The 57671-nt window shown below is 45.9% G+C and carries 54 protein-coding genes and 1 tRNA gene (1 of these 55 only partly in view); 37 read left to right on the forward strand and 18 right to left on the reverse strand.

Features of this window, described 5'->3' with window-relative positions; translation table 11 throughout:
• Window positions 1–319: 319 nt before the first annotated feature.
• From HYN59_RS02770 to HYN59_RS02785, 4 genes are all read left to right on the forward strand, one after another.
• Window positions 320–1294 (forward strand): sugar phosphate isomerase/epimerase family protein, encoded by a 975-nt coding sequence (locus tag HYN59_RS02770; protein WP_108776807.1) that lies wholly within the window; start codon window positions 320–322, stop codon window positions 1292–1294.
• Between the two features lie 9 nt (window positions 1295–1303).
• Window positions 1304–1672 carry a hypothetical protein gene (locus tag HYN59_RS02775; RefSeq protein ID WP_108776808.1) on the forward strand — a complete coding sequence of 123 codons (369 nt, stop codon included), beginning with the start codon at window positions 1304–1306 and terminating at the stop codon, window positions 1670–1672.
• Between the two features lie 64 nt (window positions 1673–1736).
• Window positions 1737–2198 (forward strand): hypothetical protein, encoded by a 462-nt coding sequence (locus HYN59_RS02780; RefSeq protein WP_108776809.1) that lies wholly within the window; start codon window positions 1737–1739, stop codon window positions 2196–2198.
• 301 nt (window positions 2199–2499) lie between these two features.
• Complete coding sequence (locus HYN59_RS02785) at window positions 2500–4071, forward strand: Na+/H+ antiporter (protein WP_108776810.1); 1572 nt, start codon at window positions 2500–2502, stop codon at window positions 4069–4071.
• Window positions 4072–4074: 3 nt separating this feature from the next.
• Here the strand turns inward: HYN59_RS02785 and HYN59_RS02790 are convergent, their stop codons facing one another.
• Complete coding sequence (locus tag HYN59_RS02790; RefSeq protein WP_108779626.1) at window positions 4075–4983, reverse strand: alpha/beta hydrolase; 909 nt, start codon at window positions 4981–4983, stop codon at window positions 4075–4077.
• 200 nt (window positions 4984–5183) lie between these two features.
• Here HYN59_RS02790 and HYN59_RS02795 point away from each other — a divergent pair, with 200 nt between their 5' ends.
• The 7 genes from HYN59_RS02795 (at window position 5184) to HYN59_RS02825 (ending at window position 12695) form a co-directional block, all read left to right on the forward strand.
• Window positions 5184–5561, forward strand: a complete 378-nt coding sequence (locus HYN59_RS02795; RefSeq protein WP_108776811.1) for a hypothetical protein — start codon at window positions 5184–5186, stop codon at window positions 5559–5561.
• A gap of 45 nt (window positions 5562–5606) precedes the next feature.
• Window positions 5607–5858 (forward strand): hypothetical protein, encoded by a 252-nt coding sequence (locus HYN59_RS02800; protein ID WP_108776812.1) that lies wholly within the window; start codon window positions 5607–5609, stop codon window positions 5856–5858.
• A gap of 5 nt (window positions 5859–5863) precedes the next feature.
• Window positions 5864–7354 carry an efflux RND transporter periplasmic adaptor subunit gene (locus HYN59_RS02805; protein WP_108776813.1) on the forward strand — a complete coding sequence of 497 codons (1491 nt, stop codon included), beginning with the start codon at window positions 5864–5866 and terminating at the stop codon, window positions 7352–7354.
• A 21-nt stretch (window positions 7355–7375) separates the two neighbouring features.
• The gene (locus tag HYN59_RS02810) at window positions 7376–10459 is read left to right on the forward strand and encodes an efflux RND transporter permease subunit (protein ID WP_245895653.1); all 3084 of its coding nucleotides are present in this window, start codon (window positions 7376–7378) and stop codon (window positions 10457–10459) included.
• Window positions 10449–11636 carry a TolC family protein gene (locus tag HYN59_RS02815; RefSeq protein WP_108776815.1) on the forward strand — a complete coding sequence of 396 codons (1188 nt, stop codon included), beginning with the start codon at window positions 10449–10451 and terminating at the stop codon, window positions 11634–11636. Before HYN59_RS02810 ends, HYN59_RS02815 begins: the two co-directional genes overlap by 11 nt.
• A 519-nt stretch (window positions 11637–12155) precedes the next feature.
• On the forward strand, window positions 12156–12380 hold the full coding sequence (locus HYN59_RS02820) for a DUF2188 domain-containing protein (protein WP_108776816.1): 225 nt from the start codon (window positions 12156–12158) through the stop codon (window positions 12378–12380).
• A gap of 3 nt (window positions 12381–12383) precedes the next feature.
• Window positions 12384–12695 (forward strand): DUF3892 domain-containing protein, encoded by a 312-nt coding sequence (locus HYN59_RS02825; protein ID WP_108776817.1) that lies wholly within the window; start codon window positions 12384–12386, stop codon window positions 12693–12695.
• A gap of 190 nt (window positions 12696–12885) precedes the next feature.
• Here HYN59_RS02825 and HYN59_RS02830 read toward each other — a convergent pair.
• The 4 genes from HYN59_RS02830 to HYN59_RS02845 all read right to left on the reverse strand — a co-directional run bounded on the left by HYN59_RS02830 (window position 12886) and on the right by HYN59_RS02845 (window position 16009).
• A tRNA-Ser gene (locus HYN59_RS02830) sits at window positions 12886–12973 on the reverse strand.
• Window positions 12974–13020: 47 nt separating this feature from the next.
• The gene (locus tag HYN59_RS02835) at window positions 13021–14046 is read right to left on the reverse strand and encodes an asparaginase (protein WP_108776818.1); all 1026 of its coding nucleotides are present in this window, start codon (window positions 14044–14046) and stop codon (window positions 13021–13023) included.
• Entirely contained in the window at window positions 14039–15172 is a 1134-nt protein-coding gene (locus HYN59_RS02840; protein ID WP_108776819.1) for a 1-acyl-sn-glycerol-3-phosphate acyltransferase, read from the reverse strand. Before HYN59_RS02840 ends, HYN59_RS02835 begins: the two co-directional genes overlap by 8 nt.
• 69 nt (window positions 15173–15241) lie before the next feature.
• Window positions 15242–16009 carry a TatD family hydrolase gene (locus tag HYN59_RS02845; protein WP_108776820.1) on the reverse strand — a complete coding sequence of 256 codons (768 nt, stop codon included), beginning with the start codon at window positions 16007–16009 and terminating at the stop codon, window positions 15242–15244.
• 126 nt (window positions 16010–16135) lie between these two features.
• On the opposite strand from HYN59_RS02845, the gene HYN59_RS02850 reads away from it, so the two are divergent.
• Window positions 16136–16576: a retropepsin-like aspartic protease gene (locus HYN59_RS02850; protein ID WP_108776821.1), complete on the forward strand. Its 441-nt coding sequence runs from the start codon at window positions 16136–16138 to the stop codon at window positions 16574–16576.
• A gap of 127 nt (window positions 16577–16703) precedes the next feature.
• Here the strand turns inward: HYN59_RS02850 and odhB are convergent, their stop codons facing one another.
• Window positions 16704–17954, reverse strand: coding sequence for a 2-oxoglutarate dehydrogenase complex dihydrolipoyllysine-residue succinyltransferase (odhB, locus tag HYN59_RS02855; protein ID WP_108776822.1), 1251 nt, complete (start codon window positions 17952–17954; stop codon window positions 16704–16706).
• A 48-nt stretch (window positions 17955–18002) separates the two neighbouring features.
• Window positions 18003–20783 (reverse strand): 2-oxoglutarate dehydrogenase E1 component, encoded by a 2781-nt coding sequence (locus HYN59_RS02860; protein ID WP_108776823.1) that lies wholly within the window; start codon window positions 20781–20783, stop codon window positions 18003–18005.
• Window positions 20784–20897: 114 nt separating this feature from the next.
• Between HYN59_RS02860 and HYN59_RS02865 the strand changes: the two genes are divergently transcribed.
• On the forward strand, window positions 20898–21455 hold the full coding sequence (locus HYN59_RS02865) for a hypothetical protein (protein WP_108776824.1): 558 nt from the start codon (window positions 20898–20900) through the stop codon (window positions 21453–21455).
• Between the two features lie 179 nt (window positions 21456–21634).
• Here the strand turns inward: HYN59_RS02865 and HYN59_RS02870 are convergent, their stop codons facing one another.
• The 5 genes from HYN59_RS02870 to HYN59_RS02890 form a co-directional block, all read right to left on the reverse strand.
• Window positions 21635–22354, reverse strand: a complete 720-nt coding sequence (locus HYN59_RS02870) for a hypothetical protein (protein ID WP_108776825.1) — start codon at window positions 22352–22354, stop codon at window positions 21635–21637.
• A 111-nt stretch (window positions 22355–22465) separates the two neighbouring features.
• Entirely contained in the window at window positions 22466–22963 is a 498-nt protein-coding gene (locus tag HYN59_RS02875; RefSeq protein WP_181369498.1) for a YfbM family protein, read from the reverse strand.
• Window positions 22964–22981: 18 nt separating this feature from the next.
• Window positions 22982–23335 (reverse strand): hypothetical protein, encoded by a 354-nt coding sequence (locus tag HYN59_RS02880; protein WP_108776826.1) that lies wholly within the window; start codon window positions 23333–23335, stop codon window positions 22982–22984.
• Entirely contained in the window at window positions 23336–24079 is a 744-nt protein-coding gene (locus tag HYN59_RS02885; protein WP_108776827.1) for a hypothetical protein, read from the reverse strand.
• On the reverse strand, window positions 24076–25050 hold the full coding sequence (locus tag HYN59_RS02890; protein ID WP_108776828.1) for a polyprenyl synthetase family protein: 975 nt from the start codon (window positions 25048–25050) through the stop codon (window positions 24076–24078). Before HYN59_RS02890 ends, HYN59_RS02885 begins: the two co-directional genes overlap by 4 nt.
• Window positions 25051–25373: 323 nt before the next feature.
• On the opposite strand from HYN59_RS02890, the gene HYN59_RS02895 reads away from it, so the two are divergent.
• The 5 genes from HYN59_RS02895 to HYN59_RS02915 all read left to right on the forward strand — a co-directional run bounded on the left by HYN59_RS02895 (window position 25374) and on the right by HYN59_RS02915 (window position 32363).
• A complete protein-coding gene (locus HYN59_RS02895; protein WP_108776829.1) occupies window positions 25374–25967 on the forward strand; it encodes a TetR/AcrR family transcriptional regulator in 594 nt (197 codons plus the stop codon).
• An 87-nt stretch (window positions 25968–26054) separates the two neighbouring features.
• Window positions 26055–26648 (forward strand): TetR/AcrR family transcriptional regulator, encoded by a 594-nt coding sequence (locus tag HYN59_RS02900; RefSeq protein WP_108776830.1) that lies wholly within the window; start codon window positions 26055–26057, stop codon window positions 26646–26648.
• A gap of 28 nt (window positions 26649–26676) precedes the next feature.
• The gene (locus tag HYN59_RS02905; RefSeq protein WP_108776831.1) at window positions 26677–28050 is read left to right on the forward strand and encodes a TolC family protein; all 1374 of its coding nucleotides are present in this window, start codon (window positions 26677–26679) and stop codon (window positions 28048–28050) included.
• A 4-nt stretch (window positions 28051–28054) separates the two neighbouring features.
• Window positions 28055–29113, forward strand: a complete 1059-nt coding sequence (locus HYN59_RS02910; RefSeq protein ID WP_108776832.1) for an efflux RND transporter periplasmic adaptor subunit — start codon at window positions 28055–28057, stop codon at window positions 29111–29113.
• 67 nt (window positions 29114–29180) lie between these two features.
• Window positions 29181–32363, forward strand: a complete 3183-nt coding sequence (locus HYN59_RS02915; protein ID WP_108776833.1) for an efflux RND transporter permease subunit — start codon at window positions 29181–29183, stop codon at window positions 32361–32363.
• A gap of 209 nt (window positions 32364–32572) precedes the next feature.
• Here the strand turns inward: HYN59_RS02915 and HYN59_RS02920 are convergent, their stop codons facing one another.
• From HYN59_RS02920 to glgA, 3 genes are read right to left on the reverse strand one after another with little or no spacing between them, the layout of a single operon-like run.
• Entirely contained in the window at window positions 32573–33130 is a 558-nt protein-coding gene (locus tag HYN59_RS02920) for a YdcF family protein (protein WP_108776834.1), read from the reverse strand.
• A 45-nt stretch (window positions 33131–33175) separates the two neighbouring features.
• Entirely contained in the window at window positions 33176–34447 is a 1272-nt protein-coding gene (locus tag HYN59_RS02925; protein ID WP_108776835.1) for a glucose-1-phosphate adenylyltransferase, read from the reverse strand.
• A 21-nt stretch (window positions 34448–34468) separates the two neighbouring features.
• Window positions 34469–35695: a glycogen synthase gene (gene glgA / locus HYN59_RS02930; RefSeq protein ID WP_108776836.1), complete on the reverse strand. Its 1227-nt coding sequence runs from the start codon at window positions 35693–35695 to the stop codon at window positions 34469–34471.
• 206 nt (window positions 35696–35901) lie between these two features.
• Between glgA and HYN59_RS02935 the strand changes: the two genes are divergently transcribed.
• Complete coding sequence (locus HYN59_RS02935; RefSeq protein ID WP_108776837.1) at window positions 35902–38349, forward strand: TonB-dependent receptor; 2448 nt, start codon at window positions 35902–35904, stop codon at window positions 38347–38349.
• Complete coding sequence (locus HYN59_RS02940) at window positions 38349–39473, forward strand: PepSY-associated TM helix domain-containing protein (protein ID WP_108776838.1); 1125 nt, start codon at window positions 38349–38351, stop codon at window positions 39471–39473. The genes HYN59_RS02935 and HYN59_RS02940 overlap by 1 nt, the downstream gene beginning before the upstream one ends.
• Window positions 39474–39506: 33 nt before the next feature.
• Here the strand turns inward: HYN59_RS02940 and HYN59_RS02945 are convergent, their stop codons facing one another.
• From HYN59_RS02945 to HYN59_RS02955, 3 genes are all read right to left on the reverse strand, one after another.
• Entirely contained in the window at window positions 39507–39854 is a 348-nt protein-coding gene (locus HYN59_RS02945) for a toxin-antitoxin system YwqK family antitoxin (RefSeq protein WP_108776839.1), read from the reverse strand.
• Window positions 39855–40023: 169 nt separating this feature from the next.
• Window positions 40024–41016 (reverse strand): TlpA family protein disulfide reductase, encoded by a 993-nt coding sequence (locus HYN59_RS02950; RefSeq protein WP_108776840.1) that lies wholly within the window; start codon window positions 41014–41016, stop codon window positions 40024–40026.
• Window positions 41017–41080: 64 nt separating this feature from the next.
• Complete coding sequence (locus HYN59_RS02955; protein WP_108776841.1) at window positions 41081–42064, reverse strand: TlpA family protein disulfide reductase; 984 nt, start codon at window positions 42062–42064, stop codon at window positions 41081–41083.
• 193 nt (window positions 42065–42257) lie between these two features.
• On the opposite strand from HYN59_RS02955, the gene HYN59_RS02960 reads away from it, so the two are divergent.
• From HYN59_RS02960 to HYN59_RS03040, 17 genes are all read left to right on the forward strand, one after another.
• Window positions 42258–42821 (forward strand): hypothetical protein, encoded by a 564-nt coding sequence (locus HYN59_RS02960; RefSeq protein WP_108776842.1) that lies wholly within the window; start codon window positions 42258–42260, stop codon window positions 42819–42821.
• A 162-nt stretch (window positions 42822–42983) separates the two neighbouring features.
• The gene (aspS, locus tag HYN59_RS02965; protein ID WP_108776843.1) at window positions 42984–44729 is read left to right on the forward strand and encodes an aspartate--tRNA ligase; all 1746 of its coding nucleotides are present in this window, start codon (window positions 42984–42986) and stop codon (window positions 44727–44729) included.
• Window positions 44730–44938: 209 nt separating this feature from the next.
• Window positions 44939–45139, forward strand: coding sequence for a cold-shock protein (locus HYN59_RS02970; protein WP_108776844.1), 201 nt, complete (start codon window positions 44939–44941; stop codon window positions 45137–45139).
• A gap of 287 nt (window positions 45140–45426) precedes the next feature.
• Window positions 45427–45792: an NADH-quinone oxidoreductase subunit A gene (locus HYN59_RS02975; protein WP_108776845.1), complete on the forward strand. Its 366-nt coding sequence runs from the start codon at window positions 45427–45429 to the stop codon at window positions 45790–45792.
• Window positions 45793–45844: 52 nt separating this feature from the next.
• The gene (locus HYN59_RS02980) at window positions 45845–46396 is read left to right on the forward strand and encodes an NADH-quinone oxidoreductase subunit B (RefSeq protein WP_108776846.1); all 552 of its coding nucleotides are present in this window, start codon (window positions 45845–45847) and stop codon (window positions 46394–46396) included.
• A 7-nt stretch (window positions 46397–46403) separates the two neighbouring features.
• Window positions 46404–46931, forward strand: coding sequence for an NADH-quinone oxidoreductase subunit C (locus HYN59_RS02985; protein WP_108776847.1), 528 nt, complete (start codon window positions 46404–46406; stop codon window positions 46929–46931).
• A 22-nt stretch (window positions 46932–46953) separates the two neighbouring features.
• On the forward strand, window positions 46954–48189 hold the full coding sequence (locus HYN59_RS02990; protein ID WP_108776848.1) for an NADH-quinone oxidoreductase subunit D: 1236 nt from the start codon (window positions 46954–46956) through the stop codon (window positions 48187–48189).
• Window positions 48190–48193: 4 nt separating this feature from the next.
• Entirely contained in the window at window positions 48194–48736 is a 543-nt protein-coding gene (locus HYN59_RS02995) for an NADH-quinone oxidoreductase subunit NuoE family protein (RefSeq protein WP_108776849.1), read from the forward strand.
• 1 nt (window position 48737) lies between these two features.
• Complete coding sequence (nuoF, locus tag HYN59_RS03000; protein WP_108776850.1) at window positions 48738–50105, forward strand: NADH-quinone oxidoreductase subunit NuoF; 1368 nt, start codon at window positions 48738–48740, stop codon at window positions 50103–50105.
• A gap of 86 nt (window positions 50106–50191) precedes the next feature.
• Complete coding sequence (locus HYN59_RS03005) at window positions 50192–51235, forward strand: NADH-quinone oxidoreductase subunit G (RefSeq protein ID WP_108776851.1); 1044 nt, start codon at window positions 50192–50194, stop codon at window positions 51233–51235.
• The gene (gene nuoH, locus HYN59_RS03010) at window positions 51235–52281 is read left to right on the forward strand and encodes an NADH-quinone oxidoreductase subunit NuoH (protein ID WP_108776852.1); all 1047 of its coding nucleotides are present in this window, start codon (window positions 51235–51237) and stop codon (window positions 52279–52281) included. Before HYN59_RS03005 ends, nuoH begins: the two co-directional genes overlap by 1 nt.
• Before the next feature lie 27 nt (window positions 52282–52308).
• Window positions 52309–52857: an NADH-quinone oxidoreductase subunit NuoI gene (nuoI, locus tag HYN59_RS03015; RefSeq protein ID WP_108776853.1), complete on the forward strand. Its 549-nt coding sequence runs from the start codon at window positions 52309–52311 to the stop codon at window positions 52855–52857.
• Window positions 52858–53361, forward strand: coding sequence for an NADH-quinone oxidoreductase subunit J family protein (locus tag HYN59_RS03020; protein WP_108776854.1), 504 nt, complete (start codon window positions 52858–52860; stop codon window positions 53359–53361). It abuts the gene before it with no gap.
• 1 nt (window position 53362) lies between these two features.
• The gene (gene nuoK, locus HYN59_RS03025) at window positions 53363–53683 is read left to right on the forward strand and encodes an NADH-quinone oxidoreductase subunit NuoK (protein WP_108776855.1); all 321 of its coding nucleotides are present in this window, start codon (window positions 53363–53365) and stop codon (window positions 53681–53683) included.
• 6 nt (window positions 53684–53689) lie between these two features.
• Complete coding sequence (gene nuoL / locus HYN59_RS03030) at window positions 53690–55573, forward strand: NADH-quinone oxidoreductase subunit L (protein WP_108776856.1); 1884 nt, start codon at window positions 53690–53692, stop codon at window positions 55571–55573.
• A 9-nt stretch (window positions 55574–55582) separates the two neighbouring features.
• Window positions 55583–57034 carry a complex I subunit 4 family protein gene (locus HYN59_RS03035; RefSeq protein ID WP_108776857.1) on the forward strand — a complete coding sequence of 484 codons (1452 nt, stop codon included), beginning with the start codon at window positions 55583–55585 and terminating at the stop codon, window positions 57032–57034.
• 3 nt (window positions 57035–57037) lie between these two features.
• A protein-coding gene (locus tag HYN59_RS03040) for an NADH-quinone oxidoreductase subunit N (protein WP_108776858.1) crosses the window boundary here: on the forward strand, window positions 57038–57671 show its 5' portion. The gene runs 764 nt beyond the window's last position; 634 of the gene's 1398 nt are visible here — the first part of the coding sequence; its start codon is at window positions 57038–57040; its stop codon lies off the right edge, out of view.

The raw sequence follows: 57671 nt of genomic DNA on the forward strand, positions 1-57671 counted from the left end.
AGCATAAAAATAGTGTTTTTATTCAATCCCTTTATGTGAAAGTTATTACACAGATTCACAGAGCAGGCACAGAGTTGCACTGAGAAAATTTAAAATAGATCATAGAGGCCTCAGAGTATTTTGAGTATCTTTTGTTAGACATTGCAATGCAACGTCTCTACAACATTGTTTAATCATGATCCGTTAAAAAAGTTTGACACTCCGTAGAGGCGTTGCATTGCAACGTCTCCTGTAATTGCATCAAAATTCATATAATTAAAAACTCTGTGAATCTCTGTGGTATTTTACCTATTTTTAAAATTCCAAAAAACGAAATGAAATGAACCGTCGCTTATTCCTGAAAAATACCGGGATGGCAGGAGCTGCCCTTAGTCTTGCCGACCCATTATTATCCTGGCTTATGGAAAACGAGAACACAACCGCTGCTAAACCTTTCTTTAAACTGTCGCTGGCGCAATGGTCGGTGCACAGGGCCATACTCGAAAAGAAAACGCTGGCAGCGCTGGATTTTGCAAAAAAAGCCCGCGAACTCGGGTTTGAAGCAGTGGAATATGTCAGCCAGCTGTATAATCCTGAAATCGAAAAAGACGGCATCAGTAAGGTGGTAAAGGAACTCAAAAAACGCAGCCATGACCATGGTATAAAGAACGTGCTGATCATGGTGGATGGCGAAGGCGAACTGGCGGCATTGGCAAAAGCCGAAAGGGACGACGCGATAGCCAAACATTCTAAATGGGTGGATGCTGCTGCGGAACTGGGCTGCCACTCCATACGGGTAAACCTTTTTGGCGCAGGGGCGGAAAATGACTTTGACAAATGGAAAGCGACCTCGGTTGATGGCTTGGGCAGGCTTGCGGAATATGCCCAAAAAAGCAACATCAACGTGATTGTGGAAAACCATGGCGGACTTTCGTCTGATGCGGGAAAACTGACCGATGTAATTAAGTCCATCAACCTGAAGAACTGCGGCACGCTGCCCGACTTTGGGAATTTCTGTGTAAAGCGCGATGGTGGCGAACGCTGGGGCGCACCCTGCATCGATGAATATGATAAATACAAAGGTGTGCTCCAACTAATGCCGTTTGCCCACGGCGTAAGTGCGAAGACCTATGATTTTGATGCCAAGGGAAATGAAACGACCATTGACTACCGGAAGATGCTGAAAATTGTGAAGGAAGCAGGTTATACCGGGCACATCGGGGTGGAATACGAGGGAAGCCGGCTGAGTGAGGAAGAGGGGATAAAAGCAACGAAAGCATTATTGATAAGGGTCGCGGACGAATTAAACAAATAAATAAACCAAATGACTGAAAATCTAAAAGCGTTAGAAAACAAGGATGCAATAATTGCAATAGGCAATAAAGAGCGTTCTGCCTGCAAACTTATTTCTGTTGAAGAAGTAGACGGGACATCGAAAATGAACTTTGAAAGTATTTTTCCTGTGAGAGAACTCAATGTAAATCCTGCAAACCCATGGGAAATCGCATTGTCACAAACTGCATTTGGCAAGAATTACAGCTTTCATGCTGATGGCGATGTACAATTTATAAACGACCATCAAATTGTGTTTAAAGAAAAAGACCGGGGACTGGAGATACAACTGGATTTTAGCGATGCAACTGTAAAAAGCACCATGATGAAATATATTGACGAACTTATTCCGAAAGGATAATGCTGTCAACAAAGTTACTCATGAAAGATAACCGGCTTTAATAAACCTGCAATATGCTGAAGTTATGAATTTCTACAAAATACTGATTGCGGCATTTTCGGCAACCAACATCATGACGACGTTCAGCTACCTCGTGTCTATAAGCTTTAAAAAACTTTTTAAGGAACCTGTGATGCTGAATTTCATACTGGAAGGTGCCGGTATCAATCTTAAAGGCCGCATGAAAAAGGTTTCGGGCTGGCTGGCACATTATCTTATAGGCTTTGCATTCGTGCTTGTCTACGAGTCGGTATGGCACTATACCAATGTAAAGTTCGGTTTCGTTTCAGGCATCGCCTTTGGCATTATCAGTGGAGTTGTAGGTGTGTCCTGCTGGCGGCTTATTTACCGGCTGCCCGACGGGAAGAGGCATGTGCCATCGAAAGAATATGGCATACAGCTCTTCTTTGGGCATATTGTTTTTGCCGTAGCCGTGGTGGTCGCGTTCAAGATCTTTAATTATGACCCGCTGTCACATATTTATTAATTGACTACATTCAATTACAGAAGTATTGAACTAATCTTTACGGTTTAATCATAATGCCTGATATTTTAGGGCTTACCCGTTTCCAACGCCAACTGCTAACAGCCTATTTGCACGTAAAATTACCTTTCTGATAAAAACAGGTAAAACCCACTGATATCCTTACCATTACATCCATTACATTTACCACATTGTTAAAATCTTAAACACCACCAACCTTACTAAAACTAAGATTAATTTTCATGTGTATATAGCGCAATAAATATTATATTTATTGTCGAATTATTTACACGATCTTACATTAATGGACAAATTCCCATTTTACCTTATCATTATCGCGGTGATATTGCTGCTGATCATGCTGGCTAACAAAATAAAAGTAGCCTATCCCGTGCTGCTCGTGCTTGCAGGGTTGGGTATCAGTATTATTCCCGGCATACCTGAATTGCAAATGAAGTCGGAAACTATATTTATACTGTTTCTGCCACCTTTACTGTATGAAGCCGCATGGAATATATCATGGAAAGAACTATGGAAATGGCGCCGTATCATCGGGAGTTTTGCCTTTATCGTTGTATTCTTCTCGGCGATCTCCGTAGCATTGGTGGCCAATTATTTTATACCCGGTTTTTCGTTGGCGCTGGGATTGTTGCTGGGCGGCATCGTTTCGCCACCGGACGCCGTTAGTGCGGGCGCAATACTGAAATTTGTAAAAGCACCGCGTCGTGTACGCTCCATACTGGAAGGTGAAAGCCTGCTGAATGACGCATCATCACTTATTATTTTTCGTTTTGCGCTTATTGCGGTTGCTACAGGGCAGTTCGTATGGCATGAGGCAGCCCTTAGCTTTTTATGGATGGTAGCGGGCGGCATTGGCATAGGCGTGGCAATAGGCTACATCATCATGAAAATACACAAATTTTTGCCGACAGATGCCAACAGCGATATCGTACTGACTATCCTGACACCCTACATCATGTACATTGCCGCCGAGGAAGTGCACAGCTCGGGGGTGCTTGCCGTTGTGAGCGGCGGCCTGCTGCTGTCTAACCATCGCCTTCAATTCCTTAGCAGCACCTCGCGACTTCGCGGATATAACGTTTGGGAAAGCCTTGTTTTTGTGCTAAACGGATTGATATTTATGTTCATTGGGCTTGACCTGCCCCAGATTACGTCCGGGCTTGGAAACGTAAGCATGCCCACGGCTATAGGTTACGGGCTGCTGATAACCGGTGTTTTGATCGTGGGGCGCATTGTTGCTGCTTATGGGGCTGTGGTTGTTACGCTCATTGCCCGGAATTTTATAACCGTGGCCGACAGGTCTAATCCCGGTATAAAAGGCCCATTCCTCATAGGGTGGTCCGGGATGCGGGGTGTGGTATCGCTGGCTGCGGCATTATCCATACCCTTGCAACTGGAAGATGGCACCACGTTCCCCCAACGAAACCTTATCCTCTTTATCACTTTTGTTGTTATATTGGCCACCCTGCTTTTACAGGGTCTTACATTGCCTTTGCTTATACGGAAATTCCACATAAAAGACCCAGACTACATTATGCCGGAAGACGAGCTTTACAATAAATTGCGGAATATGATGTCGCAGCATGCGCTCGACCACCTAAGATCGAATTATAAAAAACAGCTTGGTGAACATACTGCCCTCCAGCAAATAGCGCAAAAATGGGAGACCAGCCGCGCAGGCATAAAAGAGCCCGGCATGAACGCAGAGTCGAAAGAAATATACCGCGCCCTGCTAAACCACCAACGCGAGTGGCTGCATGATAAAAATTCAGCAAAACAAAGCCTTGACGAAGAGATCGTCAGGAGGCTGTATGTTTACCTTGATTTGGAGGAAGAGAAATTGCAGTATTTTTAATCTTTACAAAATCCCCGAAGCCGCCATCCATTCTTTCAGGCGGTCCATCCATTTATCCTCAGTGGTCTTGTTATCCATTCCGTAGCCGTGTCCTCCATGAGGGTAAAGTATCATTTCGCTGAATATCTTATATTCCTGCAGTGCCTTATAATACGCAATGCTGTTGCCCACAGGTACCAGATCATCGTCGGCAGAATGCACCAGGAAAGCAGGAGGGGTTTGGGCAGTTACCGCCAGTTCATTAGAATAAAATAATGCCTGGTTCGGACTGGCAATTTTGCCCAGCAGGTTTTCGCGGCTTCCCGCATGGGTGAGGCTGTTGGAAAAACTGATGACCGGATAAATAAGTATGGAGAAGTCCGGGCGCAGCGATATGTTTTCAGGGTTATCAATCACGCCCTTGTCAAAATGGGTAGAAGCCGTTGCCGCGAGGTGTCCTCCTGCCGAAAAGCCCATAACGCCAATCTTCGATACATCTATATTCCATTCTGCCGCGTGTTCGCGAACCATTTGCAGTGCGCGCTGTACATCCTGCAGCGGCCCGATGCTTTTGTCATTCATAGTCGCATCATTCGGCAGCCGGTATTTAAGCACGAATGCCGTCACGCCCCAGCTGTTGAGCACGCGCGCCACATCGGCCCCTTCATGTCCCGAAGCGAGTATGCCGTAGCCACCTCCGGGGCAGATAATGACCGAGCTTTTCATTGGCGAAGGCTTTACCGGCTTATAAACCGTGAGCGTAGGCACCGAGACATTGCTGATGATAAGAATACCGGAACTGTTCACCTCCGATTTTTCTGTATCGGGAGAAGGCTTGCTGTTGGGAATGGCTTTTTCGTATAGAGGCAGGACTTGCTGCGCATTGGTAGTTGTAGCCAACAGGAGTGCCATCAGGAGTAAAAACTGCTTCATGTTTGTAAATTCCTGTAAAAATAGTAAAGTGGCTGTAATATACATATGCTTTTGCGGGTAGAGTTAAAGGAAACTTGTAGTATATACGAAGGATTTTTACAGATTTTTCTTAAAAAAAATAATTCGCTTTATACTAAATTGTAAACCTTACCGTTCAAATTAAAATAAGCCCCCGAATATAAAAATTACTATATTTGCCCATGCGCCACAAACTACTCAGTTTTTTTATCTGCCTGCTTACAAGCACCATACTGCTTGCGCATGCTGTTGTGCCGCACCACCATGAGCAGGAACATGCAATACTTCGGCATCACCATCATGAGGCCGATGGCGGACTGAAAGGCATTTTTACGACGCATTGCCATTCCATCGACTGTTTTACATCGGTAGCAAAACATGCCGCATCAGAACGTACCGGAAATAAGCACATCGGGTATGCTGTGCTTTCAGAAAATATCACCCCTGTTGCCGGCATACGTTTTATCCAGCCTAAAAACTATGTTCCTTTTAGTTATACCCACAGTTCTTTCCATTTAATAAATATTGATTTCCGGGGTCCGCCTGAATTCAGCGTTTAATTTAAACCTGAATTTAAGTACTTACATAAATCAAAATTTATTACAATGAAAAAAATATTTATTGCCATGGCGCTTGCCTTCGCGGTATTGACAGCCTGCAACAAAAAAACCGAAAGCCATGAAGGCCATGACCACAGCGGCCACGAACATTATGAGGGCGATGGCCACGACCACAGCAAAGACAACCTTAAGGGTGACGGCGCAGCATCCCAGGAAGAGTTTACCGTGGGGAATGATACTGTGAAACATACTGATAACGATGGGCATGATCATGCCCATGACGGACACCAACATTAGAAGCGATGCAACGACATATAACAGCGCTGCTGTTGCTGTTGCTGGCCCTCACAGGCTGCGACGGCAATAAAGGCAGCGCTGCCAAAGGTACCGAAGCGGAACCTTTGGCCCAAACGCTGTATACGGATAAGACAGAACTTTTCGTTCAGTACAACCCGTTAATTGTTGGTGAAGTTTCTACAATGGCTGCACACCTTACACGCCTTGGGGATGTTTTTAAGCCGCTTACCGATGCCAAAGTAACCATCAGCCTTATCGTAAATGGCAAGGGCATAAAGAACACGGCACCTGCACCCGAAAAGGGCGGGCTCTATGTGATCGACCTGAAGCCGTCTGCTGCAGGCAAGGGTACTTTGGTAATTGACATAGTGTCTAAAGATCTTACCGACAAATTTACCATTGACAATGTGGAAGTTTATGCGAATGCAGAAGCAGCGCAGAAAGCGGCACACCACTATGAAGATGCCGGCGCCATCGCCTTTTCGAAAGAGCAGGCATGGAATATAGAGTTTGCAACAACTCCGGCAGTAAAGCAGGATTTCCATGAAGTGATACGTACCAATGGCCAACTGGTATCGGCTCCCGGTGATGAAATGGTTATTGCCGCAAACGCTGATGGCATTGTACGCTTTTCGGGCAGTAAAGCCCAGGCAGGCATGGCCGTACAGCAGGGTACTGCCCTGTTTACCATATCGGGTGACAACCTCACGCAGCGCAATGTAGATTCTTCAATAAGGGAAGCAAAAGCTAACTACCTGAAGCTGAAAACCGACTACGAGCGTGCCTCCGAGCTTATTAAAGACAAGATCATTTCGCAAAGGGAATTCCAGACCACAAAACTGGCCTACGAAAATGCGCTGAACGACTACAATACCGTTTCTAAGAATTATTCCGGCAAAGGCCTGAATATTGTGTCGCCAATGAGCGGCTTTATAAGTTCTGTCAGCGTAACCGACGGGCAGTTTGTGCAGGCCGGGGCACCATTGGCAACCATATCAAAAAACAAGAGGCTGCTGCTTAAGGCCAATGTATCGCAGCGTTATTTCAGCAAATTGCCGGGCTTTGCTTCGGCCAACTTTACGCTGCCAGACGGCAAAACGTATGACACCAACGACCTCAACGGAAAGGTAGCCTCATTCGGAAAAAGTGCGGCAGCCAATTCGGCGTTCCTTCCCATCAGCTTCGAGATCGACAATACAGGCGGGCTTATCTCGGGCTCCACTGTACAGGTATTCCTGAAATCGGACAGTGTAGCCAATGCATTGGTTATCCCGTTTGCATCAATAATGGAAGAGCAGGGCATTTATTATGTATATGTGCAGACCGGCGGCGAAAGCTTTGCTAAAAGAGAAGTACAGCTGGGAGCCAATGACGGTAAAAATGTACAGGTACTAAAAGGCGTAACTGAAGGCGAAAGGGTTGTTTCGAAAGGGGCTTACCAGATAAAATTATCGTCGGCTTCCGGAGCCATGCCGGCACATTCCCACGAACATTAACCGGAAGCGATGCTAAATAAAATGATACAATTTGCATTGCACAACAGGTTAATTGTTGTCATTGCAAGCACGCTTCTTATCGTGTTCGGCACCATTACGGCCTCCCGCATGGAGGTGGACGTATTCCCAGACCTTACTGCACCAACCGTTGCCATACTTACGGAGGCACACGGGATGGCCCCTGAGGAGGTGGAGAAACTGGTTACTTTCCCATTGGAGACTTCGGTGAACGGCGCTACTAATGTACGCAGGGTGCGAAGCTCATCGTCATCCGGGCTTTCTATCGTATGGGTAGAATTCGAGTGGGATACTGATGTGTACCTTGCCCGCCAGATCATCAACGAAAAGATTGCTTCCGTTAGCGAGCGCCTGCCGGAAAATGTAGGCAACCCTACCATGGCGCCGCAATCGAGCATTATGGGCGAGATCATGTATGTTACGCTGACGGCAGATAAAACATCGACCATGGACCTGCGCACTATAGCCGACTGGACCCTGCGCCCAAGGCTGCTTGCCACAGGCGGGGTTGCCCAGGTGGTCGTGAACGGCGGCGATTATAAGCAATACCAGATACTGGCATCCCCGGATAAAATGCGCTACTATGGTATTACCCTTGCCGAGCTTTCAGAAGCGGCAAAGTCAGCTAATGGGAATTCATCGGGCGGTTTTATCAATGAATTCGGGAATGAATATACCATAAAAGGCACCGGGCGTACCAGCGATATTGCCGAGATAGGCCGGTCGGTAGTAAAGGTAGTTGGCGGCAACAGCGTAAAGATCGAGGACATTGCCGCGATACAGATAGCTGCGGCCCCCAAGATTGGCGATGCAGCCAAAAGCGGCAAGCCGGCGGTGGTAATGACCATCCAGAAACAGCCATCGACCAATACGCTGGAACTGACAGAAAAGATCGACGGGGTTATTGCCGACCTGAGGAAGACCATCCCAAAAGATATCCATGTGGATACGCATGTATTCCGGCAGGCAGATTTTATCGAATCATCCATAAGCAATATCCAAAAGACCCTGATGGAAGGTACCATTTTTGTAGTGGTGATATTATTCCTTTTCCTGATGAACTGGAGGGCGACCGTAATATCCTTACTGGCTATACCGCTTTCGCTGATCGTGGCCATCCTTACACTGAAATGGCTGGGACTTACCATCAATACCATGAGCCTTGGCGGAATGGCCATTGCTGTAGGCGACCTGGTGGATGATGCCATCATTGATGTGGAGAACGTTTACAAGCGCCTTCGCGAAAATGCCCGCCTGCCACTGGAGAAGCAAAAGAAAAAACTCACGGTAATATTTGATGCCTCTTTAGAAATACGGTCATCCGTGATCAATGCAACGTTTATTATCATTGTAGCGTTCATTCCGCTGTTCTTCCTTACCGGTATGGAAGGAAGGCTGCTGGCCCCGCTGGGAATCGCATTTATCGTGGCGCTTTTTGCCTCGCTGGTTGTTTCGATAACGCTTACCCCGGTACTGTGCAGCTACCTGCTCACCAAAGAATCGATGCTGAAAAAGAGGGAAAAGGAAAGCTGGCTGGTGGAAAAGCTACAGCATGGATACACGAATGCCCTGAAACGGGTAATGAATAATAAGAAAACTGCAATAGGTACAGCATCCGGATTATTCCTGATAGCCATAGTATTGCTCACCCAGCAGGGAAGGAGCTTCCTCCCGGAATTCAATGAGGGCTCGCTTGTGATATCAGCCGTGACGCTGCCGGGAATTTCGCTTGAAGAAAGCAACAAGGTTGGTACGCAGGTAGAAAAGGCCTTGCTGTCAGTTCCCGAAATAAAAGTGACCACACGAAGGACGGGCCGTGCCGAGCTTGACGAGCATACGCAGGGCGTGAACTCTTCGGAAATAGAAGCGCCGTTCCATCTTGAAGACCGCAACCGGGAAGCCTTTATGGAAGATGTGCGCGAAAAGCTGTCGGGGATATCGGGCGTGAATATCACGATTGGGCAGCCTATCAGCCACCGTATTGACCATATGCTGTCGGGAACCAGGGCGAACATAGCGATCAAGATATTCGGCTCCGACCTCAGTAAGCTGTCCACACTTTCCAACCAGGTAAAAAACAGCATACAGGACATAGAAGGCCTGGTAGACGTGAGCACTGAGCAGCAGATCGAGATACCGCAGATACAGATACGGCCCAAACGGGACATGCTGAATTTTTACGGCATTACCATAGGGGAATTCAACAAATTTGTGGATGTGGCTTTTGCAGGCGAAAAGGTTTCGGAGATATACGAAGGCAACCGCACATTCGACCTTATCTTAAAATTTGACGACGACAACCGCGGCAGGATAGAGAACATCCGGAACACGATGATAGACAGCCATGACGGGCAGAAAATCCCGCTGGAATACGTAGCCGATATCGTGAGCACTTCCGGTCCGAACACCATCAGCCGGGAGAACGTGCAACGTAAGACAGTAGTGTCGGCAAACGTAGCAGGACGCGACCAGAAGAGCGTTGTGGAGGAGATCAGGAAAGCTATCGATGAAAAGATAACGCTCCCGGAAGGCTACCACATAGAATATGGCGGGCAGTTTGAAGCCGAAGCCGAAGCCTCCAAAACACTGGTAATCGCTTCACTTCTTTCGCTGTTGGTCATATTCCTTATCCTGTTCCAGGAATTCAAAAAGATAAAGACAGCCTCAATTATATTGACCAACCTTCCGTTGGCATTAATAGGGGGCGTGCTCAGCATTTACTTTACAAGCGGCATCCTGAGCATTCCGGCCATCATCGGGTTCATTACCTTATTTGGTGTTGCCACACGGAATGGCATTCTACTGGTATCGCATTATAAAACACTGCAGGCGGAGGGCCACACGCTTTATGACACCGTGATACAGGGTTCTAAAGACCGACTAAGCCCCATACTGATGACTGCACTTACTGCCGGCCTGGCGCTCATACCGCTGGCCATTGCGAGCGACCTTCCCGGTAACGAGATACAGAGCCCGATGGCAAAAGTGATCCTGGGCGGGCTGCTTACCTCTACCCTGCTGAATATTTTTATTGTACCCGTGGTGTACTACCTGTCTAATCAAAAAAAGAAGGAAGATGCGTTATAGATCAGCATTTCATATAGCCGTGCTTTTGTTTGCATTGCAGGCAACGGCACAATCGACACTGGACAATACGCTTTCGGCTATTGCCAAAAACAACAAGACCCTCGCGGCAAACAGGCAGGACTGGGAAGCAAAGAAACTGGAATTCAATACCGGCCTCACGCCCCCCAACCCCACCGTGGAGTATGATTACCTGTTCTCTAATCCTGCAAACGCGGGTAACCAGACGGTGTTTACCATATCGCAGGGTTTTGATTTCCCAACTGCCTATTCGCGCAAAAAGAAACTTGCGGATGAGCAGGTGAAGCAGGCCGACTTCAACTTGAGCTCTGCACGGCAGGACATCCTGCTGCAAGCCAAAACGGCGTGTATCCGGCTGGTATACTACAATAAGCGATACACCCAGCTGACCCGCAGGATGACCGACACGGAGAAGATGGTACAGAATTTCCAGGTGCGCCTTGATAAGGGCGATGGCAATATCCTGGACCTGAACAAGGCCAGCCTGCAGCTTATTGAGTTGAAAAGGGACTACCATACTACCGTGTCGCAGATCAACCAACTGAATTACAAGCTTACGGAACTGAACGGCGGTACGGAAATTGTTTTTAAGGATACGATATACCCGCTAATCCCTGTTATTCCTGCTTTTGAGGAACTGGAAAAGGCCTATGAAGAAAATGACCCCAACAGGAAGATCCTCGAGCAGCAGAAGGTAGTAGCAGAAACCAATCTTGCTGTTAGCCGGTCGATGGTATTGCCTAAGATCGAGGTGGGCTACCATTATCAGGGGATATTGGGGGAGACTTATAGCGGTGTGCATACCGGTGTTTCTATTCCGCTTTGGGAGAACAAAAATGTAGTGAGGCAACGCAAGGCAGAGGTCGTTGCCGCCGAGCTCGACATCGATGCCCACAAGAATGAGCATTTCTTCCATATCAAGCATTTGTATGAAGATTATATCAACCTGAAAACAACGCTCGAGGCCTATGAGGCAGCTAAGATTGACACCTCATCGCGCAACCGCGTATTGCTCAACAAGGCTTTCGCGCTGGGCGAGATTTCCTCAACGGAATACTTTATGGAAACCACCTATTTCTTTACAGCCCTCAACAGCTTTTTAGAAACCGAAAGGGATTATCATGAAGCTGTGGCAACGCTATTGAAGTACCAGTTGTAGTTAGATTACACTTTTTTAACGAGAATGCTCCTGTAATGGGAGCATTTTTTGTTTAAATTCAAGATATTTCGCAAAGCTTATTACTATCCTAAAGTGACTAAAATGCCACGAAGATGAACAGTCAAATACGATTCCATGACACAATGAGAGACTTACAACTGAATTAAGAGACTTAAATTTAAGACGAAATAACTGATATATGAAATTTTGTCAGTATCAACTATTTTTTGACAGCATTAAAATTCTGACTATCAATATCTTAATAAATTACTAATTTTTTAAATAAAAACAACAACAAAAAGCAGCAAATTTGGCATGACAGTTGCCCTACCTATGCTGCTTTAACAATGTTCTAAAATTGCACCTTCAGGACATTTGGAAACCATTAAAAAGAAGGTTTCCCGTAATTATGTGAGCAAAAATAATTATTTCTCCCATTCCTACAAGCCTTAAAGCAGATTTCTTTTTCGGAACTCAATGCCGATATGAAGACTGAGATTAATCCCTAAAAATAAATATATGGGAAAGAACCAACACATTACGCGACACCCCGAGGGTGGCTGGCAAGTAAAGGGGGAAGGTAACACTAAAGCAACTGTGGTTACTAATACCCAGCAAGAGGCAATTGACGCTGGTAGAGAAATCGCCAAAAACCAGCAGTCAGAATTATTAATCCATGGAAAAGATGGTCAAATTAGGGCTAGAGATAGTTATGGTAATGATCCTTATCCCCCAAAGAACTAAGACATGGCAGAGTATAGAATCTCAGGCGTTTGGAAGCCTGGAAATGAAATTACACATTATGCAGTTCATGAGGGCACTTTGAATACTTTAAAGCGTAGTACAAGAATGTCAAAAGCTGACACCATACAGTTAGTTAGAAATTCAGGCAATAGTGTCAAAACTATTTTGTGGGACTATACCAACGCAAAATGGAAGTTAGGACAAAAAGTGCATGCCACAACTGGAATTAATGGTTATTTACATACTGATCCAAACTCAACCGTGACCGACAATCTCCAGCACTTGATTGATTATGATTGGTTATTGCGCTGGTAAGTGTTAGTAATCAAATTGCACGGTCAATCCGAGAATAACTTTTTTAGCTAATCCCAAAAGAGAACTAAAAGTTATTTCCCGTCTTGTTGTGACGAACGAAGAAGTAGATGTTAAAATATTTTGTTTTAGCATTGTTTTAGCAAACAAAAGAGCCTGCAAGGAAACGCTTGCAGGCTCTATGTTTTTCTCGCAGAGAGGAAGGGATTCGAACCCTCGATACCCTTTTGGAGTATACACACTTTCCAGGCGTGCGCCTTCGACCACTCGGCCACCTCTCTAAGTAACGCGGGCAAAAATAGTATATTAAAACCGTATTAAAAAATTATTACGACAATTCTCCGCGCAGTGACGATTCGAAAAGTGTTTTGAATTGGCCTGCAGGGATGTCCTGCCCTAAAAGATACATCATCTTGGTTATCGCTGCCTCGGTGGTAATATCGGCGCCTGAGATCACGCCTATTTCCTTGAGCATGGTACTGGTTTCATAATGCCCCATATTTACGCTTCCGCCCGAGCATTGGGTCACATTAACAATCTGTACCCCATTCTGGATAGCCTTTTGCAATATGGATATGAAGTAAATATCGGTTGGCGCATTTCCGGAGCCGTAAGTCTCCAGCACAACCCCTTTCAGTCCGGGTGTGTTGAGTATCGACGACAGAACACGCTCGTTGATGCCGGGGAACATCTTGATGATGACTACATTATCCTCAAAATTCTTACGCACCTGAAGTTCTTTTCCTGGTTCATGCGGCCAAAGCAATTCTTTGGTCACTTTCAAATGTACGCCCGATTCGGCCAGTGCCGGGTAATTGGGCGAAGTAAAAGCCTTAAAATGCTCCGCGCTTATTTTGGTAGTGCGGTTGCCACGGTACAATTTCGATTCGAAATACAGGCAAACTTCGCGTATTACAGGATGATTTTTGGTTTGCAGGGAGGCTATCTGTATAGCGGTAATAAGGTTTTCCTTGGCATCTGTTCGAAGGTCGCCAATAGGCAACTGCGACCCTGTAAATACCACCGGTTTCGAAACATTTTCGAGCATAAAGCTCAATGCCGATGCCGAATAGCTCATGGTATCCGAACCATGCAATATTACAAAGCCGTCAAAATTATCGTAGTTTTCCTCTATCAGCGTAGCCAGCTGTGCCCACTTCGCCGTATTCATGTTAGAAGAATCGATAGGCTTATCGAATGATACCGTTTCAATGTTACAGTCCAGCTGCTTCAGCTCCGGGATACGGTCCAATAATTTTTTGAAATTGAACACCTTCAGGGCCCCGGTTTCAAAATCTTTTACCATCCCGATTGTCCCGCCGGTATATATCAGTAAAATGGAGGGCTTAGACATTCTGGTACTTCATTTTATTTACCACCGGATTAGCATACATGGCCAGGAAGCCTTCGCGAACGATCTTGTTTTCAATATCGATACGCATCTCAAGGCGCCTTTCGAACAGCTGCTTTTCCTTTTCCGTATAATGGGACGCGAACTGGTCGGTATTATTCAAAAGATCGTAGGCTATATAGTTAGTAGGCCAAAGCTTGTAGGAAGTAAGTATAGAATCGTCTATTACCTGCGCAAGGGCCTGTATCTGCTTGTTCTGGTTGTCGTGCTCTTCTTTTATACGGTCGAGCTCGCCATCAAGTACATCGCCTACCTGTATGTGTATCCGTTTTTTCTGCCCCATAATCCCGCTGATAAGCGTCATGAAATCTTCATTCTTTTCTTTGATATAGATTTCATCATTAGCCTCGGCTACAAGCCTTGGCATCTTCAGCATATCGGTAGGGTCATATTCGTACGAAATAGAAACCGGCACGATCTTCATCTTTTTGAAATAATCCATCAGGTTCTCCTCGTCCGATGCCATCGCCAGCATTTTCAGCACACCCTGCTGGGTAGTATCATTGCCATCCTTGGTACGGCCTTCACGCTGTGCGATCCACACCGAGCGGTTTTCGCGGGAGAGCAGCTGGTAAATGTATTCTGACATCAGCTTGGAACTTTGCAGCAATTCGCGTGGGGAAAGGCTCCTTTGCACCAAAAAGTTACGGTTCAGCCTGGACAGCGTGTGCAAGAACGCTTTTTGTACAAGGTTATCGCCAATGGCCGATGCGGTCATGATCAGCTTATGGTCGTAAAGGCTCACGTTGATGAGCGATGTATCAAGGATAATGTCCCTGTGGTTGGATATATAAAGATATGGAGTATGGTTGTCGAGTTTTTCAAAACCTGACGTGGTGAGGCCTTCAGAACTCTTTTTCAGCACCATCTGGATGGCCTGGTATATAAAGTTGATCTGGAAATCCCTCTTGGAATGCGTTTTTTTCAGCTGCTCTGTCCAAACCGCCTCTTCCACATCGGGAAAAGTGAAGCTCATAAGCGCCTTCATCATAGGGTGGTGTACTACACTCCGTATAGCCTCATTAACTTCACTGTCATAATAAGGCCGTATATGATCAAATTTCGACATGTACTTCTTTAGGGTTAAAACAATTCACAAATGAACAAAAAAAATATGAAATTAAACCGAAATTCTTTGTTAAATCCCACAAACCATCTTAGAATTCTCAGTAGTGATTGCTGCTATTTCTTCTACCGAAATACCATAGATACCCGCCAGTTTTTCGGCTACCAATTTTGTGTAAGCGCTCTCATTGCGCTTGCCGCGAAAAGGTACTGGCGCAAGGTAGGGAGCATCGGTTTCCAACACGATATGCTTCAGGTCGATATCTTTTAAAAACTGGTCGATCTTGCCGTTTTTGAAGGTTGCCACCCCTCCTATCCCAAGCTTCATATTGTAGCCGATAGCTTTTTGCGCCTGTTCGAAATCGCCCGTAAAGCAATGGAATATCCCGAAAAGGTCATCTCCCTTTTCCGATTCCAGCACTTCGAACACCTCATCAAAAGCATCGCGGCAATGGATGTTTATCGGCAGCCTGTATTTTTTGGCCAGCTGTATCTGGTGTTTAAAGGCATATTGCTGTTCGGCCAGGCGGGTCTTGTCCCAAAAAAGGTCGATGCCTATCTCGCCCACTGCATAGAACTTATGGTTTGCCAGCTGCACCTCTACATAGGCAAGCTCTTCCAGGTAATTTTCTTTTACGTAAGTGGGATGCAGCCCCATCATCAGGAAAATATTTTCGGGGTATTGCTTTTCCAGATCATACATCTGTTGGGTATAGCCAGAATCGATAGATGGTACAAAGAAACGCGTTACACCTGCATCAATGGCGCGCTGTATCATGGCATCACGGTCTTCGGCAAATTCCTCGCTGTATAAATGGGTATGGGTATCGGTAAGTATCATTATTTGTTATTGAGCCGTAAAATTACAATTTATATTTTGCCACGAATTGCACAAATTCCACTTTAATAAACATCAGTGCTGATAAAAATTCGTGGCTCAAATCATATTTTAAATTATTTTTGGCTTATGGATAATTTATATAGCGCCCTTAAAGGGAAAGGATACAAAAAAATAAAATTTAAGATCTCTAAAACCCAGCATTTACTAATCAAAGGAAAAATAAACGGTGTGGAAGGCAACTTCATTCTCGATACCGGAGCATCTAACAGCTGTGTAGACTTTGAGGGCATTCAACACTTCAAGCTGGCCGCTGCCGACTCCGACACCAGGGCAGCAGGTGCAGGGGGAATAGGTATGCTCACCCAGACTTCTGTAAAAAACACCCTGAAGCTGGGCCGCTGGTCAACCAAAAAATTAGGCCTGGTGATCTTCGATATGTCGCATGTAAATGCTGCGCTCCGCCAGTATAACGCAAAGCCGGTACATGGCATCATCGGAGCCGATATATTGATGAAAGGAAAGGCTATTATTGATTATCATAATAATTGTTTTTATTTGAAAAAATAAAAAATCCAGACGCAACCTATTGACTGTTTATGCATCTAAGTAATAGTCTGTCGCACAGAGGCATCCCTATATAGAAAAGCCCGCTAAGAAATTAGCGGGCTTTTGCCTTTTATATTATATATCTCTATTAAAGCTCCAACGCTTTTTTAGGATTGTTGTCCATCAATAGTTCAACAGGGTTTTCAAGGCCTTCTTTAACGGCTACAAGGAAACCAACTGACTCACGCCCGTCGATAATCCTGTGGTCATAAGAAAGCGCCACATACATCATTGGGTGGATTTCTACCTTACCATTTACAGCAATCGGGCGCTCGATGATGTTGTGCATACCAAGGATACCTGACTGCGGAGGGTTGATTATCGGTGTAGATAGCATGCTTCCAAACACACCGCCATTGGTAATGGTAAAAGTACCACCGGTCATATCGTCAACAGTGATCTGCCCGTCACGTGCACGAAGTGCAAGGCGTTTGATCTCTGCCTCGATACCACGGAAGGAAAGCGTTTCGGCGTTCCTTACCACAGGCACCATAAGGCCTTTCGGGCCGGATACCGCTATCGATACGTCTACGAAGTCGTATGATATCTTATAGTCGCCGTCCATCATTGAGTTCACATCCGGGAACAACTGTAATGCCCTTACCACGGCTTTGGTGAAGAATGACATATAGCCAAGGCTCACACCACCGTGTTTCGCTTTAAAGGCATCTTTATACTCGTTCCTCAGGTTGTTTATAGGGGTCATGTTCACCTCGTTGAACGTGGTAAGCATGGCTGTTTCGTTCTTAGCCGACACCAAACGCTCTGCCACCTTCCTGCGAAGCATGGAAAGCTTTGTTTTCTCAGAGCCGCGGTTGCCGCCTGTTGGCGTACCCATAGACGGCACATGGTTTACTGCATCGTCTTTGGTGATCCTTCCGCCTTTTCCGGTTCCGGAAACGGTTTGCGGGTCAACGTTCTTCTCGTCTAATATTTTGCGTGCTGCCGGAGATGGCGTACCCGCTGCATAGCTTTTCTCTGCCGGGGCAGGAGCTGGTGCAGCTTTTGGCTCTTCCCTCTTAGGCTCTTCTTTTTTCTCTTCAGCTTTTGGCGCTTCAGGTGCTTTTTCTTCTTTTGCAGGAGCAACGCCGTCAGGTTTGGCTCCGTCGGTATCAATAAGGCATACAACCTGCCCTACCTTCACTGCGTCGCCTTCTTCTGCCTTTAGGGTAATGATACCCGCAACTTCGGCAGGAAGCTCAAGGGTTGCTTTATCTGAATCCACTTCGGCAATAGCCTGGTCTTTCTCTACATAATCCCCGTCTTTTACCAGCCATGTTGCGATTTCAACTTCTGTGATCGATTCTCCCGGTGAAGGGACTTTCATTTCTAAAATCATATCAGTATGCTTTATTGTGTTCTATAGTATTGAAAATCAAAAATACGATTAATTAAATAAATCCTTATTAAAAACCATCGCAATAGCGGCAGCATGGCGTTTTTTAGAACGGGTATAGCTACCGGCAGCAGGTGCGCTGTAGGCTTTAAGCGATGCTACCCTGAATTTTACTTCGTTAAAGTTCATCAGCATGTAGCTGTAAGCACCCATGTTCCTCGGCTCTTCCTGTGCCCATACATAATCATCGGCATTAGGGTATTTTGCTATTATTTCCTTAAGCTGTTCTACAGGCAGCGGGAACAATTGCTCGATCCTTACCACAGCAACATCATCACGTTTCAGGTTTTCCCTTTCGGCAATAAGGTCGTAGTAGAACTTACCGGTACAAAACACTAACGTTTTCACTTTTGCTTTGTCTGCTGCCGGGTCGTCAAGCACTTCCTGGAAGCTGCCTTCTGCAAATTCCTCAACAGAAGAAACTACGAGCGGGTGGCGCAGCAAGCTCTTCGGCGTGAATACGATAAGCGGCTTGCGGAACGTGGTTTTCATCTGCCTCCTCAACAGGTGGAAGAAGTTAGCCGGCGTGGTACAGTCGGCCACATACATATTGTGGTTCGCGCAAAGCTGCAGGTAACGCTCCATACGGGCGGATGAGTGCTCTGCTCCCTGGCCTTCATAGCCGTGCGGCAACAGCATCACAATACCGTTCTGGTTGTTCCATTTATCTTCAGCCGCCGAAATGTACTGGTCGATCATGATCTGTGCACCGTTGGAGAAATCCCCAAACTGCGCTTCCCATATCGTAAGCGTTTTAGGGCTGGCAAGGGCATACCCGTAGTCAAAGCCCAACACGCCATATTCTGACAGCAATGAGTTATAAATATGGAACTTGCCCCTTTGGTCTTTCAGCATGTTAAGCAGTACAACTTCCTCTTCAGAGTCTTCTACTTTTACTACGGCGTGGCGGTGCGAGAAGGTTCCCCTTTCCACATCCTGGCCGGACATTCGTACATCGTAACCCTCTGTAAGCAATGACCCATACGCCAGCAATTCGGCCATAGCCCAGTCCAGCTTATCGGTTTCAAAGTACATCGCTTTCCTGTCGTTGATAAGCTTTTGTATCTTGCTGATGAATTTTTTGTCCGAAGGAAGCTCGGTTATCACTTTAGCGATATCCGTAAGTATGTCTTTAGAGAAAGCAGTATTCACTTTCTGTAGCATTTGTGCTTCATCTGCCTGTGCATAACCCTCCCACTCGTTCTGCATGAACGGCGTGATGATGGTCAGGTCTTTTTTGCGCGAAGCCTCAAGGTTCTCCTCAAGCACGGCCTTGTATTCTTTTTCAAGTGTGCCAACATAATCGTTGCCTATTACGCCCTCGCTGATAAGCTTTTCGGCATAAATGTCGCGCGGATTCTGGTGCTTGGCAATTATCTTGTATAATTTCGGCTGGGTAAAACGTGGCTCATCACCTTCGTTGTGGCCGTATTTCCTGTATCCTAAAAGGTCAATGAAAACGTCGCTGCCAAATTCCATCCTGTAATCCAGGGCGAACAATATGGCATGAACTACTGCCTCGGCATCATCGGCATTCACGTGAAGCACCGGCGACAATGTTACTTTGGCCACATCGGTACAATACGTAGACGAACGCGCATCAAGGTAGTTGGTAGTAAAGCCTACCTGGTTGTTTACTACCAAATGGATCGTACCGCCTGTTTTGTAGCCGTCAAGCTTCGCCATCTGCACGATCTCATATACAATACCCTGGCCTGCTACGGCAGCATCGCCATGCAGCGCTATAGGGAGCACTTTAGAGAAATCATCGGCATAATGCCTGTCCTGCTTGGCGCGCGCGATACCTTCAATCACCGCCCCTACAGTTTCAAGGTGCGACGGGTTTGGCGCGAGGTTAAGGTTTATCTGCTTCCCGTTCTTTGTCAGCTTGTCGGCAGTAAGGCCAAGGTGGTATTTTACGTCACCGTCAAAAAGTGCATCGTCATCATAATCCTTACCATCGAACTCGCTGAAGATATCGGAAGTCGACTTGCCGAACACGTTCGCCAATACGTTAAGGCGGCCCCTGTGCGGCATACCCATTACGAACTGCTCCACGCCTTTATCAGCTGCAGCCTCAATAAGCGCATCGAGCGCCGGGATAAGCGATTCGCCACCCTCAAGGGAGAAACGTTTCTGGCCCACATATTTTGTATGGAGGAAGTTCTCGAAGGAAACCGCCTCATTCAGTTTTGAAAGTATGTTTTTCTTTTGGTCAGCCGAAAAATTGGGCTGGTTATCATTAACGGTAAGCCTGTTCTGTATCCATTTCCTTACTTCAGGATCACGGATGTACATGTACTCGATACCGATGTGCTGGCAGTACACCTTACGCAGGTGGTCTACGATCTGCCTAAGGGTTGCCTGCTGCAATCCTGCTTCTTTGGCCGCATCGAATGTTGTATCTAAGTCGGCATCTGACAGGCCGAAAGTTTCCAGTGAAAGGTTGGGCGAGAATATCCTCCTGTCCCTTACCGGATTGGTTTTGGTGAAAAGGTGGCCGCGCGTGCGGTAGCCTTCGATAAGGTTGAGTACCTTAAACTCCTTTTGTAATTTTTCAGGGATGCCCGAATAGTCGGAAACCGGCTGCGCGGCAGGACGTTCCTGCTGTACATCCAGTACTTCATAACCATTGCCCTGCATTCCGAAATCGAATCCCTGAAAGAAGCTTCTCCAGCTTGGTTCAACACTGTCGGGATTCTCTATATATTGATCGTATAAATCTGCGAAAAAAGCGGTGTGTGCCGCGTTTAAGAATGAAAACCTATCCATACTAATGTCTTTATACCTTAGTTTTTAAAAAAATCAATGCAAAAGTACGATAATTGTAATAATCTTATCACGTTTTTTCTATATTTATCAATAGTATTTATACCTTATGCCGCTATGGAAAATTACATTAACATTTTATTGGGAAAACGGGCGTTGCTTATAGTATCCTTCATGTTTGCCTTCTCCTCGCACGCGCAGGATGAAGATCAAAATTTCTGGAGCCATGTCCGTTTCGGCGGCAATATCGGGGTTGGCTTTGGCAGCGGGTATACCGACATACTGATTGCTCCCGGTGCGATATACCAGTTTAACGATTACATGGCGCTGGGCGCCGGCCTGCAGGGAGCTTATGTGTACCAAAGGGATTATTATTCTTCAAAGATGTATGGCGGCTCTGTAATCGGCATATTGAATCCCTTGCCTCAAATCCAGCTGTCTGCAGAATTGGAACAGCTTCGGGTAAATCTTGACTATGATGACAAATATTACCAACAATACATGACCGGCTCCGGCATTCCAATGAAAAGGGATTTCTGGAATACGGCCTTATTCTTCGGTGCCGGCTACAGGATGGATAATGTGACTATCGGGATGCGGTATAATGTGCTGTATAAAGAACGGGATTTAGTGTACAGCAATGCGTTTATGCCTTTTGTGAGGGTTTATTTTTAAATGACGGACGAAATGGAACGCGGATGATCCCGCCTGCCGCGGGACAAGCTACGGATTTGGGCGTTTGCACGGATTTTTATCTGCAATATATACACCTACAAGGTCTTTGAGACCTTGCAGGAGTTACAGATCATCGTACAGCCAACCTGCAAGGTTTTGAAACCTTGTAGGTAAATTGCTTAATTATTATTAAAAAGTTGAATTCTGTCCAAGTGTTGCCTAATGATCTGACCCATATCCTTTAGTAATTCTGGTTTTACGTTCGCACTCAATTGCCTTGTATGAATAACAAGCTTTTTCCCATCCTCGCTATAATGCGTATAAAACCAATTTGCAGAAGTATACTGTTTACCATCAACAAATTTTACTCCAAAAATTTTATCTATTTCACGAATTTTATCATTATTCCTAATATAATTTGAGCATGCCAATACTACTACCGGGAAATTCTGAATAAATTTTGATTCTTTGAATAATTGCTTTCGTTCATTCAACCCTGTTTTATCTGCGTTTGCCGTATTTTTTTCAGGTGAATCATTTATTTCAGTTGTGAATACATTTTCAAGAAAATCGACATGAAAAGGTTTCATTTCCTTTTCAAAGATTATATCAGTTAGTTTTTGATATTTGCTCCAAGTATTTTTTCCCCATCCAGCTCTTAATACGTGACCATTTTCAACAGGATAATTTAAAATTTCACAACTGTTGTTTTCAATGTATCCCCTCCATTCGTTTGCATTCTTGAGATATTGGGACATTCTTTCAACTTCATTTTTTTTGATTGCTGATTCTTTACCAACGAATAATATATTAGCATATGGATTTCCTATCCCTATGAAGTATTCTTTATTAATTCCTTGGCTTACAAATTCTTTAAACTCTTCAGTATGTTTTGTCATTTGGCTTGTTTTTAGATTATTAAATAGATTTCCATAAATCTAATTTTTTAAAATCGAAAGCCAAACCTGAAAGAACAGTTTTTTAAAATCATCAACTAATACTTACAATCATCAACCCAAAAAAGTAATCACCGCCTCATTGTTTTGTGCGGCTCCGGCATATATTTCCTTAAGCACGTTGAAATAATGAAGCACATATTCCAGGCCGCTATTATCTTCCCAAATATCCGGGTAAATGCCGGCCATGGCTTTGGGGTCATACCTTTTTTTCAGGTCATCGGCAGTCACTGCTGCAAGCATCTCATTGAGTTCGCGAACCTGCTCCGGTGTAAGGTAATGTCCGGGGCCATAACCAAGGTCCTGGTCTTCATCAACGATCTGGCCACTGAACAGAACCGCCGACAATGGATGATCACTGTCATTCAGCGCCTGCCCTGTCAGGACAAACAACAAACCTTCCCATGACTTGTCCAGATCCCGTATAACGTTACGGTCGATCTCTTCCTGTTCATAAATATCCTCAAGTTTTTGATTAATTTTCGAACTGTCTTTCAATATCTCTTCAAGTTCCTCACCTGAAACGCGGAGTAAATTAGCTATTATGCCCATTATATATTTTTAAACTGATTAGTATTTATTCCTGAACCACACTTTCTGCCATTCCCTTTTCAACACCAAGAAAGCCACCTGTTCGGATAGCTCCACAAGGTCAGAGCCATCGAGCGATCGTATTTCCTTTTCAGGCACATCAATGATGTAAAGCAGGTTCAGGTATTCAGCGAACTTGTGCTGGATAAGGCTGTAGATCTTTTCATGTATCCCGATCTTGAGGTTTATTGGTGAGATATCCACAGGGAGGTCAACCGTTTCATTAGCCAGGGCAAAGTCTTTATTGAGCTGCTCCACCAGCTTGATGTACAACTTTTCTTTTTGCGCTTCACTCAGGAGCAGGTCGGTGTTTTGGGGTGCGGTAAATGTCATTTATATTGTTTTATGCTGCTTCTTTTTCTTTTCCCAAATGTCAACAATTTTTGCCAGCAGGACATCGCCCCCGGCATAAAAAAATACGGCACCCATGGGCGGATTGGCGGCAGGGATAACACCAAAGGTTTTCGGCGCCCATGCCCAGCATTTAAAATAAGTGCCTCCCAATTCTATAAAAATAACGCACAGCGCGATGAAGAAATACATATTCTGCCAGCGTTTCCTTCGCAATAGTATAAAAAACAGGATACCGGACACTACCGAAAACAGGTCGTTGAGGAATATCCCCACACCGAGGAACAGCAGGAAAAAAGCGGTAACGAAAAACTGAAGCAGCTTTTTATACCCTGTCTTTGCAAAACGGGTATGGGCAAAAATATAGCCAGAAGCATATACTATAGCATGCCCGAACGGTACATACAGCGGGATAGCTGCTGTGCGGTACTCGTACATCCCGAGCAGCTTGCAGAAAATGAGTTCACCGATATAGGACAGGCCCACCATAACAAACATCAGCCTGCGCAGCCGCTCATCGGACACCCAAAACATGGCGAGGAAATAAAGTATTGCCAGGATATTCGTTATCTGCCGCCCATCAAAATAAGTATTTAAAAAAGAAACAGAATCGATACCAAGCGCAGCGACAGTAAAAAAAGGAAAGCCTAATGCCAGCCATAACTGGCCCCGGTTAACAGGGACTGTAGCGTCCGGTGGCACTATCCTTACTGAAAGCAGTCTCATACCTTCCTGCCCATAAGGCCCAGCCCGAAGTTTTTGAGCATTGCCTTTTTATCCTCCGAGATATCCATTTTTTCCAAAGTGGCAAAAGCTTTCAGGGTATAGTCTTCGATTGCCTGCTTTGTCGCAGCATCGGCACCGGTATGCCTGAAGATATTTTTTACTGCCACGATCTTGTCGGTATAATCTTCCGGCTGTATGGCAAACCATTGCAGCAGGTTTTCCTTTTCGTACGGGTTGGCCTGCGCCAAAGCCTTCAGGTATAAGTAAGTCTTTTTGTTTTCGATGATATCGCCGCCGACCTGCTTCCCGAAGGTTTCCGGGTCGCCAAAAGCGTCGAGGTAATCGTCCTGCAGCTGGAAGGCAATACCGAGGTTCAGCCCGAAATCATAAATAAGGTCGCAGTTCTCCTGTGTAGTTTGCGCCACGATAGCGCCCATTTTCATGGCTGCCGCTACCAGCACAGCTGTTTTATATTCGATCATCCTGAGGTATTCCGGCAGGGTAACGTCGTCACGCTGCTCAAAATCCACATCCCATTGCTGGCCTTCGCATACTTCGAGCGCCGTTTTACTGAATAATTTTGCCAGCGAGCGGAATACTTCCGGCTCATATTCCTCAAAATGGCGATAAGCCAGTATGAGCATCGCGTCACCCGAAAGGATGCCGGTATTGAGGTCCCATTTTTCGTGCACGGTCTGGTGGCCGCGGCGCAACGGGGCATCGTCCATAATATCGTCATGCACCAACGAGAAGTTGTGGAATATCTCCACCGCAATAGCAGCAGGAAGGGCTTTACGGCAGTCGGCATTAAAAATCTCTGCAGCCATCAATGTAAGTACAGGCCGCATGCGCTTGCCGCCCAAAGACACTATATACTGTATGGGACGGTAAAGGTTTACAGGTTCTTTCTCTAAGGAAGTGGTTGCAAAATAATCGGAAATGATCTGCTGGTAATGCCCTATCGGATGCATGAAGTTATTTTTTTGCTAAGGTACAAAGTTTATTACTATGAAGAATTATTCCACAGAGATTAGCAAAGAAGCCCAAAGATTAGCAAAAGAAAATTTAAGGTTTAACAGAAGTTCCCAAAGACTTATCCTGCCAGGAAAAGTCACTTTGCATCTTCCTGACTCACAAGATTTGCGCTTCTTTGTGAATCTCTGTTGTATTTCTACAAATTGGTATCCAGTAGCTTACGAAAATGATATATGTTAAAATAATCAAAAAACTTTGGAAACTTTTTAGGTTTTAAAAGTTTCCTAACATACCTTTGCACCGGATTTTTAAAGGACGAATGAAAGAGACAATACTAAACAAAGCAACTGAAATGTTCCTTACGCTGGGTTTTAAAAGCGTGACCATGGATGATATTGCCAACGAACTCGGCATTTCCAAAAAAACGATCTACCAGCACTACGCCAATAAGACCGACCTGGTTGAAGCAAGCACAATGCACCTCTTCAACACCATCTCGGATGGCATCGACAATATTGTAGAGCAACAAAAAAACTCTATTGAGGAGATATTCATAATCAGGAATTTTTTAAAGCAGCACCTCAACAACGAGGCCGCATCGCCATTTTACCAATTGCAAAAATTTTTCCCGAAAATATTTTCCTGCCTCCGTACAAAGCAATTTGAAAAGATGAACGGCTGTATGGTAGAGAACCTTCACAGAGGGGTGGCCAACGGGGTGTACAGGGAGAACATCAATATCGATTTTATATCCCGGATTTATTTTACGGGGCTAACGGGTATAAAGGATTCAGACATTTTCCCCGCGCAGCTTTTTGAAGTGAATGATTTGACAAAGCAATACCTGGAGTACCATTTAAGAGCGATAGTAACCCCAAAAGGGCTTGAAATACTTAAGGAATTCCTGAAGTAAAAAAAATTATGAAATTTCTTATTGACTTTGAACAAAACTATGTAATTTTGCCTTGACAAAAATGTCAAACAAAAAAGTTAAACAATTATGTCGGCTAAGATAACAGACCAGGACACAGAGAAATTGATAAAGGATACGGCAATGCGTGTTTTCTTTGGGGAGGGCCGCTTTAATGCTACGACACAGGAGATTGCAGATGCCGCGGGAGTAAACAGGACGCTTATAAATTATTACTTCAGGTCGAGGGACAAACTGTTTGAGCAGGTATTTGAAGAAGCCCACAAGCAGGAACATGAGTTGATGGAGCAGATATTCTATTCCGGATTGCCTTTTAAGGAGAAAATAGAACGCCACCTCGACGTGGCCTTCGAGCAGTCGCAAAAATACCCTTACCTGGAAATATATATGGTAACGCAGGCCAATCAGGGATGCAATATTAAGAACCATGAAAATATGGGTGGCCTGGTACAGGATTTTTACCGGGAAATAGCAGTCGAGATGGAAAAAGGCACCATCCATAAAATGAGGCCTGAGCAGTTTGCGCTCAACTTTATCTCGCTTATGTCCTTCCCCGCTGCTATGAGGCCGCTATTACAGGAAACAATGGGTTTTACAAACGAGGAATTCGACACGATCCTCGCTGAACGCAAAGAGGTAATAATGAAGACACTTTTTAAATAATCATTCAATCAATAAATACAGTTAACAAATGAAGATCATCAATGACCTGAAAAGCTTCTTCCGCAAAGAATGGGCTTTTCTAGTGGTACTTCTGGCAGGATCCTCTCTGCAGGCGCAGGTAAAGCCGAAGGAAATCACGCTGAAAGATGCCATAAATTATGCCCTGGAAAACAAGGCAGATGCCAAAAAGGCGAAATTAACGGTAGAAAACAGCGAGTACCAGATACAGGAAGTGCGCGCAAGGGCCCTGCCTACGATTTCGGCATCCGGAAATACCACCTACAATCCCATATTGCAGCTTAATGCGCTTCCGGGCGACTTCTTTGGCGCGCCGGGTACGACTATACTGGCGCCATTAGGGCAAAAATGGGTATCGTCGGCGGGGGTAAACCTCAACCAGGCAATATTCGATATGTCGGTATTTACAGGGCTGAAGGCCGCTCGCAGTACCCGTGAGTTTTACCAGGTGAACGCGCAGCTTACAGAGGAGCAGGTAATCGAAAGGGTTGCAAACAACTATTACCAGGTATATGTGCAGCGCCAAAAGCTTTCGATCATAGACAGCACCTATAACAATACGGCCAAAGTGCGGGACATCATCAAGGGGCAGTTTGATAATGGCCTTGCCAGAAAGATAGACCTCGACAGGATGAACGTAAACCTGTCGAACATCAACACGCAGCGCCAACAGCTTATCAACGCCGTGCAGCTACAGGAAAATGCACTAAAATTCTATATGGGTATGCCGATAGATACACCTATCACGCTGCCGAAAACAGAGTTTTCCGTTACCCCGTTGGCACTGAACGATACGCCAGACGTTACCAAAAGAAGTGAATACCAGCTGCTGAAAAAACAGGAAAGGCTTTTGTATTTCCAGAAAAAATCAATAGAAGCGGAATATTATCCTTCATTATCATTAACGGCAGGCTATAATTATATCGGCCAGGGGCCAAAGCTTCCATTGTTCGCAAAATCTTCTGAAGGCGTGTACTGGTCAGACTTCTCGTCAATAGGCGTTAACCTTAAAGTACCTATCTTCAATGGCTTCGGTACCCGCGCCCGTGTAAGGCAGGCTACCATCGACATGAAGAAGAATGAGGAAGACCTGAAAGATACACAGCTATCGCTAAACCTGGCTTTTGAAAATGCAAGGACGCAGATAAACAACAGCCTCATCACCATCAATAACCAAAAGGAGAACGCGAGGCTGGCGCAGGAAGTGCTGGACAACACCCAGAACAATTACCAAAACGGGCTTGCCACGCTAACCGACCTGCTTGACGCGGAGAACTCCTATGTGGAAGCACAAAACAATTATACCACTGCCCTGCTCGATTTCAAGCTGGCAGAAATACAGCTCATTAAAGCAAAAGGCGAATTAAGAACATTAACAAACTAATCTCATGAAAAAGGTTTTATATATCGTAATAATAATTGCAGTTTTAGGCCTTGGCGCTTATATACTAACGAAAAACAAGGAAAAGAACGATGCCGAAACAGCGGTTGTTTCCCAAAAGAATACTGCCGTTACGGTGAGGACGGCCGTTGTAAAAAATGAGGTGCCAAATACGGATTATCTTTCCAATGGTACTTTCGAGCCATCACAGCAGCTAGAGTTCCCTGCAGAAAATGCAGGTCGCGTAGTCAGCGTACTGGTTGATGAAGGCGATGTAGTTCGCAAAGGGCAGGTGCTTGCGGTAATAAAGGGCGACCGGCTTTCTATTGACGTGCAAAATGCGCAGGCGGCCTACCAAAATGCACTGGCAGACAGCCAGCGTTATGAGAACGCCTTCAAAACAGGCGGTGTGACCAAGCAGCAGCTGGACCAGGCGAAACTGGCCCTTGTAAACGCAAAAGCAAGGCTGGACCAGGCGAAGATACTTATGGGCGATGCGAGCATCAAATCGAGCATTAACGGTATCGTGAACAAGCGCAGCATAGAGCCGGGATCGGTAGTAGCATCGGGAACAGTATTGTTTGAGCTGGTAAATGTTTCTACGCTTAAGCTGAAAGTGACTGTGAACGAGCAGCAGGTATCTACCCTGAAAGTGGGCAGCATGGTTCCTGTGAAAGCGAGTGTTTTCCCTGACAAAGAATTCAAAGGTAAAGTTACTTTTATCGCTCCAAAAGCTGATGCATCGCTTAACTTCCCAGTAGAAATAGAGATCGCCAACAATCCTGGCAACGAGATCAAAGCCGGTATGTACGGTACCGCAGTATTCGGTTCGGGGAAATCGCAGCAGGCAGTTACCACTATTCCGCGTAAAGCGTTTGTAGGCGGTGTAGGCAACAACCAGGTATTTGTTGTGAACGACAGCGTAGCCAAGCTTGTAAAAGTAACGGCAGGACGCATCTTCGGTGAAGAAGTTGAAGTGCTCGACGGCCTTAAAGAAGGCGATGTGGTAGTAACCAGCGGCCAGATCAACCTGCAGGATGGTACTAAAGTAAATCCGGTAAAATAAGTTTAAGATGGTAAAGTTTCCGTACAGGACTTTAAACTTTTAAACCTTAAACTTTAAACTAAAGAAAATGAAATTAGCAGAAATATCCATAAAACGGCCAACACTTATTATAGTGTTGTTCATAATCCTTACACTGGGAGGGCTTTACAGCTACAGCAGCCTGAGCTACGAGCTTATCCCGAAATTCGAGATGAACGTGGTGACCATTTCCACGGTGTATCCCGGTGCATCTCCTGGCGAGGTGGAAAATACGGTGACCAAAAAGATCGAGGACGCGGTAGCATCGTTGGAGCTTGTAAAAAAGGTAGAATCCAAATCGTATGAAAGCCTTTCGCTCGTGATGGTAACGCTCGAGCCTGAAGCCGATGCCGACTACTCTCTGAATGATGCGCAGCGTAAGATCAACGCGATCGAGAAAGACCTTCCTGAAGATGCCGACCCTCCTGCGCTTGTGAAATTTTCCCTGAGCGACCTTCCGGTAATTACCCTGGGCGCTACATCGAAAATGGATGAAATAGACTTTTACGACCTTTTGGATAAAAAGATCGAGCCGCTTTTGGCCCGTGTTCCGGGCGTGGCGCAGGTAACCCTTGTGGGTGGACAGGAAAGGGAAATACAGGTAAACCTTGACGAAGAGAAACTGAAAGGCTACGGCCTCTCCATACCCCAGGTACAGCAAGCCGTTTTAGGCAGTAACCTCGACTTCCCTACCGGTAGCGTAAAAACGCGCGAAAGCAGCATGCTGGTGCGCCTTGCGGGTAAATACCGTACGGTTGATGAAATGCGTAACCTTGTGGTTTCGTCAAAAGACGGGATACAGGTACGCCTGGGCCAGATAGCCGACGTGCAGGATGACCAGAAGGAAGCTGATAAAATAGCCCGTGTTGACCAGAAAAGCGCTATTGCGCTGCAAATTACAAAGCAGACCGAAGCCAATGCGGTACAGGTGAGTGAGGACGTTCGCGCCATTATCTCGACCATCGAAAAGAACTATGCCAAAGAAGGCCTTAAGCTCGAAATAGCAAATGATACTTCAGAATTTACGCTGGTTGCGGCAGATGCGGTTATCCATGACTTGTTCATCGCGATATTCCTCGTGGCCTTCGTGATGCTTTTCTTCCTTCACAGTATAAGGAACGCGCTTATTGTAATGGTATCTATCCCGGCATCGCTTATCGCGACGTTCATCGGTGTATACCTCTTAGGCTATACGCTGAACCTGATGAGCTTACTTGGGCTCTCGCTCGTGGTAGGTATCCTTGTGGATGACGCGATCGTGGTACTGGAAAACATTTACCGCCACATGGAGATGGGCAAGAACCGTGTGCGGGCCGCGTATGACGGTACGGCAGAGATCGGGTTTACCGTATCGGCCATTACGCTTGTTATCATCGTGGTTTTCCTCCCAATCGCCATGAGTACAGGGCTTGTGAGTAACATCATCACCCAGTTCTGTATGGTAGTTGTTATCGCGACATTGCTTTCATTATTATCTTCCTTCACACTTATCCCGTGGTTGTCATCACGCTTTGGAAAGCTGGAGCATATCGAAGGCAAAAATATTTTTGGCAAAGTGATCCTTGGTTTCGAAAAAGGCCTTGACCGCTTTACGCACTGGGTAACCGGCATCCTGAAATGGTCGCTTCGCGGCAGGGGTACCAAGCTGGCGACGCTGGGTATCGTTATCCTGTTGTTCTTCGGTTCGATAGCATTGCTTGGCGCAGGGTTTATTGGTGGGGAGTTCTTCCCTAAACTCGACAGGGGACAGTTCATGGTACAGCTCGAGTTGCCGAAAGATGCTTCCCTGGAGCAAACCAACTTCATGACACAAAAAGCGGAGAAATTCCTGCAGGATAAAAAAGAGGTGAAAAGCATCATCAGTACAGTCGGGCAGACCAGTGAAGGTTTTGCCGGTGTACAGAGCACAGCTTATAAGTCTGAGATCACGGTAACACTTATCGACCAGGAACAGCGTGCGGACAACTCTTTCGTATATGCCGCTAAGACAAAACGCGACCTTGAAAAAATACTGATAGGCGCTAAAGTAAAAACCGTTCCGGTAAGTATCATGGGTGGTGCCGACGAAGCGCCGATAGCGCTTACCGTCACAGGTACCGACCTTGCAAGCGCTATGGACTTCGCCGAAAAAGCAGCTGCCGAGCTTGCCAAAATAAAAGGCTCCACCGGTATCAAGCTGACATCAGAATCCGGTTCGCCTGAGGTGAACGTACAGGTAGACAGGGATAAAATGGCCGCACTTGGGCTTGACCTCCAAACGGTCGGCCTTACCATGCAGACTGCCTTCAACGGAAATACCGATGGTAAATTCCGTGCCGGCCAGTATGAATATGACATCAACATCCGCTTTGGCGCATACGACCGTATGAACATCAACGATGTGCGCAACCTAACCTTTGTAAATGCCATGGGCCAGGAAGTGAAGCTTTCGCAGTTTGCTACCATCACCGAAGGTTCAGGCCCGTCATTGCTGGAAAGGCGCGATAAGAGTGCTTCGGTAACCGTACAGGCGCAAACCGTAGGCCGCCCATCGGGTGACGTTGCCACCGAGTGGGAAGGTGTATTCTCTAAAATGGAGCGCCCTGCCGGTGTAGACTATGTATGGGGCGGTGATATGGAGATGCAGGGCGAAGGTTTCGGTACATTGGGTATCGCTTTGCTTGCCGCTATATTGCTTGTGTACCTTGTAATGGTAGCGCTTTACGACAGCTTTGTATATCCGTTCGTGGTATTGTTCTCGGTACCGTTATCGTTCATCGGGGCGCTTGTAGCATTGGCACTTACAAATAATACGCTGAACATCTTTACGATATTGGGTATAATCATGCTTATCGGCCTTGTGTGTAAGAACGCGATCCTTCTCGTCGACTTCGCCAACCACAGGAAAGCCGAAGGCGAGACTACCAAAGACGCACTTATACAGGCCAACCACGCGCGTTTGAGGCCGATCCTTATGACGACTATTGCGATGGTTATCGGTATGATCCCGATCGCATTGGCAAAAGGCGGCGCCGCACAGATGAACAACGGCCTTGCATGGGTGGTTATCGGAGGACTTATCTCCTCGCTATTCCTTACGCTTGTTATCGTGCCGGTGGTTTATTCGATATTCGACAGCCTTATCAGGAGGACTTCTAAAGGGAAGCCAACCGATTATGCTAAAGAAATGACCGCCGATTATGAGCCTAAAGAACTTAGCGACGACGGCTTTACCGTAAAACACCAGATGTAATATCCACATTTATATAAAAGGCTCCCGGTTGCGAAAGTGACCGGGAGTTTTTGTATTTATGGAACGCGGATTGGGTGATTTTAAAGATTTATGCCAATTACAAATATAAAAGAGCCTGACAGTTTTTTAAACTATACCTACAAGGTCTCAAAGACCTTGCAGGAGACCAACCGTGCTGTAGCCGATTCTACATACATAAATGGTATTTCTCACTGTGTATAATAGGCCGGGAACTCCCGTACTATCGAGAAAAGGTCGCGGAATTCAAAAAAGCGCGGGCTCACATTGCTTACGTCTTTAAACCCCTGTTTCCGCAGCAGCATTTTCGTTCGTGTAACGTGAAAGTACTGCGATACCGCAATAAGGCTTTTAAGCTTCAGGCTGTCTTTTAGCTTTCGGACATTCTTTGCAGTGTCACGAGTATTATAGCCTTGGTTATCTGTTACTATCCTGTTTGCGGGCACGCCGTCCTGCACAAGATATTCCTTCATTTTATCCCCCTCATAAAAGCCTTCCTTTCCCAGGCCGCCGCTTACGATAATATATTTTACACGTCCGGCCTTATATAATTCAAGCCCACAGGCTACACGTTGACGGAGCCGTTCCGATAGCGTACCGTCCTCATTTACGGTAGTGCCGAGGATAACGGCAGCATCGGCAGTTTTTCCTTCATCCTGTAGGCCATCCGCTATAATGCAGGCGGAGTGAATCAAAAACCAGCCTATTACAAGGCATAAAAATATCTTTATAAAGCGTTTTAGCTTCATTGATTTTGGTTGAGAAATTATTAATTCATGCAATGCTGGAAATACTTAAATACTAAACCCGTCCGGCAATGTGCTTCCTTTTTTGATTATGATTATCCCATCTTTAATGGTGTATTCATCCGTATTTGCATTTTCAAGGTGCGGGCCGCCGTTGAGGGTCACATCATTGCCAATACTGCAGTTCTTATCTACGATGGTATTGTTGATAACGCAGCGTTCGCCAATACCAAGGTTCGTTATCCCGTGCTCAAGGTTGTGGTTGATCTCGTCGAGGTTCTGGTAGAAGTCGTTACCCATCAGGTAGGAATTCGAGATCTTAGACCCCTTGCCTATCCTGTTCCGGATGCCTATGACCGAATGCACTATGGATGAACCGTTAACAATAGAGCCTTCGGCAATGATAGAATGGTCTATACTGGTATTGCCTATAATCTTGGAAGGCGGCAATATCCTGGCACGGGTATATATCTTGGATAAGTTGTCGAACAGGTTGAACTTCGGTATCTCATCGGTCAGTCCCAGATTGGCTTCAAAGAAGGAGTCGATGTTCCCTATATCAGTCCAGTAGCCCTCGTACTGGTAGCTCAGTACTTTTTCTTTCCCGATGGCTTGGGGGATTATTTCCTTGCCAAAATCTTTCGCCTCCGGGTCGGACATCAGGTCGATAAGCAGCTGCCTGTTGAAGATATAGATACCCATCGAGGCGAGGTAATGTTTCCCTTCCGCCGCGGATTCTTCACTTACTTCCGAGGTCCATTCCGGCAGCAGGTCTTTGTGCGGCTTTTCGATGAAAGAGGTGATAAGGCTTTCGCTATCGGTTTTCAATATCCCGAATTCGGGGGCATCTTTTGCCGTAACGGGCAGTGTCGCTATGGTTATGCCGGCACCGCTTGCTTCGTGCGCTTCCACCATGGCATTGAAATCCATCTGGTAGAGCTGGTCGCCCGAAAGGATCAGGGCATAATCGAAATCATGGTTCAGGAAATGCGGCATGCACTGGCGCACCGCATCGGCCGTACCCTGAAACCATGTAGGGTTATCCGGGGTTTGCTCGGCAGCAAGGATATCGACAAAAGCAGTACTGAAATGGCCGAACTGAAACGTATTCTTGATATGCTGGTTCAGGGAAGCCGAATTGAACTGGGTAAGCACAAACATCCTGTGGATATTCGAGTTAATGCAGTTGGAGATCGGGATGTCTACCAAACGATATTTTCCCGCAATAGGGACAGCCGGCTTGGAACGCCTGTGCGTCAGTGGAAATAACCTGGAACCCTGCCCGCCGCCAAGAATAATGGCCAATGTACTTTTACTCATTTTGTTACCGATTTAAATTCGTTATGCTTTTTCTTTTTCGAACCGGGATATAACCTCCTGATAATAATTATACGTAGTTTTTGCGATAGACTCCCAACTGAACTTTTCCAGTACCCTTTGGCGGCCCGCTTTGCCCATTTGTTCAGCGAGGCCTTCGTCATCCAGTAGCAGATTGATCTTTTCGGCGAATGCCTTCTGGAATGCCTGCGGGTCTTTCGGGTTAAGATCAGTGCGCGATACGCTTTCCAATGGGATCAGGTAGCCGGTTTCGCCTCCGGTAAGGATCTCAGGGATACCGCCAACTGCGCTTCCCACAACCGGGGTCCCACAGGACAATGCCTCAAGGTTGATAATGCCGAATGGCTCATATAGCGACGGGCACGCAAATACCCGTGCATGGCTGTACAGGACCCTGACTTTATCACGTGGCAGCATTTCGGATATAAGGATAATGCCATCCCGCTGTGCTTTCAGCGTATTGATAAGGCCTTCGGTCTCTTTCGCAATTTCGGGCGTATCGGGAGCACCGGCACAAAGCACGACCTGGCAGTTTTTATTGAAATAATGAGCTGCCTCTATCAGTTGTGATATGCCTTTCTGCCTCGTAATCCGTCCTACGAAAAGCACAAAAGGCACGTTTGGATCGATGCCGTATTCCTGTAATACGCTATTGTCAAAAGTCGGCTGGTAAAAGTCCGGGTCGATGCCATTATGGATAACGGTCACTTTCTTTGGTTCGATACCATAGGCTTCTACTACATCTTCCTTCATCTGCTCACTAACGGCAATTACACCATCGGCTGCGTTATAAGCCTGCCGCTCTATCCACCGGGATAAAAAATAACCGTTACCCAATTGCTCTATTTTCCACGGGCGATGGGTCTCCAGGCTGTGCGTAGTTAGGATCAGCGGCACCTGCAGCAACTCCCTCGAATAAATGCCCGCGAGATGGGTATACCAGGTGTGGCAGTGAATAACATCGGCTTGCAAAGTATGCTGGGACATTTCCACATTCCTGCTCAGGTTCTGGAACATTTTTATGTGGGGATTATTCGGATCCACCATTTGATTCAGGGACGGCTGAATCCCGATAACGTTCATTGCATCTTTATGCTCCTCCTGGTTCCCGAAGCATCGTACCTCCACATCGGCCAGCCTTGCCAGCTCCCGGCTTAAAAAATCGATATGCACACCGGCCCCGCCGTAGATATTCGGGGGAAATTCGTTGGTAAAAAGGGCAATTTTCATACTGTGTAAGGAGCTTATTGATAGTGGATTATAAAGATATAAAATTAAGCCTTTGACCTGGCTATATTTAATAAACTTAATATTCAGCCTCCTGATTATGTGTTCATCTAAGACATGAAATTAAAATTTATTTAGAATAAGTAAAAATAATTTTGCCCATTATTATTTTGGCTATTACTTTTGTACCTGCAAAAAATAGTAACACCATGCACAAATTCATTACCAAAAAGCTTTTGCTTTGTTTCATACTTTTAACGGCTGCCGCGGGATGGTCCCAGGAGCGCGGCAGGATAACCGGTACAATATCGGTCAGCGACAACTCTGCTGCAGAAAATATATCCATTGCACTCAAAGGCACCTCACATGGTACTTATACCAATGCGGAAGGCAAGTTTGAGATTAAAAACATAAAGCCCGGCACGTATACACTCCGTATCTCAGCTATAGGCATTACAGCCGTAGAAGAGCAGGTAACTGTAACGGCAGGCGAAACAATTACCAAAAACATTACATTAACCGAAAGCCGTGAGCAGTTAGACGAAGTAGTGATCGATGGACGGAATAACCGTTACAAAAAGAAAGAAAGTGCAACCGTATCGCGTATGCCTTTGAAGTCATTAGAAAATTCGCAGGTATATAATGTGGTTACCAAAGAACTTATGGCCGACCAGCTGGTTACCAACCAGGACGACGCACTTAAAAATGTTGTAGGCCTCTACCAGCTTTGGGGCGCTACAGGGCGTGCCGGCGATGGTGGGTCGTATTTTGCCTCAAGGGGTTTTGTTACCCAGGCATTAGTGCGCAACGGTATTGCCGGAACCGTTATTGCCAACAACGATGCGGCAAACATTGAAACCATCGAAGCGATAAAAGGCCCTTCAGCCACGCTATTCGGGAGCGTACTTACTTCTTACGGCGGGCTTATAAACCGCGTAACAAAGAAACCTTATGAGACATTTGGCGGCGAGGTAACGTACCAGACAGGGAGCTTTGGCTTTAACCGTGGTACGGTAGACATCAACACTCCTCTTAATTATGACAAAACCGCATTGTTCAGGCTAAACGCTGCTACAACCGCAACCGAAACGTTCCAGGACTACGGGATGAGCAAAAGCACCTTTGTAGCGCCGTCGTTCACCTACAAATTCAGCGACAGGCTTACAGCAACCATCGAGGGTGAATTTTTCAACCAGGACGCTACAGGGCTCCACCTTATCTACCTGGACTATATGCACACGCCTTCCAGCCTTGGCTTCAACAGCGCTGCCGACTTAAATCTTGATTTCAAACGTTCCCTTGTTGGCGGCAACTTCATTACCGAAACAAGGAGCCGCAATATTTTTGGAACCGTTACCTACAAAATATCCGATAGCTGGACATCGCAGTCGGTAATTTCTTCAGCAAATAACCAAGCTAACGGTCCCGGGTTTTGGTTCTACCTGCGCCCAAATAATAAGGTTTCCCGTAACGCATGGGGCTTTGGCGGCTCATCGAATGCTATTGAGTTCCAGCAAAACTTTACCGGTGACTTTACTATCGGCAGCATGAGGAACCGCATTGTGATAGGCGGCGACCTTTACCAGACTAAAGGCTATACAGACATTACCTACCTGCCCGGCGGCGGATGGGAATTTGATGAGATAGATTATTCGGGTGCAATACCTAATTACAATGCCTTTAACCCAAGGAACATACAAAACCAATTGGATAGCTCCAACAGCGTTTTTCATAGCACTACCAACCTTAGTACGCACAGCCTTTATGTAAGCGATGTATTGAACATCACACAAAAATTGCTTGTTTCGGCAGGCTTACGTTTCGATAACTTTGAAAACAGGGGCAATTATGATGCTGCAAGCAACACAACTTCCGGCGCATTTTCCCAGAATGCATTCTCACCAAAGTTTGGTCTGGTGTACCAGGTAGTGCAAGACCAGGTGGCGGTATTTGCCAATTACCAGAACAGCTTTAAAAATGTTGTAAACAGCAACGCAGGCAGCTCTGCACCCGGTATTAACACCAATACCTTTAAGCCGGAGCACGCCAACCAGTTTGAAGCGGGTGTAAAGCTTGATGGCTTCAATAATAAGCTTGGCGCCAACATCAGCTATTATAACATTAAAGTAGACAATATCGTAAGGGCCGACCCATCGGTGCCTAACTCCTCCATACAGGACGGGTCCCAGGAGAGCAGTGGGTTTGAAGCAGAAATCACCGCATCGCCGGTAAAAGGCCTGAACATTTTAGTCGGCTATGCTTATAACGACAGCAAATACACCAAATCTGACGCGGGCATCAACGGCCTTCGCCCAACAACAGCAGGCCCGCGGAACCTGGCTAACTTCTGGATAAGCTATAAGCTGCCTGCAACTGTTATCGAAGGGATGGGTATTGGCTTCGGCGGTAACTATGCCAGCGAAAGCGCTATTTACAATAGCAATACCTTTGACGGTGACGGAAATGTAAACGGTTCTGAAAAATTTGTGCTGCCTTCCTATACTGTATTGAATGCTTCGCTGTTTTACGACAAGCCAAAATACAGGATAGCGCTTAAAGCCAACAATATTACCGATGAGCTGTACTTTAACGGTTATACTACCATCAACGTGCAGGCGCCGCGCAACTTTATGGGCAGCCTTACTTATAAGTTTTAATGGGATTTAAAAAGAAAATACGCTTTATACACAAATGGCTCGGGCTCACCTCCGGGCTCATTGTGTTTATAGTCAGTATTACGGGCTGTATCTTTTGCTTTCATGATGAGATAAAAGACATGACCCGCGACTGGCGCACCGTTCCCGTTGAGGCAAAACCTTACATCGCTCCATCGGTACTGCAAAAAAAGGCACGGGAACTGTATCCTGACGTAGTGCAGTCGATGGTTATTTATGGTGGTGAGGCACGGCCCGCTTTTGTATATGGCGTAAAGGACGAAGACGGGTATTTTATTTATTTCAATCCCTATTCCGGTAAATTCCTGCATGCTGAAAACCTTGAGGAGGACTTTTTCCACATTGTAGAGCATATACATCTCTACCTGCTGCTGCCGCCGGAAATTGGCAAACATATAGTGGGAGTGGCAACCATCATTTTTATATTCCTGCTCATAACGGGCATCATACAATGGTGGCCAAAGAAGAGGAAGCATTTGAAGGACAGGCTTCTGGTAAAATGGAGTGCGAAATGGCGCCGGGTGAATTACGACTGGCACAACATTTCGGGCTTTTACATTGCTTTGGTGGCACTTGTGATAGCCGCAACGGGGCTGACATTTACTTATGAATGGATGGGCGACGCAATGTATTATGGAGGCAACCTGGGCCGGGATTTTCCCGAAGAGCGCGCCGAGCCGGTTATTGATACAACGCTTTCGCAGAAAGACCCGCACGCAGTAATGGATAAAGCCTTCGGACAAACCCTGAAGCTGGCTCCTACAAAGGGGATGTATTTTATATGGGACCGTGGCCCGAAAGCAACGATGCTGGCCGGCTCATACCCCAATGCGCTGGAATACCACCACCAGTCGAACCTTTACTTCCATCCGGCAACGGGAGTACTGGTTAAACAGCAAATGTATGGTGACAAAAGCCCCGGAATGAAGCTGAAGGAAATGAATTACGGCCTGCATACCGGGCAATACTTTGGCCTTACAGGAAAAATCATTGCTTTTATAGCAAGCCTTGTTGCGGCAGCGCTGCCGGTTACCGGGTTTGTTATCTGGTGGGGGCGAAGAAATAAAAAGGGAGGGAACCAAAAAACAAAAAAGGCTGTGAGTTGATCACAGCCTTTTCTTCAAATAAATAAATCGAGCTTATTTATTCGAAACAATAGCATCTTTAGACCATTTCTTTACTTCGGCGATCCTGCTGTCTGCATAATCTACCTCGTTTAGTACCGATCCGGTCCAGAAAAGCCATTTACCGGTTTTCATGCCATTGTTATATTCTCCCATAGACTGCTTGGTGCCGTCTTCGTTATATGCTGTCCAGTTGCCGTGCAGTTTGCCATTTTTATAAAAACCCTCCTGCTTTACCTGTCCGTTATCATAGTAGTAGGTAGATTTTACCATCTGGTCCTGTATCTCGTGCTTAGGCTTTACATTTTGGGCGGATAACACACCTGCTGATAACAGCATCACGGCAATAATAATCTTTTTCATATCAGTTTTTGTGTTTAATTATACATATCTCATAACAAATATAATAAATAATTTACATAAAAGATACGTTCACTTAACGTTTTGGTAACATTGGATAAAAACTTAACATTGGAAAATAAAAAAAATCGGCGCAAAGCACCGATTTTACTATAGTTTAGCGTGAGTACCGCTATTTCAGCAATTTATCAAATTCTGCGCGCAATGCCGGGTTGGATGGCCTTGGCGCATCGGCACTAAGTACGTTCCCATCAGGATCTATAAGCAAAAAGCGCGGTATAGAGTTGATACCGAAGGCCTGCACAAAGGCTGAGCCCCAGTTATTATCGGCAAAAAGCTGGATGCCGCCCATCTGTTTCTCATCTACCATTTTCTTCCATTTATCATGGTTTTTCATCTCATCGATAGAGATGCTCACAAACGCTATTTTCTTTCCGTGGTAGTCTTCCTCTACTTTTTGCAGGTGCGGAATTTCTGCACGGCAAGGCCCGCACCAGGTAGCCCATACATCGATGTATACATATTTGCCTTTCAGGTCTTCCAGTTTGGTAATGCCGCCTTTATGGTTCTCATAGGCGAATGACGGTGATGGCTGGCCCACCATTTTTGCTGTTTTACCGGCTTTCTCTATCTCACCGGCCACTTGCTGGCGCTGTGCTTTTACCTGCTGGCTTATAATCGACTGGAATCCTTTATCAAGGGTCGGGTCTTCCAGCTGCTTCTCCATGCCGGCCAGCAATTCGTCGATAAGTTTATTGAGAACCAAAGGGTCTTTAACCGTTTCGGCTTTTAAGCCAAAAGCTTTATTATTGCGGTTAAAGGTGGCAAGCAAATTATTCTCTTTTTCACCTTTACCGGTAAATGCTACCGTTTCTATAACATTTTTAGCGTCCATTTTCATGTTCAGGTCGATACCTTCCCTGAGGTACAGCACCGCAACACCTGCTCCGTCGGTTATCTGGTAAAAGTCGGGCTTTACGGCAAACGTCACGCTTTTAAAATTGCCTTTGGCATCCGACTTCAGTACCTTTACAACACCCGCCTGCGACTTTATAACAAGGGAGTCGTTCCTGCGGTTCTCTACTTTGGCCGAAAATTTCATTTCTCCCTGCGCAAAGACACCAACACACAGTAACAGGAAAAGGATAGACACGTTCTTTTTCATAATAATTAATTTGAGCTAAAGATATAAAAATATAAAACCCCGCACTGCGGGGCCTTATCATAAATTATTTCAGCAACTTATCGAGCTGTGCCCTAAGCGCCGGGTCAGACGGCCTTGCGGCATCGGCATCTACCACATTCCCTTTAGGGTCTATCAGTATGAACCTTGGTATGGAATCAATACCGTACGCTTTTACAAACTCAGAGCTCCAGTCTTTATCAGCGATTAGCTGGATACCGCCAAGTGATTTATCAGTTACCATTTTCCTCCACTTTTCGTAGTCCTTTTTGGTATCTATCGACAGGCTTACGAATTCTATCTTCTTGCCGTGGTACTCTTCTTCTATCTTTTGAAGGAAGGGGATTTCCTGCCTGCATGGGCCGCACCATGTAGCCCATACATCTATATAGACGTATTTGCCTTTCAGGTCGGCCAGTTTGGTCGTGCCGCCTTTATGATTTTCGTATGCAAACTGCGGTGATGGCTTGCCTTTCATCGCCTGCAATTTCTGCATTTTGACGGCTGCTTCCATACTATTTGTCTTTTCTGCGGCGAGCTGCTTTGTCATCAGTGTCCTGAAGTTTTCATCCAGTGATTTGTCAGCAAGCCCTGATTCCAACTTTTTAAATGTCTCATCCACAATTTTCGTAATAGCGGCATTGTCTTTTGCCGTGGCAAGCTTTTCTTCCATTGCCTCAATATCCATGAATTTTTTAGCGATGTAGTTGTTTTCCTTCTCGCCATTACCTTTAAACGAAATTGTTTCGTCAAACATTTTAGCATTCATTGTCATGGCCAGGTCGTAGCCATTCTTCAGATAGATAGTGGCAACCTCAGAGCCATCAAATAATTGGTAAAAACCTGGCTGCACGGCAAATGCGTCTTTAAAGTTACCGTTGGCATCGGAAACCAACAGTTTGTTCAGGGTGCGCGACTGGATGTGAAGCGTGTCGCTATTGCGGTTTTGTATTTTGGCGGCAAATTTTACCTGGTCCTGGGCAAAGGCGCAGGCAGATGCAAAAAGGAATAGTAAAAAGGTTTTTTTCATGATGTTTTAGTATTGGTTGATGGAATGTAAACGTGCCTATACCATATTATAGTATTGCCTGTTATTCCAGTAAAAATATATTTCTGTTTTGATATTACCCAATATATAACGATAATTTATTTCGGATCCGGGCAAATAAGTCGCGATCAATTGCTATATTTAATTTTACAAACCAAAATTAAAATGATCGCTTATGAAGATTAAAGCCGCTATTACTGCCATTGCCATGCTCCTTCTTGTTTCCTGCGGTGATGATGAAAAGACAGAAACTGTAAAAATAGGCGGGAAATACCTCCTGGAATTGTCATCCTACCTTACAAAAACCAAAGGGCTTAACGACGATGCCTCACTTGAATACCAAAATGCCATAAGGGAATTGTACGTTGTAGTAATTGATGAGGACAAAGCAGAACTCCAAAAGGTACTTGATGAAAATGAACTTTACGATATTTATCCGAATGACCTTGACGGATACACGAAACTGGTAACGGAAAATTTTGAAAAAGGGTTTAGTCTTGACAACCCTCCCGTTTCGAAAGATATAAAAATTAACGGGCTTTCTGCCAAAGTGATGTCGTTTGAAGGCAAAGTGGACGGCGTACAAAAAATGGTGTATTACAAAATGGCTTTCGTTGAGGGAAAGAACAGGTATTACCAGGTAATGACATGGACACTGGCAGAGCGTAAAGAAAAGTACGAGCCGGTAATGCAAAAGATGATCGACTCTTTTAAGGAGATGGATAAGAGTAGGGATTAAATAAGGCTACCCCGAAATGTTTTCCCCCCAGGCAATTCAAAAGGTTTTAAAACCTTTGGGATTTCTTATCGCTACATTCGAAATAAAATTAGCCGAATTCATATAATTCGTGGCAAAATATCTTTTTGATATGCTAAATTTGCACTCAAAATTTTTAAAGCAATGTATAGAAGCCATAATTGCGGCGAACTCAACGCCTCTCATATAAACCAGGAAGTAACATTAGCAGGATGGGTGCAGAAGTCCCGCAACAAAGGATTTATGATCTGGGTCGACCTGCGTGACCGCTATGGCATTACCCAACTTATATTTGACACGGGCCGCACCCAAAAAGAAGTTTTCAACAGCGCCGCTTCACTGGGCCGCGAATTCGTTATTCAGGTAAAAGGCACCGTTATAGAGCGCGAGGCTAAAAACCCAAATATGGCTACAGGCGATATAGAGATATTGGTGAGCGAGCTTACCATACTTAATGCATCTATCCTCCCTCCTTTCTCCATAGAAGATGAGACCGACGGCGGCGAAGAGCTCCGTATGAAATACCGCTACCTCGACATCCGCAGGAACCCGGTAAAGAACAGCCTTATCTTCCGCCACAAAGTAGGTATCGAGGTGCGTAACTATCTTTCCAAACAAGGATTTATTGAGGTGGAAACACCTGTGCTTATAAAATCGACACCCGAGGGCGCACGCGACTTCGTAGTACCTTCCCGTATGAACGAAGGACAGTTCTATGCCCTTCCGCAATCGCCACAGACATTTAAGCAGCTGCTAATGGTAGGTGGTATGGATAAGTATTTCCAGATCGTGAAATGTTTTAGGGATGAAGACCTCCGTGCCGACCGCCAGCCGGAATTCACGCAGATCGACTGCGAAATGGCTTTTGTGGAACAGGAAGACATTATACAGACGTTCGAAGGCCTTGCAAGCCACTTATTAAAAGAGATAAAAGGTATCGAAACCGGGCCGTTCCCAAGAATGACCTACGACGAAGCCATGAAAAAATACGGCAATGACAAGCCGGACATCCGTTTCGGGATGGAATTCGGTGAATTGAATGAAGTAACGCAGCATAAAGATTTTGCAGTGTTCAACAGTTCAGAGCTTGTTGTAGGTATCGCCGTTCCCGGCGCAGGAGCCTATACAAGGAAACAGATCGACGAGCTTATCGAATGGGTAAAACGCCCGCAGGTAGGCGCCAGCGGCATGGTATACGCCAAGTATGAGGCTGACGGCTCTATCAAATCATCGGTAGATAAATTCTACGACCAGGGCGACCTGCAAAAATGGTCTGAAATAACGGGAGCAAAACCGGGCGACCTTATATTGGTGCTATCGGGCGACGCGCACAAAACACGTACCCGCATGAGCGCCCTGCGTATGGAACTGGCTACACGCCTGGGTCTTCGTAACCCTGAAGTATTCGCACCGCTGTGGGTGGTAGATTTCCCACTTTTGGAATGGGACGAGGATACATCGCGCTTCCACGCCATGCACCACCCGTTCACCTCTCCAAAACCGGAAGATATGCCGCTTTTGGAAACCAACCCGGCAGCTGTCAGGGCCAATGCCTACGACCTGGTGCTTAACGGCAACGAGATAGGAGGCGGATCTATAAGGATACATGACAAGGCCACGCAGTCACTAATGTTCAAATACCTTGGCTTTACCGAAGAGCAGGCGAAGGCACAGTTTGGCTTCCTGATGGATGCGTTCCAGTTTGGCGCGCCGCCGCACGGAGGGCTTGCATTCGGCTTCGACAGGCTGGTAGCGATACTTGGCGGGCAGGAAACCATCCGCGACTTTATTGCGTTCCCTAAGAATAACTCAGGCCGCGACGTTATGATCGATGCGCCATCGGCTATTGATAATGCACAGCTGGATGAGCTGCATATCAGGTTGAAATAACAGGACATCTTATTTATTCAGGCCCCAAAGGTTTTAAAAACCTTTGGGACCTTTACATATGAAAGAAGCGCAAACGCAACTGTAATAATTTTCAGAACAATAACCCTCTGATTATAAATCAATTATTTTTTTATATTTTTAACATTTCCCTTTGTAGTGTCAGAAATAAGTTTACCTTTGAGCATTATTAATTATTTTTTTATTACAGAATGCGAACAGGCAAAGTAAAATTTTTTATTGAATCTAAAGGTTTTGGATTCATAACAGACGACGAAACAGGCAAAGACATTTTCGTACATGCTACAGGCCTTAGGGTTGAAGGAGTCCGTGAGGGCGACAAAGTAAGCTACGTAGAAGAAGACGGCAAAAAAGGTAAAGTGGCTGCTCAGGTAGCAGCGCTGGAAGACTAATATATAATATATCAGGATTACCTATTACAGTTTACCGCCCTTAAAAAGGGCGGTTTTTTTTGTTTTAAACCCTATTATTAATTATTTTTTTAGCTGTTTTTATATCAAATCGGCAACTTATAAAAAATAAACGACCAAAATATTTACAGCTGTGTATTAGCAGGCTATCCACTCATTATTTAGAACCAGTAAAAATTAAGCGATATTCCTTTCTCTCTATAAAAAACGTTTAGTTAGTTCACGTATGGAATGTATATTTGTGGATTGTTTATAAATTCCACCTACTTATGGATACAAACCAGATGAGCTACTTTCCGATATTCATGCAGCTTTTGCTTGCAACGGGATTTGTTGGCGGCACTATCTTCATATCGAACCTTCTCGGGCCGAAGAGGAACTCTGTAAATAAAGACAAGAATTTTGAGTGCGGTATCGAGTCTATCGGTAACGCGCGTATCCCATTCTCCGTAAAATATTTCCTTGTAGCGATATTATTCGTACTGTTTGACGTAGAAGTGATCTTCATGTACCCATGGGCGATCAACTTCCGTGAAATGGGCCTTGAGGGATTGGTGAAGATGGGAATTTTCATGCTGCTGCTTATCGTTGGATTCTTCTACGTTATGAAGAAAAAAGGCCTTGAGTGGGAGTAGGTTAGGCATGTATTTTGCATTATATGCATGATAATCCACAAAATTAATTACAATGAGCAATTCAAAAGATATAAAATTGGTTGACACTCCGGAAGGAGTAGAAGGACAGGGATTTTTTGCCACCAAACTTGACACCGTGGTAGGGCTTGCGCGTGCCAACTCGCTTTGGCCGCTTCCTTTCGCGACATCGTGCTGCGGTATCGAATTCATGGCTACAATGGCTTCGCATTATGATGTGGCCCGTTTCGGCTCTGAGCGTATGAGCTTCTCGCCGCGCCAGGCTGACATGCTGCTGGTTATGGGTACCATTGCCAAAAAGATGGCTCCTATCCTCCGTCAGGTATATGAGCAGATGAGCGAGCCGCGCTGGGTTATTGCCGTAGGCGCGTGTGCTTCTTCGGGTGGTGTATTCGATACCTATTCTGTACTTCAGGGTATTGACAAAGTGATACCGGTAGACGTTTACGTACCGGGATGCCCGCCAAGGCCGGAACAGATACTGGATGGCATCATGAAGCTCCAGGATATCGTTAAATCAGAATCCGTAAGGAGGAGAAGCTCGCCGGAATACCAGGAACTGATGGCTTCTTATAATATTACATAAGGTAACAATGGCTTTAGAAACAACTGTTATACAAGATAAGCTTACCGGTAAATTCGGTGAAAAAGTAACCGGGTTTATCCTGCAAAAAGGCATCTTTTCGTTTGAAGTGGAAGCTGCCTCAATGTCCGAAGTAATGGGCTTCCTTAAGAACGACCCTGTACTTCGCTTTAACTTCCTTACCGACGTGTGCGGCATTCATTATCCTGATAATGAAACCGAAAGGCAATTTGCCGTAGCCTACCACATGCACAACTGGATGGATAATGTTCGCATCCGCTTTAAGTGTTTCCTGAGCGCAGACAACCTGGAGATCGATTCGGCTACCGATCATTTCCTGGGCGCTAACTGGCAGGAACGCGAAACCTACGATTTTTACGGCATTATCTTCAAAGGGCATCCACAGCTTAAGAGGATATTAAATATGGACGAGATGACCTCTTTCCCTATGCGGAAGGAATTCCCATTGGAAGATGGCGGCCGTACGGATAAAGACGATCGTTTCTTCGGAAGGATAACCGACAATGCACATAATTAGCAAGGAATAATTTTTATATAAAATGTCAGACCTGTTATTACCACCGGAACACCGCTATGCCAAGATGATCGAGCAGAGGCAGAATGAAGACGGCAGCGAGCTTTCCATACTGAACCTTGGGCCAACACACCCTGCCACGCACGGCATCTTTCAGAACATCCTGCTTATGGATGGCGAAAGGATACTCGATGGCGAAGGCACTGTAGGCTATATTCACCGCGCTTTTGAGAAAATTGCCGAGAACAGGCCGTTTTACCAGATAACCCCGCTTACCGACAGGATGAACTACTGTTCCTCGCCTATCAACAATATGGGTTGGTGGATGACACTGGAAAAGGCCCTTGATATAGAGGTACCAAAAAGAGTTCAGTACATGAGGGTAATCATCATGGAACTGGCGCGTATTGCCGACCACATCATCTGCAACTCGGTACTGGGTGTGGATACCGGCGCACTGACAGGCTTCCTTTACGTTTTCCAGTACAGGGAGAAAATTTACGAGATATACGAAGAGATATGCGGCGCCCGCCTTACTACAAACATGGGCCGCATCGGAGGTTTTGAAAGGGACTGGAGCCCGGAAGCCTTCAAAAAGATAAATACTTTCTTAGAAGAATTCCCTCCTATATGGACAGAATTCGAAAACCTGCTTACCCGCAACAGGATTTTTATGGACCGGACTATAGACGTAGGCCCTATTTCTGCGGATAAAGCGATGAGCTACGGCTTTACCGGCCCTAACCTTCGTGCTGCAGGTATTGATTACGACGTTCGCGTGATGAGCCCTTACAGCTCGTATGAAGATTTTGAGTTTGACGTGCCGGTTGGAAAATCGGGTGATACGTACGACCGTTTCTGCGTGCGCAACGCCGAGGTGTGGGAAAGCCTCAAGATCATAAAGCAGGCATTGGCCAAGATGCCGGAAGGCCCTTTCCATGCCAATGTGCCTGATTACTACCTTCCTCCAAAAGAAGATGTTTACCATAATATGGAAGCCCTCATCTACCACTTTAAGATCGTGATGGGTGAGATACCTGTACCTAAAACCGAAGTGTATCACGCTGTGGAAGGCGGTAACGGGGAGCTTGGCTTTTACCTTATAACGGACGGAAGCCGCACGCCATACAGGCTGCATTTCCGCAGGCCGTGCTTTATTTATTACCAGGCATTCAACGACATGGTGAGGGGGCAAATGCTTTCGGATGCCATTGCAACATTATCAAGCCTCAATGTTATTGCAGGCGAATTAGACGCTTAAGAACATGGAAATATCAAACGCAAAACAGGTTATAAATATCACTCCTGAACTTCAGGCAAGGATCGATGAGCTATTGAGCCACTACCCTGCCGATAAAAGGAAGTCGGCCCTGCTGCCTATCCTTCATGATGTGCAGGATGCGCACGACAACTGGCTGAGCATAGAGCTTCAGGACAAAGTTGCCGAGATCATTGGCATACAGCCTATTGAAGTATATGAGGTAGTATCGTTCTACACGATGTACAACCAAAAGCCAATTGGCAAATTCATGTTCGAATTCTGCAGGACATCGTGCTGCGCAGTTCGCGGTACCGAGGACCTGATGGAATATACCTGCAGCAAACTGGGCGTACAGGAAGGTGAAGTAACGCCTGACGGCATGTTCCAGGTGGTTGGCGTAGAGTGCCTTGGTGCCTGCGGCTATGCCCCTATGATGCAGCTTGGCGATTACTACAAAGAACACCTGACCAAAGAAAAGATCGATACGATTATCGACGATTGCAGGGCAGGAAAAATAGATTTACATAAACAGGCCATAACGGAATAGTATGGGACAAAAGATATTATTAGAGCACGCACAGGTGCCGGGGATAAAGACCTACGAGATATACCGCAAAGTTGGCGGTTACCGCTCTGTAGAAAAAGCGCTGAAAAGCATGACCCCGGACGAAGTGGTGGAAGAGGTAAAAACTTCGGGGCTGCGCGGTCGTGGTGGCGCAGGTTTCCCAACAGGGATGAAGTGGAGCTTTATCGACAAGAAATCGGGCAAGCCAAGGCATTTGGTTTGCAATGCGGACGAGTCGGAGCCGGGAACTTTTAAGGACCGCTACCTGATGGAGTATATTCCGCACCTTTTGATCGAAGGGATGATCACGTCTAGCTATGCGCTTGGCTGTAATCTTTCGTACATCTACATCCGTGGCGAATACATGTGGGTATTCCGCATACTGGAAACAGCAATAAAAGAAGCCTATGCCAACGGATGGCTGGGCAAGAATATATTAGGTTCGGGCTTCGACCTTGACCTTCATGTGCACTGTGGTGCCGGCGCTTACATTTGCGGTGAAGAAACCGCCCTTATCGAATCGCTGGAAGGCAAAAGGGGCAATCCGAGGATCAAGCCGCCATTCCCTGCGGTAAGCGGGCTTTGGGCTAACCCAACCGTGGTGAACAACGTGGAATCGATCGCGGCAGTGCCATGGATCGTGAACAATACCGGCGCGGAATATGCCAAAATAGGTATAGGCCGCTCTACAGGAACAAAATTAATATCAGCTTCGGGGCATTGTAAAAACCCTGGCGTATATGAAATAGACCTTGGATTGAGCGTTGACGAGTTCATGAACTCCGACGAATACCTGGGCGGAATGATGGATGACAGGCCATTGAAGGCATTGGTTCCCGGAGGCTCTTCGGTGCCGATCCTTCCTGCACATCTTATTTTTAAAACGACCGAAGGCAACGACAGGCTGATGACCTACGAATCGCTTAGCGAAGGCGGGTTTGCATCGGGCTCGATGCTGGGATCGGGCGGTTTCATCGTGTATAACGATACTACCTGCATTGTGCGCAACACCTGGAATTTCTCCCGTTTTTACCATCACGAAAGCTGTGGGCAGTGCTCGCCATGCCGTGAAGGTACCGGATGGATGGAGAAAGTACTGCACCGTATCGAGCACGGCCACGGCCGCGAGGAGGATATCGAGCTGCTTTGGGACATCCAGCGAAAAATAGAAGGCAACACCATCTGCCCTCTTGGCGATGCGGCAGCATGGCCGGTAGCGGCGGCGATACGCCATTTCAGGGACGAGTTTGAATACCACGTTCGTTTCCCTGAGAAAATCAAGAACCGTGACCACTTTGTAGCCGAGCCTTTTGAGAAGGTGAAGCATTTGGTGGCAAAAGAAGTAGTATAATAGTTTTTAAAGTTAAAAAGTTGAAAGTTGTAAAGTTGCGTCAGGGCTTAAAACATTAAAACCTTCAACTTTCAAACATAAGAAAAATGAAAGTAACAATAGACGGACAGGAAATAGACGTAGAACCGGGGACCACCATCCTGCAGGCTGCGCGTAAGATAGGCGGCGAATCAGTGCCGCCTGCCATGTGCTACTATTCCAAACTGAAGGGAAGCGGGGGCAAATGCCGCTGCTGCCTGGTAGAGGTTTCCAAAGGAAGCGATGCCAACCCTACTCCGATGCCAAAACTGGTAGCCTCATGTGTTACCGGCGTTATGGACGGTATGGAGGTGAAAAGCATCACTTCGGAAAGGGTTGTGGATGCACGCAAATCGGTAACGGAATTCCTATTGATCAACCACCCGCTGGACTGCCCTATATGCGACCAGGCCGGGGAGTGCGACCTGCAGAACCTGAGCTTTAAGAACGGTTCGTCCAAAACGCGTTTTATCGAAGAGAAAAGGACTTTTGAGCCTGAGAATATAGGTCCGAATATCCAGCTGCACATGAACCGCTGCATATTGTGCTACCGCTGCGTTATGACCGCCGACCAGCTTACGGACGGAAGAGTGCACGGCGTAGTGAACCGCGGCGACCATTCGCAGATATCTACCTGCATCTCTAAAGCTATTGACAATGAGTTCTCCGGCAACATGATTGATGTGTGTCCTGTAGGCGCATTGACCGATAAGACGTTCCGCTTTAAGCAAAGGGTATGGTTCAACAAGCCGTACAATGCGCACAGGAATTGCACGAAATGCTGTGGCAAGACCACGCTTTGGATGTTTGGCGAAGAGATACAAAGGGTTACGGCACGTAAGGATGAATACCATGAAGTAGAAGAATTCATCTGCAACGAATGCCGTTTTGACCACAAAGACCCTAAAGACTGGGTTATTGAAGGCCCAAGAAAATTCGAGAAAGACTCGGTTATCAACCAGAACAATTATACAAGGAAGCTGGATAAAGTGGTTATTGAGACCGAGAGCCAGATACTCCTTGGCCGCGAGCAGGATCGCAAGAAGATCAGTATGACTGCTATCCCGTTGAAAAAAGACGAAGTTCAGGTATTTAAAGAAGGACAAATATAATGGATCAGGCTATAATTATAGAAAAGAGCGTTGTCATCATTGCAGTTTTTGCTTTGACAATGGTCATGGCGATGTACTCCACACTGGCTGAAAGAAAGATCGCCGCATGGCTCCAGGACCGTATAGGCCCGAACCGCGCCGGTAAAGGTGGTATATTACAGCCCCTTGCCGACGGTTTGAAGCTGTTCTCCAAAGAGGAATTCTTCCCCAACACCCCGAACAGGTTCCTGTTCATCGTAGGGCCGTTCATTTCGATGAGCACCGCGCTAATGACCAGCGCCGTTATACCGTGGGGCGACAAGCTGCACGTATTCGGGCGCGATGTTATCCTGCAGGCCACCGATATTGACGTAGCGATACTGTATGTATTCGGCGTACTGTCGGTAGGTGTTTACGGCATCATGATCGGCGGATGGGCTTCCAACAACAAATTCTCACTGATGAGCGCCATGCGTGCCTCATCGCAAATGATATCCTATGAGGTAGCGATGGGACTTTCGATCATTGCGCTTATCATGATGACAGGCACACTGAGCCTTAAAGAGATAGCAGCCGGTCAGGAAGGAATGAACTGGAACGTATTCTACCAGCCGGTGGGCTTCCTGATATTCCTCGTTTGTTCGTTCGCAGAGACCAACCGTACGCCTTTTGACCTTGCCGAGTGTGAGGCAGAGCTTATCGGCGGTTACCACACAGAATATTCTTCGATGAAAATGGGCTTTTACCTGTTTGCCGAATATGCGAGTATGTTCATCTCGTCAACGATACTTGCCGTGCTTTACTTTGGGGCATACAACTACCCTGGTATGGAATGGATGAAAGAGAACGTGGGTGTTAACACTGCCAACGTTATCGGTATGGTGGTGCTTTTCGCAAAACTGTGCTTCTTCATCTTCTTCTATATGTGGGTGCGCTGGACGGTGCCGAGGTTCCGTTATGACCAGCTGATGCGCCTTGGATGGAAGATGCTGATTCCGTTGGCTATAGCCAATATCATCATTACCGGTATAATAATATTAATAAACGACGGTAATTTTACATTCTAAAACTGCCACTCGAAAAGGAGATATACTATGTCAATAGAAACCATGTCATTATCGGGACGAAAGAAGGAGGTTTCCAACAAAAAGATGACTTTTTTGGAAAGCCTTTACCTTGTGACGATCTTAAAAGGCCTGTTCATTACCATCAGGCACTTATTTAGGCGCAAAGTAACTATAAAATACCCGGAACAGACCCGTGAGATGAGTCCGGTATACCGCGGCCAGCACATGCTGATGCGCGACGAGGAAGGCCGTGAGCGCTGTACAGCCTGTGGGTTGTGCGCCCTCTCCTGCCCTGCTGAGGCGATCACTATGAAAGCCGAAGAGCGCAAGCCGGACGAGATGCACCTGTACCGTGAAGAGAAATATGCTTCTATTTATGAGATCAACATGCTGCGCTGCATTTTCTGTGGGCTGTGTGAGGAAGCGTGCCCTAAACAGGCTATCTATCTTACCAAATCAAGGACGATGGTACGCTCTAACAGCGACAGGGAAGACTTTATCTTTGGTAAGGACAAACTGGTGATGCCGCTTGATATGGCAATAGACAATACTAAAAAACCCCAAATGGCAAAATAGATGATCACAACATTATTCTACATTTTATCGGCCATTACACTTGCTACGGCGTTTTTGACAATATTCAGCAAAAACCCGATACACAGTGCCATTTACCTTGTACTCTGCTTTTTCTCTATCGCAGGGCATTACCTGATGTTCAACGCACAGTTTCTTGCAATCGTACACGTTATCGTTTACTCCGGGGCCATCATGATACTCATGCTCTTTACGATAATGCTCATGAACCTCAATAAGGAAGACGAAAAGAACAAATCAGTCCTCACGCAGATAGCGGCAGTGATCGCTTTCTGCCTTGTAGCGTTCGTATTGTTGGCAACATTCGTTAAGGCGCAGCCGCAGCTTGAATATGTTACTTCCGGAAAAGATTTCCAGTCGATCAAAATATTAGGCCAGGTATTGCTTAACGAATATATGGTTCCGTTCGAATTTGCATCAGTACTACTTCTGGTATCGATGATCGGGGCGGTATTATTATCTAAAAAAGAACATATTAATAATTAGTATGGAAAATATATTACAGGAAATAGGCATCGAAAACTATATTTACCTATCTGCGCTGCTGTTCTGCATCGGGGTATTCGGGGTATTGTACAGGAGGAATGCCATCGTGATGTTCATGTCGATCGAGATCATGCTTAACGCCGTAAACCTGCTGCTGGTAGCTTTTTCTACCTATCACCAGGATGCGCAGGGGCAGGTATTCGTATTCTTCTCTATGGCTGTTGCCGCTGCCGAGGTTGCCGTGGGGCTTGCCATATTGGTAGCCGTGTACAGGAACCTGAACAACATTGACATTGATAATTTGAAAAATTTAAAAGGATAACGCCTGATGGATACAAATTTGGCTTTACTATTATTATTCGCGCCTTTTGCAGGGTTTCTGTTGAACGTTTTTTTTGGGAAAAAATTAAGCAGGAATGCAGCAGGCGTATTAGGGACTCTGGCAGTTGCCGTGTCCTTCGGAGTAACATTATTTTTCTTCCTTCAGGTAAACAGTACGAAAGAGCCTGTCATGATCGACCTGTTCCAGTGGATGCAGCTGGCCAACTTTTCGGTTGACTTCGGATTCCAGCTGGACCAGCTTTCGTTGCTGTGGCTGATGTTCGTTACCGGAATCGGTACGCTTATCCACATGTACTCGATCAGCTATATGCATGATGACGAGAACATCCATAAATTCTTCGCTTACCTGAACCTGTTCGTTTTCTTTATGATTACGTTGGTTATGGGAAGCAACCTCCTTATCATGTTCATCGGCTGGGAAGGCGTTGGGCTTTGCTCGTACCTTCTTATCGGTTTCTGGTACAAAAACCAGGATTATAACGATGCTGCTAAGAAAGCTTTCATTATGAACCGTATCGGTGACCTTGGTTTCCTTATCGGGATATTCATCATCGCTTACCTGTTCCATACACTGGATTATACAGTTATCCGTACCATAATTACCGAAGGCAAATTTACCGTTGATGCTACATGGTTAAGTATTGCCGCGCTATGCCTTTTCATAGGTGCGTGTGGTAAAAGTGCGCAGATACCGCTCTACACATGGCTTCCGGATGCGATGGCAGGCCCTACCCCGGTTTCGGCGCTTATCCACGCTGCCACAATGGTAACGGCAGGTATCTTTATGATCACAAGGATGAACTTCCTTTTCAACCTGGCTCCGGATGTACAAAACGTAATTGCCATAGTTGGTGCCGTAACCGCATTGGTTGCCGCAGCCATAGGCCTTGTTCAGAACGATATTAAAAAAGTACTGGCCTACTCTACAGTATCTCAGTTGGGCCTTATGTTCCTTGCACTTGGGCTTGGCGCTTATGAGATCGCGGTATTCCACGTAATCACGCATGCTTTCTTTAAAGCCTGCCTGTTCCTTGGATCGGGATCGGTTATCCACGCACTGCACGGAGAGCAGGACATGCGCAACATGGGCGGCCTTCGCAAAGTGATGAAGATAACATTTGCAACATTCCTTATCTCGACACTTGCGATCTCGGGCTTACCCCCATTCTCCGGATTCTTCTCTAAAGACGAAATATTGATGGCTGCCTACCATGAAAACCCTGTACTATGGGTTATTGGTTCGGTTGCCTCTATAATGACGGCATTCTATATGTTCCGCCTTTTGTACCTTACATTCTACAAAGATTTCAGGGGTACCGAAGAGCAGAAACACCACCTGCACGAATCGCCTGCACTAATTACGTTCCCGCTTATTGTTCTGGCGATACTTGCCCTTGTGGGCGGTGCCATCAGCCTGCCGGGAAGCAGCTGGCTTAACGAATACCTTGCACCTGTAATGGCAAAACCTGCCGCACACCACCACCTTGACAACACCGCATATATGCTTATGGGCATAGCTGTTGTAGGCGCGCTTCTGGGCATCGGTATTGCATACGCTAAGTATATCAAAAAATCTGAGGTACCGGAACCGGACAGTAAGATTACGGGGGTTGCCAAAGTGCTTTACAATAAATTTTATGTTGACGAGCTGTACATGGCCGTGATCGTAAAACCTGTTTATGCCATTGGGAGCTTCTTTAAGAATGTTATTGAGGTGGCTATATCCGGATCTGTTTTCGGGCTGGGCAAACTGGCAAATATGCTGGGTTCTGAAGGCAAAACGATACAGAACGGCAGCATAGGCTTCTACCTTTTCGTATTTGTTGCGGGCGTATGCTCAATTATAGGTTATATTTTTCTGGCAAAATAATTCATACTGATGGACGTATCTTTCATACTTGTTATCTTATTATTCGGGGGGGCAGCGACTTACTTTGTAGGTGATAAATGGGCTTCCAAAGCAGCGCTTATTTTCAGCACGGCAGCTTTTGCAGCAGCTATTTATGTTACCTACCGCTTTACCGGCGGCGGAAATGTAAACTATGCCCACGCCTGGATACGGGTGCCGCGCATCACACTGGCTTTCGTTGGCGACGGCCTTTCCCTGTCGATGGTATTGCTTACCACCGCGCTGACTCCGATAATCATATTCACTTCATTCGGTAACCTGTTCCCGAAAACAAGGGGTTTCTACGCCCTTATCATGTTCATGGCCTTTGCGATGACAGGAACCTTCCTGAGCGCTGATGGCCTGGTTTATTATATCTTTTGGGAACTTTCGCTTATCCCGATCTATTTTATAGCCCTTGTGTGGGGTAGCGGCAATGCGGAAGACAGGAAAAAAGCGGTAGTGAAGTTCTTCATCTACACTTTTGCAGGATCGCTCTTCATGCTGGTATCGTTCCTTTACCTGTACCACAAAACAGGTTCCTTCTATTTCAGGCACCTGTATAATGCCATGCTTACACCAAACGAGCAATTACTTGTATTCTTAGGATTCTTTTTGGCCTATGCTATTAAGATCCCTATCATACCTTTCCATACCTGGCAGGCTAATGTTTACCAGAAAGCCCCGGCTGCGGGTACTATGTTGCTTTCGGGCATCATGCTTAAAATGGCGCTGTTCAGCATCATCAGGTGGCAGCTGCCAATTGCCCCGGGCCCGGTATTCGAATACCAGTTTATCATCATAGGTGTTTGCGTTGCTGGTGTTATCTACGGATCGATACTGGCGCTTAAGCAAAACAGCCTTAAAAAATTACTGGCCTACTCTTCACTGGCACACGTTGGCCTCATCGCGGCCGGTGCTTATACGCTCACCATCGACGGTTTTCGCGGCGCTTTCCTTCAAATGATGGCCCACGGCTTTGTAGTGGTAGGATTATTCTTTGCTGCCGAGATCATCTCACGCCGTTTCAATACCGATGCGATCAGCGAAATGGGCGGCATCAGGATACAATCGCCTAAGTTCACATCGATGTTCATGATACTGGTATTGGCCTCTGTAGCGCTGCCTGCCACATTTAACTTTGTGGGAGAATTTGAATTGCTGTACAGCCTCGCGCAAACCAATATATGGATCGCTGTGATCGGCGGTACCACTATCATACTTGGCGCGTTTTATATGCTGCGCATGTTCCAGCAGGTGATGCTTGGCGAGAAGAACGCGAAGTTTTTTGCCGATGTTACTTTCAGCGAAGGATTTGCGATGGTACTGATAATAGGCGTACTGCTGTTTTTCGGACTGTACCCGAAACCTATTGTGGATTTCGTTACGCCCGAATTAAAGAGCACTTTAGAATACATAAACCGATTTAATTTAGCCCGATAGAGAATGAATACATTAATAGCTATTGCAGGATTAGGGATTTTATGCCTTATAGCTGAAATTTTCAATTTGAGGAAAGCCATTGTGCCGGTAACCATCGTTGGTCTGCTTGGAGCCCTTGGACTTACCGTGGCTGAATATATGGCGCTTGACCCAAATGCATCTGTGCAGGTAATGAGCGGCTTTTACAACAACATGATTGTTCCGGACAAGTTTGCAATAAGCTTTTCGGGGCTGTTTATTATCCTTGCCATTTTCCTTATCGCGCTTACTCCGGATTTCCACAAGGACCACAAGCCGAAACTATCCGATTTTGTTGCCATAAAACTGTTCCTGCTTACAGGCGCGATTGCTATGGTTTCGTTCGGCAACCTTTCGATGTTTTTCCTTGGTATCGAGGTGCTGTCTATAGCCTTATATGTATTGGCAGCCAGCGAGCCTAAAAACCTGAAAAGCAACGAGGCTGGTATGAAATACTTCCTGATGGGAGCATTCGCATCGGGTATCATATTGTTCGGTATCGCACTTATTTATGGCGCGACCGGATCGTTTGACATTGCTACAATACACAATGCGACCCTCGACCCTGCACTCCCGAAATGGTTCTTCATCGGTATGGTAATGCTGACCATAGGCTTGT

This window comes from Flavobacterium album (assembly GCF_003096035.1).
GTDB lineage: Bacteria > Bacteroidota > Bacteroidia > Flavobacteriales > Flavobacteriaceae > Flavobacterium > Flavobacterium album.

What these genes read in the sequence shown, in the direction of transcription:
- HYN59_RS02860 (WP_108776823.1), bottom strand. Translation starts at nt 20,783, where the DNA reads ATGGATAGGTTTTCATTCTTAAACGCGGCACACACCGCTTTTTTCGCA.
- HYN59_RS03035 (WP_108776857.1), top strand. Translation starts at nt 55,583, where the DNA reads ATGGACGTATCTTTCATACTTGTTATCTTATTATTCGGGGGGGCAGCG.
- nuoI (WP_108776853.1), top strand. Translation starts at nt 52,309, where the DNA reads ATGTCAATAGAAACCATGTCATTATCGGGACGAAAGAAGGAGGTTTCC.
- HYN59_RS02775 (WP_108776808.1), top strand. Translation starts at nt 1,304, where the DNA reads ATGACTGAAAATCTAAAAGCGTTAGAAAACAAGGATGCAATAATTGCA.
- HYN59_RS02840 (WP_108776819.1), bottom strand. Translation starts at nt 15,172, where the DNA reads ATGTCGAAATTTGATCATATACGGCCTTATTATGACAGTGAAGTTAAT.
- HYN59_RS02795 (WP_108776811.1), top strand. Translation starts at nt 5,184, where the DNA reads ATGCGCCACAAACTACTCAGTTTTTTTATCTGCCTGCTTACAAGCACC.
- HYN59_RS02790 (WP_108779626.1), bottom strand. Translation starts at nt 4,983, where the DNA reads ATGAAGCAGTTTTTACTCCTGATGGCACTCCTGTTGGCTACAACTACC.
- HYN59_RS02770 (WP_108776807.1), top strand. Translation starts at nt 320, where the DNA reads ATGAACCGTCGCTTATTCCTGAAAAATACCGGGATGGCAGGAGCTGCC.
- HYN59_RS02805 (WP_108776813.1), top strand. Translation starts at nt 5,864, where the DNA reads ATGCAACGACATATAACAGCGCTGCTGTTGCTGTTGCTGGCCCTCACA.
- HYN59_RS02960 (WP_108776842.1), top strand. Translation starts at nt 42,258, where the DNA reads ATGAAGATTAAAGCCGCTATTACTGCCATTGCCATGCTCCTTCTTGTT.
- HYN59_RS02935 (WP_108776837.1), top strand. Translation starts at nt 35,902, where the DNA reads ATGCACAAATTCATTACCAAAAAGCTTTTGCTTTGTTTCATACTTTTA.
- HYN59_RS02990 (WP_108776848.1), top strand. Translation starts at nt 46,954, where the DNA reads ATGTCAGACCTGTTATTACCACCGGAACACCGCTATGCCAAGATGATC.
- HYN59_RS02900 (WP_108776830.1), top strand. Translation starts at nt 26,055, where the DNA reads ATGTCGGCTAAGATAACAGACCAGGACACAGAGAAATTGATAAAGGAT.
- HYN59_RS02835 (WP_108776818.1), bottom strand. Translation starts at nt 14,046, where the DNA reads ATGTCTAAGCCCTCCATTTTACTGATATATACCGGCGGGACAATCGGG.
- aspS (WP_108776843.1), top strand. Translation starts at nt 42,984, where the DNA reads ATGTATAGAAGCCATAATTGCGGCGAACTCAACGCCTCTCATATAAAC.
- HYN59_RS03020 (WP_108776854.1), top strand. Translation starts at nt 52,858, where the DNA reads ATGATCACAACATTATTCTACATTTTATCGGCCATTACACTTGCTACG.
- HYN59_RS02945 (WP_108776839.1), bottom strand. Translation starts at nt 39,854, where the DNA reads ATGAAAAAGATTATTATTGCCGTGATGCTGTTATCAGCAGGTGTGTTA.
- HYN59_RS02870 (WP_108776825.1), bottom strand. Translation starts at nt 22,354, where the DNA reads ATGACAAAACATACTGAAGAGTTTAAAGAATTTGTAAGCCAAGGAATT.
- HYN59_RS02780 (WP_108776809.1), top strand. Translation starts at nt 1,737, where the DNA reads ATGAATTTCTACAAAATACTGATTGCGGCATTTTCGGCAACCAACATC.
- HYN59_RS02970 (WP_108776844.1), top strand. Translation starts at nt 44,939, where the DNA reads ATGCGAACAGGCAAAGTAAAATTTTTTATTGAATCTAAAGGTTTTGGA.
- HYN59_RS03005 (WP_108776851.1), top strand. Translation starts at nt 50,192, where the DNA reads ATGAAAGTAACAATAGACGGACAGGAAATAGACGTAGAACCGGGGACC.
- HYN59_RS02890 (WP_108776828.1), bottom strand. Translation starts at nt 25,050, where the DNA reads ATGCATCCGATAGGGCATTACCAGCAGATCATTTCCGATTATTTTGCA.
- nuoK (WP_108776855.1), top strand. Translation starts at nt 53,363, where the DNA reads ATGGAAAATATATTACAGGAAATAGGCATCGAAAACTATATTTACCTA.
- HYN59_RS02880 (WP_108776826.1), bottom strand. Translation starts at nt 23,335, where the DNA reads ATGACATTTACCGCACCCCAAAACACCGACCTGCTCCTGAGTGAAGCG.
- HYN59_RS02905 (WP_108776831.1), top strand. Translation starts at nt 26,677, where the DNA reads ATGAAGATCATCAATGACCTGAAAAGCTTCTTCCGCAAAGAATGGGCT.
- HYN59_RS02785 (WP_108776810.1), top strand. Translation starts at nt 2,500, where the DNA reads ATGGACAAATTCCCATTTTACCTTATCATTATCGCGGTGATATTGCTG.
- HYN59_RS02810 (WP_245895653.1), top strand. Translation starts at nt 7,376, where the DNA reads ATGATACAATTTGCATTGCACAACAGGTTAATTGTTGTCATTGCAAGC.
- HYN59_RS02980 (WP_108776846.1), top strand. Translation starts at nt 45,845, where the DNA reads ATGAGCAATTCAAAAGATATAAAATTGGTTGACACTCCGGAAGGAGTA.
- HYN59_RS02925 (WP_108776835.1), bottom strand. Translation starts at nt 34,447, where the DNA reads ATGAGTAAAAGTACATTGGCCATTATTCTTGGCGGCGGGCAGGGTTCC.
- HYN59_RS02845 (WP_108776820.1), bottom strand. Translation starts at nt 16,009, where the DNA reads ATGATACTTACCGATACCCATACCCATTTATACAGCGAGGAATTTGCC.
- HYN59_RS02865 (WP_108776824.1), top strand. Translation starts at nt 20,898, where the DNA reads ATGGAAAATTACATTAACATTTTATTGGGAAAACGGGCGTTGCTTATA.
- HYN59_RS02910 (WP_108776832.1), top strand. Translation starts at nt 28,055, where the DNA reads ATGAAAAAGGTTTTATATATCGTAATAATAATTGCAGTTTTAGGCCTT.
- HYN59_RS02915 (WP_108776833.1), top strand. Translation starts at nt 29,181, where the DNA reads ATGAAATTAGCAGAAATATCCATAAAACGGCCAACACTTATTATAGTG.
- HYN59_RS02815 (WP_108776815.1), top strand. Translation starts at nt 10,449, where the DNA reads ATGCGTTATAGATCAGCATTTCATATAGCCGTGCTTTTGTTTGCATTG.
- nuoF (WP_108776850.1), top strand. Translation starts at nt 48,738, where the DNA reads ATGGGACAAAAGATATTATTAGAGCACGCACAGGTGCCGGGGATAAAG.
- HYN59_RS02800 (WP_108776812.1), top strand. Translation starts at nt 5,607, where the DNA reads ATGAAAAAAATATTTATTGCCATGGCGCTTGCCTTCGCGGTATTGACA.
- HYN59_RS02850 (WP_108776821.1), top strand. Translation starts at nt 16,136, where the DNA reads ATGGATAATTTATATAGCGCCCTTAAAGGGAAAGGATACAAAAAAATA.
- HYN59_RS02995 (WP_108776849.1), top strand. Translation starts at nt 48,194, where the DNA reads ATGGAAATATCAAACGCAAAACAGGTTATAAATATCACTCCTGAACTT.
- glgA (WP_108776836.1), bottom strand. Translation starts at nt 35,695, where the DNA reads ATGAAAATTGCCCTTTTTACCAACGAATTTCCCCCGAATATCTACGGC.
- HYN59_RS02895 (WP_108776829.1), top strand. Translation starts at nt 25,374, where the DNA reads ATGAAAGAGACAATACTAAACAAAGCAACTGAAATGTTCCTTACGCTG.
- HYN59_RS02820 (WP_108776816.1), top strand. Translation starts at nt 12,156, where the DNA reads ATGGGAAAGAACCAACACATTACGCGACACCCCGAGGGTGGCTGGCAA.
- HYN59_RS02950 (WP_108776840.1), bottom strand. Translation starts at nt 41,016, where the DNA reads ATGAAAAAGAACGTGTCTATCCTTTTCCTGTTACTGTGTGTTGGTGTC.
- nuoH (WP_108776852.1), top strand. Translation starts at nt 51,235, where the DNA reads ATGGATCAGGCTATAATTATAGAAAAGAGCGTTGTCATCATTGCAGTT.
- HYN59_RS02955 (WP_108776841.1), bottom strand. Translation starts at nt 42,064, where the DNA reads ATGAAAAAAACCTTTTTACTATTCCTTTTTGCATCTGCCTGCGCCTTT.
- HYN59_RS02825 (WP_108776817.1), top strand. Translation starts at nt 12,384, where the DNA reads ATGGCAGAGTATAGAATCTCAGGCGTTTGGAAGCCTGGAAATGAAATT.
- HYN59_RS02885 (WP_108776827.1), bottom strand. Translation starts at nt 24,079, where the DNA reads ATGAGACTGCTTTCAGTAAGGATAGTGCCACCGGACGCTACAGTCCCT.
- HYN59_RS02985 (WP_108776847.1), top strand. Translation starts at nt 46,404, where the DNA reads ATGGCTTTAGAAACAACTGTTATACAAGATAAGCTTACCGGTAAATTC.
- HYN59_RS02940 (WP_108776838.1), top strand. Translation starts at nt 38,349, where the DNA reads ATGGGATTTAAAAAGAAAATACGCTTTATACACAAATGGCTCGGGCTC.
- odhB (WP_108776822.1), bottom strand. Translation starts at nt 17,954, where the DNA reads ATGATTTTAGAAATGAAAGTCCCTTCACCGGGAGAATCGATCACAGAA.
- HYN59_RS02875 (WP_181369498.1), bottom strand. Translation starts at nt 22,963, where the DNA reads ATGGGCATAATAGCTAATTTACTCCGCGTTTCAGGTGAGGAACTTGAA.
- HYN59_RS02920 (WP_108776834.1), bottom strand. Translation starts at nt 33,130, where the DNA reads ATGAAGCTAAAACGCTTTATAAAGATATTTTTATGCCTTGTAATAGGC.
- nuoL (WP_108776856.1), top strand. Translation starts at nt 53,690, where the DNA reads ATGGATACAAATTTGGCTTTACTATTATTATTCGCGCCTTTTGCAGGG.
- HYN59_RS02975 (WP_108776845.1), top strand. Translation starts at nt 45,427, where the DNA reads ATGGATACAAACCAGATGAGCTACTTTCCGATATTCATGCAGCTTTTG.